The sequence below is a fragment of the Kaistia adipata DSM 17808 genome (assembly GCF_000423225.1).
GTDB lineage: Bacteria > Pseudomonadota > Alphaproteobacteria > Rhizobiales > Kaistiaceae > Kaistia > Kaistia adipata.
Map to the genome: position 1 here is coordinate 732,011 of NZ_AUHO01000007.1, position 56,618 is coordinate 788,628.

General features: G+C 66.6%; 54 protein-coding genes (2 of these 54 running past the window's edge). 29 read left to right on the top strand and 25 right to left on the bottom strand.

Annotated features, from left to right (window positions below):
- From G539_RS0108340 to G539_RS0108360, 5 genes are all read right to left on the bottom strand, one after another.
- Window positions 1–630, bottom strand: partial view of a carbohydrate ABC transporter permease gene (locus tag G539_RS0108340; RefSeq protein WP_156911915.1) — the 5' portion only. 240 nt of this gene lie to the left of the window's left edge; the window shows 630 of its 870 coding nt (coding positions 1–630); it begins with the start codon at window positions 628–630; its stop codon lies off the left edge, out of view.
- A gap of 29 nt (window positions 631–659) precedes the next feature.
- Window positions 660–1,622, bottom strand: a complete 963-nt coding sequence (locus G539_RS0108345; RefSeq protein ID WP_084639881.1) for a carbohydrate ABC transporter permease — start codon at window positions 1,620–1,622, stop codon at window positions 660–662.
- A 72-nt stretch (window positions 1,623–1,694) separates the two neighbouring features.
- Entirely contained in the window at window positions 1,695–3,119 is a 1,425-nt protein-coding gene (locus tag G539_RS0108350; protein WP_425402348.1) for an extracellular solute-binding protein, read from the bottom strand.
- Window positions 3,120–3,411: 292 nt separating this feature from the next.
- The gene (locus G539_RS0108355; RefSeq protein ID WP_029074789.1) at window positions 3,412–4,185 is read right to left on the bottom strand and encodes an IclR family transcriptional regulator; all 774 of its coding nucleotides are present in this window, start codon (window positions 4,183–4,185) and stop codon (window positions 3,412–3,414) included.
- A 78-nt stretch (window positions 4,186–4,263) separates the two neighbouring features.
- Entirely contained in the window at window positions 4,264–5,298 is a 1,035-nt protein-coding gene (locus G539_RS0108360) for a LacI family DNA-binding transcriptional regulator (RefSeq protein ID WP_084639882.1), read from the bottom strand.
- A gap of 156 nt (window positions 5,299–5,454) precedes the next feature.
- Between G539_RS0108360 and G539_RS24160 the strand changes: the two genes are divergently transcribed.
- From G539_RS24160 to G539_RS0108395, 7 genes are all read left to right on the top strand, one after another.
- A complete protein-coding gene (locus G539_RS24160; protein ID WP_245576832.1) occupies window positions 5,455–6,768 on the top strand; it encodes a mandelate racemase/muconate lactonizing enzyme family protein in 1,314 nt (437 codons plus the stop codon).
- Window positions 6,769–6,924: 156 nt separating this feature from the next.
- Window positions 6,925–8,121, top strand: a complete 1,197-nt coding sequence (locus tag G539_RS0108370; protein ID WP_029074791.1) for a mandelate racemase/muconate lactonizing enzyme family protein — start codon at window positions 6,925–6,927, stop codon at window positions 8,119–8,121.
- Between the two features lie 201 nt (window positions 8,122–8,322).
- Window positions 8,323–9,333 (top strand): LacI family DNA-binding transcriptional regulator, encoded by a 1,011-nt coding sequence (locus G539_RS0108375; RefSeq protein ID WP_029074792.1) that lies wholly within the window; start codon window positions 8,323–8,325, stop codon window positions 9,331–9,333.
- A 64-nt stretch (window positions 9,334–9,397) separates the two neighbouring features.
- Window positions 9,398–10,699 (top strand): ABC transporter substrate-binding protein, encoded by a 1,302-nt coding sequence (locus G539_RS0108380; protein WP_029074793.1) that lies wholly within the window; start codon window positions 9,398–9,400, stop codon window positions 10,697–10,699.
- Window positions 10,700–10,810: 111 nt separating this feature from the next.
- Window positions 10,811–11,764 (top strand): carbohydrate ABC transporter permease, encoded by a 954-nt coding sequence (locus G539_RS0108385; RefSeq protein WP_245576834.1) that lies wholly within the window; start codon window positions 10,811–10,813, stop codon window positions 11,762–11,764.
- Complete coding sequence (locus G539_RS0108390) at window positions 11,761–12,654, top strand: carbohydrate ABC transporter permease (protein WP_029074795.1); 894 nt, start codon at window positions 11,761–11,763, stop codon at window positions 12,652–12,654. The genes G539_RS0108385 and G539_RS0108390 overlap by 4 nt, the downstream gene beginning before the upstream one ends.
- A gap of 22 nt (window positions 12,655–12,676) precedes the next feature.
- Entirely contained in the window at window positions 12,677–14,356 is a 1,680-nt protein-coding gene (locus G539_RS0108395) for a hypothetical protein (protein WP_029074796.1), read from the top strand.
- Window positions 14,357–14,415: 59 nt separating this feature from the next.
- Here G539_RS0108395 and G539_RS0108400 read toward each other — a convergent pair whose 3' ends face one another.
- Complete coding sequence (locus tag G539_RS0108400) at window positions 14,416–14,958, bottom strand: TetR/AcrR family transcriptional regulator (RefSeq protein WP_029074797.1); 543 nt, start codon at window positions 14,956–14,958, stop codon at window positions 14,416–14,418.
- Between the two features lie 89 nt (window positions 14,959–15,047).
- Between G539_RS0108400 and G539_RS0108405 the strand changes: the two genes are divergently transcribed.
- From G539_RS0108405 to G539_RS0108430, 6 genes are all read left to right on the top strand, one after another.
- On the top strand, window positions 15,048–16,571 hold the full coding sequence (locus G539_RS0108405; protein WP_029074798.1) for an MFS transporter: 1,524 nt from the start codon (window positions 15,048–15,050) through the stop codon (window positions 16,569–16,571).
- 244 nt (window positions 16,572–16,815) lie between these two features.
- Entirely contained in the window at window positions 16,816–17,700 is an 885-nt protein-coding gene (locus G539_RS0108410) for an AraC family transcriptional regulator (RefSeq protein ID WP_029074799.1), read from the top strand.
- 205 nt (window positions 17,701–17,905) lie between these two features.
- Entirely contained in the window at window positions 17,906–18,976 is a 1,071-nt protein-coding gene (locus G539_RS0108415) for an ABC transporter substrate-binding protein (RefSeq protein WP_029074800.1), read from the top strand.
- An 81-nt stretch (window positions 18,977–19,057) separates the two neighbouring features.
- Window positions 19,058–19,882, top strand: coding sequence for an ATP-binding cassette domain-containing protein (locus tag G539_RS0108420; RefSeq protein ID WP_029074801.1), 825 nt, complete (start codon window positions 19,058–19,060; stop codon window positions 19,880–19,882).
- On the top strand, window positions 19,879–21,141 hold the full coding sequence (locus tag G539_RS0108425) for a sugar ABC transporter permease (protein ID WP_035830566.1): 1,263 nt from the start codon (window positions 19,879–19,881) through the stop codon (window positions 21,139–21,141). The genes G539_RS0108420 and G539_RS0108425 overlap by 4 nt, the downstream gene beginning before the upstream one ends.
- Window positions 21,142–21,286: 145 nt before the next feature.
- Window positions 21,287–22,051: an SDR family NAD(P)-dependent oxidoreductase gene (locus G539_RS0108430; RefSeq protein WP_029074803.1), complete on the top strand. Its 765-nt coding sequence runs from the start codon at window positions 21,287–21,289 to the stop codon at window positions 22,049–22,051.
- A 71-nt stretch (window positions 22,052–22,122) separates the two neighbouring features.
- On the opposite strand, the gene G539_RS0108435 is transcribed toward G539_RS0108430, so the two are convergent.
- The 3 genes from G539_RS0108435 to G539_RS0108445 form a co-directional block, all read right to left on the bottom strand.
- A complete protein-coding gene (locus G539_RS0108435; protein WP_029074804.1) occupies window positions 22,123–22,944 on the bottom strand; it encodes a carbohydrate ABC transporter permease in 822 nt (273 codons plus the stop codon).
- Window positions 22,945–23,029: 85 nt separating this feature from the next.
- Window positions 23,030–23,941, bottom strand: coding sequence for a carbohydrate ABC transporter permease (locus G539_RS0108440; RefSeq protein ID WP_029074805.1), 912 nt, complete (start codon window positions 23,939–23,941; stop codon window positions 23,030–23,032).
- Between the two features lie 72 nt (window positions 23,942–24,013).
- Window positions 24,014–25,282 carry an ABC transporter substrate-binding protein gene (locus G539_RS0108445; RefSeq protein ID WP_035830577.1) on the bottom strand — a complete coding sequence of 423 codons (1,269 nt, stop codon included), beginning with the start codon at window positions 25,280–25,282 and terminating at the stop codon, window positions 24,014–24,016.
- 203 nt (window positions 25,283–25,485) lie between these two features.
- Between G539_RS0108445 and G539_RS0108450 the strand changes: the two genes are divergently transcribed.
- From G539_RS0108450 to G539_RS0108460, 3 genes are read left to right on the top strand one after another with little or no spacing between them, the layout of a single operon-like run.
- A complete protein-coding gene (locus G539_RS0108450; protein WP_029074807.1) occupies window positions 25,486–26,706 on the top strand; it encodes an ROK family transcriptional regulator in 1,221 nt (406 codons plus the stop codon).
- A gap of 46 nt (window positions 26,707–26,752) precedes the next feature.
- Window positions 26,753–27,850 (top strand): Gfo/Idh/MocA family protein, encoded by a 1,098-nt coding sequence (locus G539_RS0108455; RefSeq protein WP_029074808.1) that lies wholly within the window; start codon window positions 26,753–26,755, stop codon window positions 27,848–27,850.
- A 25-nt stretch (window positions 27,851–27,875) separates the two neighbouring features.
- Entirely contained in the window at window positions 27,876–28,520 is a 645-nt protein-coding gene (locus G539_RS0108460; RefSeq protein ID WP_029074809.1) for a ThuA domain-containing protein, read from the top strand.
- Between the two features lie 56 nt (window positions 28,521–28,576).
- Here G539_RS0108460 and G539_RS0108465 read toward each other — a convergent pair whose 3' ends face one another.
- Complete coding sequence (locus G539_RS0108465; RefSeq protein ID WP_029074810.1) at window positions 28,577–29,425, bottom strand: LysR family transcriptional regulator; 849 nt, start codon at window positions 29,423–29,425, stop codon at window positions 28,577–28,579.
- Between the two features lie 188 nt (window positions 29,426–29,613).
- On the opposite strand from G539_RS0108465, the gene metB reads away from it, so the two are divergent.
- Both metB and G539_RS0108475 read left to right on the top strand, forming a co-directional pair.
- Entirely contained in the window at window positions 29,614–30,789 is a 1,176-nt protein-coding gene (gene metB / locus G539_RS0108470; RefSeq protein ID WP_029074811.1) for a cystathionine gamma-synthase, read from the top strand.
- Window positions 30,770–31,237, top strand: a complete 468-nt coding sequence (locus G539_RS0108475; RefSeq protein ID WP_245576835.1) for a PAS domain-containing protein — start codon at window positions 30,770–30,772, stop codon at window positions 31,235–31,237. Before metB ends, G539_RS0108475 begins: the two co-directional genes overlap by 20 nt.
- A 39-nt stretch (window positions 31,238–31,276) precedes the next feature.
- Here the strand turns inward: G539_RS0108475 and nirK are convergent, their stop codons facing one another.
- From nirK to G539_RS0108490, 3 genes are all read right to left on the bottom strand, one after another.
- A complete protein-coding gene (gene nirK, locus G539_RS0108480) occupies window positions 31,277–32,815 on the bottom strand; it encodes a copper-containing nitrite reductase (RefSeq protein ID WP_245576836.1) in 1,539 nt (512 codons plus the stop codon).
- Between the two features lie 164 nt (window positions 32,816–32,979).
- Window positions 32,980–34,164 carry an NnrS family protein gene (locus G539_RS0108485; RefSeq protein ID WP_029074814.1) on the bottom strand — a complete coding sequence of 395 codons (1,185 nt, stop codon included), beginning with the start codon at window positions 34,162–34,164 and terminating at the stop codon, window positions 32,980–32,982.
- Window positions 34,165–34,216: 52 nt separating this feature from the next.
- Entirely contained in the window at window positions 34,217–34,660 is a 444-nt protein-coding gene (locus G539_RS0108490) for a pseudoazurin (RefSeq protein WP_029074815.1), read from the bottom strand.
- 195 nt (window positions 34,661–34,855) lie between these two features.
- Here G539_RS0108490 and G539_RS0108495 point away from each other — a divergent pair, with 195 nt between their 5' ends.
- From G539_RS0108495 to ccoS, 9 genes are all read left to right on the top strand, one after another.
- Window positions 34,856–35,560, top strand: coding sequence for a Crp/Fnr family transcriptional regulator (locus G539_RS0108495; protein WP_029074816.1), 705 nt, complete (start codon window positions 34,856–34,858; stop codon window positions 35,558–35,560).
- A gap of 156 nt (window positions 35,561–35,716) precedes the next feature.
- Window positions 35,717–37,372, top strand: a complete 1,656-nt coding sequence (ccoN, locus tag G539_RS0108500; RefSeq protein ID WP_029074817.1) for a cytochrome-c oxidase, cbb3-type subunit I — start codon at window positions 35,717–35,719, stop codon at window positions 37,370–37,372.
- A gap of 6 nt (window positions 37,373–37,378) precedes the next feature.
- A complete protein-coding gene (gene ccoO / locus G539_RS0108505; protein ID WP_029074818.1) occupies window positions 37,379–38,113 on the top strand; it encodes a cytochrome-c oxidase, cbb3-type subunit II in 735 nt (244 codons plus the stop codon).
- Between the two features lie 4 nt (window positions 38,114–38,117).
- The gene (locus tag G539_RS0108510; protein ID WP_029074819.1) at window positions 38,118–38,288 is read left to right on the top strand and encodes a CcoQ/FixQ family Cbb3-type cytochrome c oxidase assembly chaperone; all 171 of its coding nucleotides are present in this window, start codon (window positions 38,118–38,120) and stop codon (window positions 38,286–38,288) included.
- Window positions 38,279–39,157, top strand: coding sequence for a cytochrome-c oxidase, cbb3-type subunit III (gene ccoP / locus G539_RS0108515; RefSeq protein ID WP_029074820.1), 879 nt, complete (start codon window positions 38,279–38,281; stop codon window positions 39,155–39,157). Before G539_RS0108510 ends, ccoP begins: the two co-directional genes overlap by 10 nt.
- A complete protein-coding gene (locus G539_RS0108520) occupies window positions 39,154–39,378 on the top strand; it encodes a hypothetical protein (RefSeq protein ID WP_051231209.1) in 225 nt (74 codons plus the stop codon). The genes ccoP and G539_RS0108520 overlap by 4 nt, the downstream gene beginning before the upstream one ends.
- A gap of 13 nt (window positions 39,379–39,391) precedes the next feature.
- Window positions 39,392–40,177 (top strand): DUF2189 domain-containing protein, encoded by a 786-nt coding sequence (locus G539_RS0108525; protein WP_029074822.1) that lies wholly within the window; start codon window positions 39,392–39,394, stop codon window positions 40,175–40,177.
- Window positions 40,174–42,465: a cation-translocating P-type ATPase gene (locus G539_RS24165; RefSeq protein ID WP_084639885.1), complete on the top strand. Its 2,292-nt coding sequence runs from the start codon at window positions 40,174–40,176 to the stop codon at window positions 42,463–42,465. Before G539_RS0108525 ends, G539_RS24165 begins: the two co-directional genes overlap by 4 nt.
- Window positions 42,458–42,622, top strand: coding sequence for a cbb3-type cytochrome oxidase assembly protein CcoS (gene ccoS, locus G539_RS0108535; RefSeq protein WP_029074823.1), 165 nt, complete (start codon window positions 42,458–42,460; stop codon window positions 42,620–42,622). Before G539_RS24165 ends, ccoS begins: the two co-directional genes overlap by 8 nt.
- Window positions 42,623–42,627: 5 nt before the next feature.
- Here the strand turns inward: ccoS and G539_RS0108540 are convergent, their stop codons facing one another.
- The 5 genes from G539_RS0108540 to G539_RS0108560 all read right to left on the bottom strand — a co-directional run bounded on the left by G539_RS0108540 (window position 42,628) and on the right by G539_RS0108560 (window position 47,975).
- Window positions 42,628–43,704, bottom strand: coding sequence for a Gfo/Idh/MocA family protein (locus G539_RS0108540; RefSeq protein ID WP_029074824.1), 1,077 nt, complete (start codon window positions 43,702–43,704; stop codon window positions 42,628–42,630).
- Window positions 43,705–43,746: 42 nt separating this feature from the next.
- Window positions 43,747–44,583 carry a carbohydrate ABC transporter permease gene (locus G539_RS0108545; protein WP_029074825.1) on the bottom strand — a complete coding sequence of 279 codons (837 nt, stop codon included), beginning with the start codon at window positions 44,581–44,583 and terminating at the stop codon, window positions 43,747–43,749.
- 1 nt (window position 44,584) lies between these two features.
- Window positions 44,585–45,502 (bottom strand): carbohydrate ABC transporter permease, encoded by a 918-nt coding sequence (locus tag G539_RS0108550; RefSeq protein ID WP_245576837.1) that lies wholly within the window; start codon window positions 45,500–45,502, stop codon window positions 44,585–44,587.
- A 4-nt stretch (window positions 45,503–45,506) separates the two neighbouring features.
- Window positions 45,507–46,685 (bottom strand): ABC transporter substrate-binding protein, encoded by a 1,179-nt coding sequence (locus tag G539_RS0108555; RefSeq protein WP_245576838.1) that lies wholly within the window; start codon window positions 46,683–46,685, stop codon window positions 45,507–45,509.
- A gap of 234 nt (window positions 46,686–46,919) precedes the next feature.
- Entirely contained in the window at window positions 46,920–47,975 is a 1,056-nt protein-coding gene (locus tag G539_RS0108560; protein WP_029074828.1) for a LacI family DNA-binding transcriptional regulator, read from the bottom strand.
- A 429-nt stretch (window positions 47,976–48,404) separates the two neighbouring features.
- On the opposite strand from G539_RS0108560, the gene G539_RS0108565 reads away from it, so the two are divergent.
- On the top strand, window positions 48,405–49,433 hold the full coding sequence (locus tag G539_RS0108565) for an aldo/keto reductase (RefSeq protein WP_029074829.1): 1,029 nt from the start codon (window positions 48,405–48,407) through the stop codon (window positions 49,431–49,433).
- A gap of 69 nt (window positions 49,434–49,502) precedes the next feature.
- Here G539_RS0108565 and G539_RS0108570 read toward each other — a convergent pair whose 3' ends face one another.
- From G539_RS0108570 to G539_RS24170, 5 genes are all read right to left on the bottom strand, one after another.
- Complete coding sequence (locus G539_RS0108570; protein WP_051231212.1) at window positions 49,503–50,957, bottom strand: NAD-dependent succinate-semialdehyde dehydrogenase; 1,455 nt, start codon at window positions 50,955–50,957, stop codon at window positions 49,503–49,505.
- 46 nt (window positions 50,958–51,003) lie between these two features.
- Window positions 51,004–52,011, bottom strand: coding sequence for an arginase family protein (locus tag G539_RS0108575; RefSeq protein ID WP_051231213.1), 1,008 nt, complete (start codon window positions 52,009–52,011; stop codon window positions 51,004–51,006).
- An 81-nt stretch (window positions 52,012–52,092) separates the two neighbouring features.
- Window positions 52,093–52,815, bottom strand: coding sequence for an amino acid ABC transporter ATP-binding protein (locus G539_RS0108580; RefSeq protein WP_035830818.1), 723 nt, complete (start codon window positions 52,813–52,815; stop codon window positions 52,093–52,095).
- 33 nt (window positions 52,816–52,848) lie between these two features.
- Window positions 52,849–53,586, bottom strand: a complete 738-nt coding sequence (locus tag G539_RS0108585; protein ID WP_029074833.1) for an amino acid ABC transporter permease — start codon at window positions 53,584–53,586, stop codon at window positions 52,849–52,851.
- A gap of 25 nt (window positions 53,587–53,611) precedes the next feature.
- The gene (locus tag G539_RS24170; RefSeq protein ID WP_051231214.1) at window positions 53,612–54,436 is read right to left on the bottom strand and encodes a transporter substrate-binding domain-containing protein; all 825 of its coding nucleotides are present in this window, start codon (window positions 54,434–54,436) and stop codon (window positions 53,612–53,614) included.
- 145 nt (window positions 54,437–54,581) lie between these two features.
- Between G539_RS24170 and G539_RS0108595 the strand changes: the two genes are divergently transcribed.
- Window positions 54,582–55,169 (top strand): helix-turn-helix domain-containing protein, encoded by a 588-nt coding sequence (locus tag G539_RS0108595; RefSeq protein WP_029074834.1) that lies wholly within the window; start codon window positions 54,582–54,584, stop codon window positions 55,167–55,169.
- 3 nt (window positions 55,170–55,172) lie between these two features.
- On the opposite strand, the gene G539_RS0108600 is transcribed toward G539_RS0108595, so the two are convergent.
- Both G539_RS0108600 and G539_RS0108605 read right to left on the bottom strand, forming a co-directional pair.
- The gene (locus tag G539_RS0108600) at window positions 55,173–55,562 is read right to left on the bottom strand and encodes a RidA family protein (protein WP_029074835.1); all 390 of its coding nucleotides are present in this window, start codon (window positions 55,560–55,562) and stop codon (window positions 55,173–55,175) included.
- Between the two features lie 15 nt (window positions 55,563–55,577).
- Window positions 55,578–56,618: the 3' portion of an NAD(P)/FAD-dependent oxidoreductase gene (locus G539_RS0108605; protein ID WP_029074836.1), read on the bottom strand. The gene runs 264 nt beyond the window's last position; 1,041 of the gene's 1,305 nt are visible here — the last part of the coding sequence; its start codon lies beyond the right edge, outside the window — the gene reads right to left on this strand; the stop codon is at window positions 55,578–55,580.

Consider the following 56,618-nt stretch of genomic DNA (forward strand, 5'->3'; position numbering starts at 1 on the left):
GGCGATGATGCCGGGCGAGGACAGCGGCATGACGATGTGGAAGAACGCCTGGAAGCGGGTGGCGCCGTCGATCCGCGCCGCCTGTTCGAGCTGCGGCGGGATGTTGTCGTAGAAGCCCTTGAGCAGCCAGATCGACAGCGGCAGGCCGAAGGTCAGGTAGGTCAGGATCAGCGATCCATGCGTGTTGACCAGGCCGAGCCACTTCATCATCAGGAACAGCGGCATCAGGAACACGACCGCCGGGAACATGTTGCGCAGCAGGACCGAGAAGAACAGTGCCTGCCGACCCGGGAAGCGGAAGCGCGAGAAGGCATAGGCCGCCGGCACCGCCACGACGACGCCGAGGACCGTCGACAGGATCGAGACGTAGAGGCTGTTCCAGAAATACTGCAGGAACTCGTGGCCGATGGCGTTGTTCGGCGACAGGAGCCGCAGGTAGTTCTCGAAGGTGACTTCCTCGGGCCACCATTGCGGCGGGTATTGCAGCGCGGCGAGCTGCGTCTTCAGCGAGGTGATGACCATCCAGGCCATCGGCAGCGCCGTGAAGATCAGGAGGAAGGCGAGGATGCCGCGTCCGGCCCAGCGCCACCAGTCGATCGGTTTCCGGGTACGCACGGGGGTGGCGGGCATGGGGGCGGGCTTGCTTGCGGTCTGCGTGCTCATTCGGATTTCGCCTCGTCGCCACGCGTCAGCGCCTTCACGTAGAAGTAGCCGAGCAACATCATCACGATGAACAGGATCACGGAGTAGGCGGACGCCAGGCCGAAGCGGATGCGCCCGAACGCGAGCTGGTAGATCTGGGTGATCCAGATGTCGGTGGCGCCGGCCGGGCCGCCGCCGGTCATGATCCAGGGAATGATGAACGAGTTCAGGTTGGTCACGACCAGAAGCAGGATCGTCACCATCGAGACGCCCTTCAGGTGCGGCATGGTCACGTGCCAGAAGCGCTGCCAGGCATTGGCACCATCCACCTGCGCCGCGCGCAAGAGCTGGTCCGGCACGGTCTGCAGGCCGGCGAGCAGCATGATCATCGCGAAGGAGAATTCCTTCCAGATGTTGACGACGATGATCGCCGGCAGGGCGGTGTAGATGTTGTCGAGGAAGTTGATCGGCCGGTCGGTGAAGCCGAACTGCACCGAGAGCGCGCCGATGACGCCGAAGTCGGAGTGGTAGAGCCACTTCCAGACATAGGAGGCGGCGACGGCGCTGATCACATAGGGCACCAGCAGCACGGCGCGCAGCACGCCGCGGCCGACGAATTCGCGGTTCAGCGCCAGCGCGGCGCCGAGGCCGAGCACATAGGCGAAGAACGTCGAGAAGATCGTCCAGATCAGCGTGTTGTAGGTGACGTCCCGAAAGCTCTTCGAGGTCAGGATCGTCCAGTAATTGTCGAGCCCGACGAAGATCTTCTGGTCCATCGCCAGATTGGCGGGCGTTTTGAAGAAGCTCAGCTCGACCGTGTAATAGATCGGATAGGCGATCACGAGCGCCATGACGATCAGGGCGGGCGCGATATAGGCGTAGTCGTTGCGGTTCTGCACGATGCGCCGGAGCAGGCCGGGCCTCCGGCGGCGGGACGAAGCAGGCACGGCTCCGCCTTGATGAGCGACGTCAATCGTCATCCGGATCTTCCTCTCGGGGGGATGGGGATCGGCCGCCGCGCCGGCGGCCGATCGGCATTTCAGCGACGGCGACTACATGCCGTCGAGCAGCTCCTGGACCTTCTGCGCCGCGTCATCGGCGGCCTGGTCGACGGTCATCTTGCCGGTCAGCGCGTTCTGCAGCATGTCCGGGACGATGATGTTCATGATCTCCGCCTGCTCGGGGATGACCGGGAAGGGGATGCCGCTCGGCAGCATCGAAGTCGTCACGTCGAGGAACTTGATCGTGTCGAGCCGTTCCTTCATCCACTTGGTGGTGAAGCCGTCGAGGTGGCCGGGATTGGAACCGACCCAGGCGAGCTTGGTCGACCATTCCGGACCGGTCGAGAAGCAGATGAAGGCGCGCGCGGCGTCGACATCGAGGCCGCCTTCGACTAGGTCCGGCGCGAACATATGGACGTTCGAGCCTCCGAACACGACCGCGCGGCGGGCCGGGCCTTCCGGCAGCAGGCCGTAGCGCATGTTCGAGACCACCGCTTCGGCCGCCGCCTTGTCGGCGCCCGTCGCCTTGCTGGCGAGATCGACCATCTTCGCGTATTCCGCCGGGTGGGCGATCATCATCGCCAGCTGGCCGGCGATGAACGGGTTCTGGTTCTCGTTCTGGGTGTTGGTCAGCGCCGAGGCCGGGACCGACTTGTCGCGGACATACATGTCATAGGCGGCCTGCAGCGCGGCCTTGGAGCCGGCATTGTTGAGTTCCACCGTCTTGTAGGTCGGCTCGGCCGAGGTCTCGTCGAGGGCGCCGCCGCCATAAGCCCAGAGCTGCGGCATGAAGCGGAACGGCGTGTTGCCGGCGTTCTGGCGCGCCACCAGGCCATAGCCGTTGACGCCGAGCTTGTCCTTGATCTGCTTCGAATACTTGACGACGTCATCCCAGGTCGCAGGCGGCTTTTCCGGATCCAGTCCCGCGTCGGCGAAGATCTTGGCATTCCAGATGAAACCCATGGTCTCGTTGTTGGTCGGGATGCCGTAGGTCTTGCCATCATAGGTGACGGACTTCATCGCGCCGGGCCAGAAATCATTGGTCTCGTAGCCGACATCCTCGGGCTTCAGCTCGCTGAGCTGGCCCTTGGCGGCGAATTCGACGCCCCAGAGGATCGGGAACTTGGCGACCATCGGCGCGGCATTGCCGAGCGCCGCCGTGCGCACCTTGTTGAGCATGTCGTTGTAGTCGAGGCTCTGCGCGTTGGTCTCGATGTTCGGGTAGGCCTTCTTCCAGGCCGCCCAGAACTCCGCGTCCATCTTGTGGTCGATCTCGGGCTGGGCCTGGGTTGGGCCGACCCACCAATAGGTCAGGCGGCCCTTGTAGTCGTTCGGGACGACCTTGCCGCATTCCGCCGCCGTGTCGAACTCCGCCGTGCCGGCGATCGACTTGACGTAGTCGGGCGACCATTTCGAGAGATCGACATTGGCGGCGAAGCCCGCGCCGGGACTGGCGATGAACGTCGTCGCCAGCAGCGCCGCGGCCGAGCGGCTCAGGAATTTCCGGGCATGCAGGCATGCGGACGCATTCTTGCGGTGAAGCAAGTCGGGCATCGAGAAACCTCCCTGTGAAATGTCCCGGTGCGCGGATCTTTCTTCGATCTCTTCCCGAAACTAGGGGGACGCTAACGTTGTTCTTCGAGCCCTGTCAACACCCCTTGGCCGCAACGCATTGCGGCTGAAGTTATGTTGTTAGGTTCGCACTTGCAGCATTTTCATGGGCGATGCCGGCGCTGCCGCAACGGCACGGAAAGCCCTCTCGCAGGCGTCAGGAGCGCGGTATCTTGCGGCCGATTTCCTGTGCCGCCGCCTTCAGCGACTGGCGCATGCGGATGCGGAAAGCCTCGTCCCGTTCGGCGAGGAAGGGCACGCTGAGGGCGCCGAGAAAACGACCGCCGGCTTCGAACACCGGCACGGCGATGGCGTGCACGCGGGCATTGTGCTCGCCGTGGTCATTCGCGAATCCAAGCTTGCGGACGCGCGCCAGTTCGCCGGCGAGGCGATGCGGATCGGCGATGGTGCGCGGCGTGTAGCGGATGAACGGCGCCTCCAGGAGATGGGCCAGTTCCTCCGCCGGCATGTGCGCCATGATCACCTTGCTGGCGGCGCCGGCATGCAGCGGATAGCGCGAGGCGAGCGCGGGCGCGAAGGTGGAATTGGGGACGCCGATCGTCGAGGCGATCACGTTGGCCTGGTCGCCGTCGCGGACCGAAAGCTTGAGCGGTTCGCCGCTCGCGTCGCTCAGTCTCTGCATCACCAAAGTGGCGATCTGCGCGAGGTCGGCGCTTTGCGGCTCCGTGCGGACATGCGCCGCGAGCGAGACCAGCCGGTGGCCGAGCACGTAGCTGCCGTCGAAGGTGCGGCGCACGACCTTGCGCGCCAGCAGCGAGTTCAGGATCCGGTAGACCGTGCTGCGCGGAACCGCGAGCGCCTCGACCAGCGCCGGCGCGGCGAGGCCGTCGGGGGCGCGCTCCAGCGCGTCGAGCAGATCGAAGGTCCTGTCTATGACCGGAACGCCGTTCCGGGTCCGCGCCTCTGCCATCGCCATAGTCCTCCCGTGCTAGCGATAGCACCCCGCGGCACGGCGATGAAGTTCATATTTGGGACGGGGCCTCATACCTCAGGCGAGCGTCGAGAGCGTTGGAAGCAGGCTCTGCCAGGGCGGATTGCCAACCGGCCCGGTCGACGCGCGGCGCACGATTTCGGCGGCGAGCGCGACCCGCACCGGGGCGCGCGCGCGGTTTTCCGGCAGCGCCAGCCGGTCGGCGATGCAGCGGACCATGGCGGCGCCCATCTCCACCTGCGGCGTCCGCACCGTGGTCAGGTGTGGCGAGATCTGGGTGGCGCAGGCGAAGTCGTTGTAGCCGACCACCGAGACGTCCTCGGGAATGCGCAGCCCCATCCGGAGCAGTTCGGACACCGCGCTGACCGCGATGCCGTCATGCGCGCAGAACAGCGCGGTCGGCGCGCCGCCATTCTTGAGATAGGCGAGGAAGGGGCGCCGGAAGCCGCCGGCCTCGTCATAGACGATGTCCTCGACCACCGCGCCGGGGGTCTCGAGCATGCCGTCTTTGAAGCCGCGGAACCGCTCGATCCGGCCGAGCGGCACGTTCGAGCCGTGGATATAGGCGACGTGGCGGTGCCCCAATCCCGTCAGCATGCGGGCGACGGCGACGCCGTTTTCCCAGTCCGCGCCGACGACATGATCGAAGCGCACCAACGGTTCGACATAGCTGGCGCAGACCACCGGCACGCCGCTGCGGGCGGCGATGTCGGTGACGTCGGAAGGGCGCGGCACGGCCAGGATCAGGCCGACGACGGACGGGTCGAGATTGGCGGCGTTGCTCAGGTAGCGTGCCTGCCGTGGCACGACCGAATAGCCGAGCCGCTCGGCCTCCATCTCGGCGCCCTGCATCATGTTGAACCAGAGCTCGCTCGAGACCGGATCGGCCTCGCTGCGGACGAACAGGATCTGTCCGACGGGGTGGCCCGTCTCGGCGTGGACGCGGTAGCCCATCGCGCGTGCCGCCTGCAGAACCCGGCTTCGGGTCGACTCCGCCACCCCCGGTTTTCCCGACAGCGCGCGGGAGACCGAGAACTTCGACAGGCCGAGGCGATCCGCCAGATCCTGAATCGTCACGCGCGTTGATGCCATTGCAGCTCCGTTCACCTGTTGCGTGCGGCCTTTGACTATGGCGGTGCCGCGGAGTCAATCGGCGGGTAGAAATTTTGCAAAACATGTTGCGCTATTTGTTTGGTGATAATAGCAATAAAAATAACAACAAACAAACGCCGGTAAGGAGGATTCGAGATGGCCGCGTTGGACCAAGCCCCCATTGAGACGATCGCCAACAATGTGCGTATGAGTTCGCATCCGAGCGCGCTCAGGATCACCGACATCCGTGTCGCCACGGTCGTCGGCCATGGCTACTATCCGATCGTCAGGATCGACACGAACCAGGGCATCTACGGCCTCGGCGAGGTGCGCGACGGCGCCAATGCCGATACCGCGCTCCGGCTGAAGCATCTGCTGATTGGCCAGAACCCCTGCAACGTCGAGTACCTGTTCAAGTCGATCAAGAGCTATGGCGGCGACAGCCGCGAGGCGGGCGGCGTCTGCGGCATCGAGATCGCGCTGATGGACTTGGTCGGCAAGGCCTATGGCGTGCCGTGCTACCAGCTGCTCGGCGGCAAGTTCCGCGATCGCGTCCGCATCTATGGCGACACGCCGGCGCCGCGGTCGCCGACGCCGGAGGCCTATGCCGAGGTGGTGAAGCAGCGCGCCGCGCTCGGGCTCACCTTCATCAAGTTCGACCTGCCGGGCCGGCTGTTCGAGGCGACGCCCGGCGCGCTCGTCGGCTCGAAGACCCAGTTCGAGTATCCGCAGTATAACCAGTGGTACGTGCCGGGCCGTGGTCCGGGCGCGCGCATCAGCGAGCGCGGCGTCGAGCTGGCGGCCGAGGTGGCGGCAGCGGTGCGCGACGCCGTCGGCGACGAGATCTCGCTCTGCACCGACCATTTCGGCGAGGGCTTCGTCACCGCCGACGAGGCGATCCGGATCGGCCATGCGCTCGAGCCCTACAATCTCGCCTGGGTCGAGGATCCGCTGCCCTGGACGGACATTGCCAACCACAAGAAGGTCGCCGACGCGCTGCTGACCCCGGTCGCGGCCGGCGAGGATCTCTATCTCTGGGAAGGCTTCCGCGAGGCGATCGAGACGCGCGCCTTCGACATCATCCATCCCGACATGCTGAGCTCAGGCGGCCTGACCGAGACCAAGAAGATCGCCGACCATGCCGAGCGCTACGGCATCCCGACGGCCCTGCATGCCTGCTGCACGCCGATCGGCTTCATGGCCAACGTGCATCTCGGCGCGTCGATCGCCAGCCTCGTCGCCGTCGAACATCACGGCCTCGACCAGGATTACTGGCCGAATCTCGTGACCGGCCTCGACGCCGACTACATGTCGGGCGGCTATGTCACCGTTCCGGATGCGCCGGGCCTCGGCGTCGACCTGAACGAGGAAGTGATCCGCGAGCATCTGCGCGAGGGCGCCAGCTATTTCGCCGACACCTCGGAGTGGAACCGCCTGCGCGTCGGCTTCGACCGCGTCCCGCACGACTGATCCGACGCGACTTCATCGGCCATCCTGATTGTTTGGCGCCCGCTCGTCCCGTTTGCGAGCGGAGCGGGCGCCGGTTCGCGTGAAGAATACCCGATCAAACGGGTCTCCAGCGTTCCCCGAGCGCGGAACTGCGCAAGGGCACCAAAGGGAATTTCCATGAAGATCACCGACCTGCGTTGCGCCGTGATCGGCAAGCATCCGATCGTCCGCATCGTCACCGACGAGGGGCTCTATGGCCTCGGCGAGGTGGAGTTCACCAAGCCCTATCTGAAGCCGTTCGTCCTGCATTTCCGCGATGCGCTGATCGGCGAGGATCCGACCGACGTCGAGCGCGTCATGCTGCGGATCCGCCAGCGCGGCTCGTTCAAGCCCTATGGCGCGGCGGTCAGCGCCATCGAGCACGCGCTCTGGGACATCGCCGGCAAGGCGGCGGGCGTGCCCGTCTACAAGCTGCTCGGCGGCAAGGTGCGCGACAAGGTGCGCGTCTATAATGGCTCGATCCGGAAGAAGCGCACCGGCGACCGGCCGGAAGACTATGCCGCCGACGTCAAATGGATGATGGAGCGGCCCGAGAACTTCTTCATGGTGAAGCAGGGCATCAGCTTCCACTCCAACATGAAGACCAGCATTCCGGGCTTCCACTACGGCGTCTCGCAGCCCAACCACTATCACGGCGCGATGGACCAGGGCGTCATCAGTGAGCGCGGCTTCAACCACATGCTCGATTGTGTCGCCGCGATGAAGGAAGTGCTGGGCGACAAGGTCAGCCTGGCGCTCGATTGCGGCCCCGGCTGGATGCTGCCGGACGCCATCCGCTTCGCTCAGGCGGTCGAGAAGTACAATCTGATGTGGCTCGAGGACATGCTGACCGGCGACTACGTGCCGTGGGTCAATCCGCAGGCCTATCGCGAGCTCACCACCTCGACCTCGACGCCGATCCATACCGGCGAGCAGATCTATCTGCGTCATAACTTCAAGGAACTGATCGAGACGCAGGCCGTGCGCGTCATCGGTCCGGATCCCGCCGATGTCGGTGGCATCGCCGAGCTCAAATGGATCACCGAGCACGCCTACATGCACTCGATCCTGATGGCGCCGCATGGCACCGCCAATGGCCTGCTCGGCCTCGGCGCGCTGATCAATGTCTGCGCCACTTTGCCGGCGAACTACATCGCCTTCGAATATCCGAGCGCCTCGGAGCCGTTCTGGAACGAGATCGTCACCGGCCTGCCGGAAAAGATCGTCACCGACAGCATGGTCGACCTGCTGGAAGCGCCGGGGCTCGGCCTCGACATCGACCCGAAGGCCGGCAAGCAGTATCTGCGCGAAGAGGATGCCGGCTTCTTCGACTGATCGCCGGCTTCGCGATTGAGTGAAGGGGCGGGGCGCGGGATATCGCGCACCCGCCCTTTCTCGTCCGGCGGGCGCGATCGCGGCCGATTCGGCCTCCGCGCACCGAAAAAGGCGCCTAAATCCCGATTTTTCGGGACCGATTGACAGGAAACGGCCGTTTGGGCATTTTGAGTAAACGATAACCCAAGCCCGGATGCCCCGATGGCGGACGCCAAGGTCTCGATGCAGGACATAGCCAGCCGGCTTGGCGTTTCCGTCAAGACGGTATCGGGCGCCCTGCATGGCGGCTCGATCCGCATGTCGGAGGAGACGCGCCAGAAGATCAAGGCGCTGGCGGACGAGCTCGGCTACAAGCCCAATCTGGTCGCGCGCGGCATGCGCCAGGGCTACCTGCCGATTCTCGGCATCGTCGCCGACGGGCTGATCACCCAGCCCTTCGCCACCGAGATCATGCGGTCGTTCGACAACGCCGCCCGCGCTGACGGCCTTTCCGTCGTCGTCACCAATATTGGCGGCCGCACCGTCGAGGCGAGCGTCGCCGAACTGCAGCGGCTGATGCCGCGCACCATCGCCTATGCCAGCATGTATCATCAGGTCGTCGCCGTGCCGGAAGCGGTGCGCGGCGTGATCGCGCTGATGATCAATTGCCGCGACGCGGCGGGCATCATCCCGTCGCTGGTTCCGGCCGAATGCGCCGCCGCCGAAACGGTCGTCGAGCATCTGTTCGAGCAGGGCCGCCGCAAGATCGCCTTCCTCAACCTGCCGGGGCTGGTTGCCGGCCGCATGCGCGAAGAGGGGTTCCGTGCCGCCCACGCCAGGCGTGGCCTGGCCGTTGAGGAAGGCTGGATGCTGCCGGCGACCCGCGGCCCCGTCTATTCCGATCGTGCCCGCAGCCTCGTGCGCGACCATGTCGCCGAGCTGTTCTCCGGCGCCGTGCGTCCGGACGCGATCCTTTGCGGCAATGATCGCGTCGCGCTCGAGGTGTATGGCGCGATCCGGCGCGTCGGGCTGCGGATCCCGGAAGATGTCGCGATCGCGAGCTTCGACAACCAGGTCGAGATCGCCGCAAGGCTCGATCCGCCCCTGACGACGATGGAACTGCCGCACCGGGCGATCGGCCGGCGTGCGGGCGAGATCCTGTCCGGTCATCGCAAGCCGGTGGCGATGGTCGAGGAAATTCCGTTTCGTCTCGTGGAGCGCGCCTCGGTCTGAGGGCGGCGAGACGGTTCAACAGGCAAAAGCTCGTAAAATGGGAGGAATGCAAATGTCCAACATTCTGGGTAAACGTTTACTGAAGTGGCTCGGCACGGCGTCCGTGCTGGGCATCACGGTTGGGGCAGGGCTTTCGGGCGCGCAGGCGGCCGAGCTCAAGGTGATGTTCCAGGGCGAGCCCTCCGAGATCGCCGTCATCAACGACGTCGCCAAGCGTTTCGAGGCGGCGAACCCAGGCACGACGGTGCAGCTGATCAACACGCCGCACGACGCCTATAACGAGAAAGTCGGCGCGGCGGTCTCGGCCGGCTCGCTGCCGGATATCATGCAGCTCGACGCGCCGTTCCTGGCGAATTACGTCTGGTCGGGCTTCCTGCAGCCGATCGCCGGCCTGATCGACAAGGCGCTGGTCGACGACATGACCGAGTCGAACGTCGCCCAGGGCACCTATCCGATCGACAAGGAACTCTATGCGATCGGCCTGACCGACAGCACGGTGGCGCTCTATGGCAGCCGCAAGCAGCTCGAGGAACTGAAGATCCGCATTCCGACCTCGGTCGACGATGCCTGGACGCGCGAGGAGTTCGAGGCGGCGCTGAAGACGCTGTCGACGGCGCCGGGCGTGAAGTGGCCGCTCGATCTCTTCCGCGCCTATGGCACCAAGACGGAATGGATCACCTACGCTTATGAGCCGATCCTGGTTTCGATGGGCTGCGACGTGATCGATCGCGCCAGCTGGAAGGCGATCGGCACGCTCGACGGCAAGGCCTGCGTCGACGCGGCGACTGAAATGCAGAACTGGGTCAAGCAGGGCTGGGTCGTGCCGCAGTCGTCCGGCCAGAACCAGTTCTATGCCGAAGGCCGTCCGGCGGCGCTCGCCTGGGGTGGCCATTGGTTCTACGCCGAGGCCAACGCCAAAATGGGCGATGACGTCGTCGTCATGCCGCTGCCGAAGTTCGGCGGGAAGTCGGCGAGCCCGAACGGCACCTGGATCTGGTCGGTCGCCAAGACGGCCTCCGATCCGGAAGCCGCCGGCAAGTTCCTGAGCTTCATGCTGCAGGACCCGGCCTATCGCGAGACGTACAAGGCGCATGCCGGCTTCCCCGGCCTGAAGTCCTTCGCCGCCGATTCGCCGCTCTACGCCGACAAGGGCGCCATGGCGGTCGCCTTCGAGCAGGCCTCCAAGAGCGCGGTGCCGCGTCCGCCGCATCCGGCCTATCCGACCATCACGCTCGCCTTCCAGAACGCGATGACCAACATCTTCGACGGCGCCGATCCGCAGGACGAACTGAGCAAGGCCGCCAAGAAGATCGACGACGACATCGTCGACAATGACGGCTACGAGCCGTTCGGCCAGCCCGAGTAACCCCGTCACCCACCGGCCGCGTCGCCAGGCGCGGCCGGGTCGCCACCAATGCCGAACACCCGGTCGCGCCCTGACGCGCGGCCGGGAAACAAGAAGCCGGGAGGCATCGTCATGTCGAGCCAAGCGTCCCCCATGCCAAGTCAGGCATCGCCGGGGTCGGGCCGCGCCGCATACCGGCGCAAGCCGCTGATCTGGGGCGGCAAGCTGCAGGAACTGGGCATGTTGCTGCCCGCCTGCATCCTGATCACCATTTTCCTGCTCGTGCCGTTCCTGTCGTCGTTCGAGATCGCGCTGACCAATCAGCGCCTGATCCCGCGACCGGTGCCGGTCCGCTTCGTCGGCCTCGACAATTTCACGCGCATCCTGACCGATCCCGGCTTCTGGACCGCGCTCTGGAACGTCACCCGCTTCACCATCATGGTGCTGCCGGTGCAGTGCGGCTTCGCGCTGGCGATCGCGCTGTTGCTGAACCAGAAGCTGCCCTATCGCAATTTCTTCCGCGGCCTGTTCTTCCTGCCGGCGATCACCTCGATGGTCGTTGTCTGCGTGATCTGGTCGACGCTGTTCCAGTATCCGACCGGTCCGTTCAACCAGATCGTCGGCTTCCTGAGCTTCGGGCTGGTCGGCCCGATCGACTGGCTCGGCGACCCGAACTGGGCGATGCCGTCGATCGTGCTGCTCTCGGCCTGGCAGGCCTATGGCTTCCAGATGATCGTCTATCTGGCCGGGCTGCAGAACATTCCCGAGACGCTCTATGAGGCGGCGGAGCTGGACGGCGCCAATCGCTGGCAGCGCTTCTGGCATGTCACCATGCCGAGCCTGCGCCAGACCCACATCTTCGTGCTGATCATCACCACCATCCAGGCGTTCAAGCTGTTCACCCAGGTCAACATCCTGACCCAGGGCGGGCCGCGCGGCACCACCGACACGCTGGTGCACTACATGTTCACGGCCGGCTTCGTCGACCAGCGGCTCGGCCTCGCCTCGGCCGTCGCCATTCTCCTGTTCCTGATCGTGCTGGTGGTTTCGCTCGTCCAGCGCTTCGTCGTGAGGGATCGTCGATGAGCACCGTCACCTCCGCTTCCGCCCCGGCGCATGTCGCCAAACTGTCCGAACCGCGGGACATCGGCGCGATCGTCAAGTTCGTCGCCGTGCTGATCATCGCGCTGGTGGTGATCTCGCCGCTCTTCCTGCTCTTCGTCGCCAGCCTGAAGACGGACCGCTTCGAGATCCTGGCCGACATGGGCAGCTTCCGTGCCTTCTGGGTCAGCGATCCGTCGCTGCAGAACTTCGCCGACATCGCGACGTTCAGCGGCGCGCTGCCGTTCGGGCGCTACCTGGTCAACTCGCTGATCATCCTGTTCTGCACGGTGCTCGGCGGCGTCTTCCTGAACTCGATGGCGGCCTTCGTGCTGGCCTGGGGGCGGCTGCCCGGCCGGGCGGTGGTGCTCACCGGCCTGATCGGCCTCTATATCGTGCCGCAGGAATCGATCGTCCTGCCGCTGCTCAGCCTGGTCAACAAGGCCGGCCTCGGCGACAGCTTCGCGGCGCAGATCCTGCCCTGGATGGCGAGCCCGCTCTACATCTTCCTGATCTACCAGTTCTTCATCCAGGTGCCGCGCGACGTCTATGACGCGGCAACCGTCGACGGCGCCTCGCCGTTCCGGATCTACTGGTCGGTGTTCCTGCCCCTGAGCCTGCCGGTGCTGGCGACGGTGGCGATCCTGCTCGGCATCGAGACCTGGAACCAGTATCTCTGGCCGCTGATGGTGACCCAGACCGACCGCGCCCGCCCGATCTCGGTCGGCATCGCCAGCTTCTTCGGCCATGACAGCGTCTACTGGAACAGCGCCATGGCCGCGTCGGTGATGATGATGGTGCCGGTGCTGATCTTCTACCTCGCCTTCCAGAAATGGTTCGTCAGTTCCTTCATCAGCTCGGCCGTCAAGGGCTGAGGCGACAATGGATAGTCTTGCAATGACCGAATTCGAGACCCGTCTGGATGCGGGCGATGTCGTGCATCTGTGGCAGAAGGCGCCGACCCGCGACCCCGTATCCGAGGTTCGGGTCACCCGTGACGGCGCGGATCTCGCCATGCTCCCCGGCGCCCGCTCCGACGATTTCACCCGGACGGTGTTCGAGGCGCCAGCCGCCGGCACCTATCGTTTTGCCTGGAACGAGCCGGCGACTTCCGTGTCGCTCGCCTATGCCTATGCGCCGGCGCGCGTGACGGCAGAGGGCATCCGCCTGTTGCGGACGACCGAGGCGAACCGTTCCAGCGATGCCCGCTACGGCCTGCATTTCCAGCCGCCCTTCGGCTGGATGAACGATCCGAACGGCCTCTGCGAGGTCGACGGCCGGACGCATCTCTTCTACCAGCACTATCCGCATGCCCGCCGCTGGAACACGATGCACTGGGGCCATGCCGTCTCCGACAATCTGGTCGACTGGGTGCACCTGCCGGTCTTCCTCGAGCCCCGGCCCGAGCTGCTCGCCGACAACGCGATGACCGGCGGCGCCTTCTCGGGCTCGGCCGTGCCGCAGGCGGACGGCTCGCTGCGGGTCTATTACACCGACCGCGAGGACGGTCGCGAGCCGAGCCAGGAATGGCAGATCACCGCCGTTTCGACTGATCTTCTCGCCGCCGGGCCGTCGCAGCCGATCATCACCACGCGGCCCGCGATTCCGAATTTCGGCAAGGATATCCGCGATCCCTACGTGTTCCGCGGTCCGGACGGGCTCTGGAAGATGCTGGTCGCCGGGGCCGACGACACCGCCGGCCTCGTGCTGCTCTACGAGACGGCCGATCCCGAGGGCGTGGACGGCTGGCGCTTCGTCGATGTCCTGCATCGGGAACCGCTGCGCCGCAACATCCCGGCCGAGTGTCCCTGCCTGATCGCCCTCGACGGCGAGGGGGAGGGGTTGTACGCGCTGTTGTTCGGGCTGATCGGCTATCGCGACGAGGCCACGCGCCGGCGCAATCTGAGCTACGCCATCGTTGGCCGTTTCGACGGTCGGCATTTCGTGCCGATCCTGCGGCGCGAGCTCGATTTCGGCACGGATTGCTATGCGATCCAGGCCTTCCAGCATGCGAGCGGTCCGGTCGGCATCGCCTGGGCGGCGAACTGGACCGACGTCTTCAAGGACCGCGACTTCGCCTCGGCGATGACGCTGCCGCGCCGCTTCGTCTGGCGGGACGGCGCGCTGCGCATGCCGCCGGTCGAAAGCGTGCGGGACCTCAGGGCCGACGTCGCGCCGGTTTCGCTGGCTGACGGCGTCGCCACGCCGCTTCCGCAAGGGCTGGGAGAGATCGAACTGGCGTTCTCCGCCGCCGGAACGCCCTTCACGCTCGACTTCGACCACCCGGACCATGGTCTGTCGCTCGTCTATGACGGGATGACGCTGGAGCTCGTGTTCGATCCGCCGGGCAACCGCGTCGTGCCGCGCTATCGGACGGCGGTGACGGCGCTGCGTCAGGTTCGCGTCTTCATCGATGTCGGCCTGATCGAGGTCTATGTCGACGGCGGCCTGTACAATGCGACCAAGCGGATCGACAGCGACCTGCCGATCGGCGGCGTGCGTCTCGCGGCGGATCCCGCCACCATCGAGGCCGCGCGTTTGTTCACGCTCCGGCCGCGTGGGCGCGGCCTCGCCTGAGAAACGCGGGCGCGCCGGTAAAAGGCGCGCCCACTCGTCATCCCGGCCGAGCCGCCGGTCTATCCGGGCAGGATCGCCCGGATGTCGGCGAAGATCGCGTCCCAGCTGTCGTTTTCGAATTCGGCCAGCCCGAGGCCCCGCAGCAGGAACGCGCCCTCCGCGGCGAGAACCGCTGTCAGCGCCCGTCGACCCGCCTCGGTCTGGGTGTCGATCTTGTCGAAAAGCTCCCGATAGGATCCCTGGATCTGGTTGCGATATTCCGGCGAGCGCACGAGGCTGGCGAGCAGCGCGCTGGCGCGGATGGCGGCCAGCCGGTCCTCGCGATGGCTGGCGTCGACATGCGCCCCGGCGGCGGCGTAGGGCTCGTCGCCATGCGCCGCGAGGTAGTCGCGGACGAGTCCCTCATAGGATTCGCCGGCGCGCGCCAGCATCGCCTCGATCAGCGCGTCCTTGGTGCCGAAGGAATAGAGCACGCCGCCCTTGCTGACGCTGGCCTCGCGGGCGACCGCGTCGATGGTCAGGCTCGTGACGCCGCCCTTGGCGATGACGCGGTCGGCCGCATCCAGCAACCCTTCGCGATCGATCGTCGGCCGTCTGCCCATGTCGTTTTTCTCTTTTAATACCGTCTGGACGGATATATATCGGCTCCCCCAGCGCCGGCAATCCCCGTGGCGCGGGAATGGAGATGAAAATGACTGTCGCGCCGCGCAATCGCTGGCTGGTCCTGAGCGCCGTGATCCTGGCGTTCCTGCCGGTGGTCGTCGACATGACGATCCTGCACATCGCCGTGCCTTCGCTGACCGTCGCGCTTGGCGCTTCGGGCACGGAGATCCTCTGGATCATCGACATCTATCCGCTGGTCATGGCCGGCCTGCTCGTGCCGATGGGAACGCTCGGCGACCGCGTCGGCCATCGCCGGCTGATGCTGACCGGCCTGACCATCTTCGGGACGGCGTCGGTCTGCGCTGCCTTTTCCCAGACCGCGATGATGCTGATCCTGGCGCGCGTCCTGCTGGCGGTCGGCTCGTCGATGATCATTCCGAGCGTGCTGGCGATCATCCGGCAGACCTTCGAGGATCCGAAGGAGAGGGCGCTGGCGCTCGGCGTCTGGAGTACCGTCGCCTCGGCCGGCGCAGCCATCGGCCCGCTGACGGGCGGCTTCCTGCTCGAGCATTTCTGGTGGGGATCGGTGTTCCTGATCAACGTGCCGATCATGCTGGTCGTGCTGCCGGTGGTGTTCTGGTTCATTCCGAACCGGCCGGTCGCGGCGGAGGGGCGCTGGAAGATCGGCCATGCCCTGCTTCTGATCGCCGGCCTGATCGCGACGGTCTATGCGGTGAAGTCCGGCTTCAAGGCGGGGTCCTCGACCTTGGTCTTCGGCATTCTCGCGCTAGGGCTCGGCCTGATGGCCTGGTTCGCACGGCTGCAGGTCGTCGCGGCGGAGCCGATGCTCGACCTGTCGCTGTTCCGCAAGCCGGCGATCTCGGTCGGCATGCTGATGGCCTTCGTCGCGTCCGGCTCGTTCGCCGGCTTCGAGCTGCTGCTGGCGCAGGAGCTGCAATATGTCTATGGCCGGACGCCGCTGCAGGCGGGCCTGTTCATGATGCCGCTCGTCGTCGCCTCCGCCATCGCCGGGCCGATCGCCGGCAAGCTCGCCGGCCGCTTCGGCCTGCGCTGGCTCGGCACGGTGGGTCTCGGCGCCGCGTCGCTGGCGCTGTTCGGCATCAGCCAGTCGAACATCGGTGCCGACGGCGTGGTCATCGGCTGCCTGATGGCGGTGCTCGGCTTCGCGTTCGGCGTCGGCCTCCTGGCGTCGTCGGCCGCGATCATGGGCGCCGCGCCGGTCGAGAAGGCCGGCGCCGCCGGTTCGCTGGAGGCCACCGGCTACGAGCTCGGCGCCGGTCTCGGCATCACCTTCTTCGGCGTTCTGCTGAGCACGATCTACCGGGCCAATTTCGCCGGTACCGCCGGGCTTGGGGCCGATCTCGACGCGGCGGCGGGCTCTATCGGCGAGGCCATGGTGATCGCCGGCCGGATCGGCGGCCCCGAGGGCGAGGCCATCGCGCAGGCCGCCCGCGTCGCCTTCGCCAGCGCGCACGGCTCGGTCCTGATGGTGACGTCGAGCCTGATCGCCGTCCTGGCGGCCGTCGTCTTCGTGGCGCTGCGGCACGAGGCGGCGCCCAAGGGAGAGCACGCCTGCTCGGCCGAGTCCTGAGGCTCGGGAAGGAACCGCGCCCGGGATGCTGCCACGCCGTCCCGGGCTGATCGCCGGATGCTGCAATGCGTGCAACGAATGACGCTCTTGCATCAAAAAAGTATCAGCGCGACGATGCGGGTTTGGTAGCGCCCGGAAATGCGGCCTCCTAAGGTCTTCCCATGCAGAGACCGCGTAAGTCGGCCTGCAGGAGCCGGCACCGGGGGAACGGGAGCCGGATGCTCGCTGGGTGGGGAGGTCCGCCGTGACGCCAGATCTGGAAGTCGTGCAAATTTGCCGTGGCGAATCCTTCAAGGCGTGGGAGCACGGCTATCCGTTTCGTACGGTTCGCTGGCATTTTCATCCCGAATACGAACTTCATCATGTCGTCGCCACGCGCGGACACTATTTCGTCGGTGACTACATCGGCGAATTCGAGCCCGGCAATCTGGTGCTGACCGGGCCGAACCTGCCGCACAACTGGATCAGCGACCTGCCGGAAGGCGCGAGCGTGCCGCTGCGCTGCCGCATGGTGCTGTTCTCGCAGGAGTTCATCGGCAGTCTCACCGGCCTGCTGCCCGAGCTCGCGGCCTTTGATCGCGTGCTGGAAATGAGCCGGCGCGGCGCGTTGTTCTCGCCGGAAACCGGGGCCGAGGCGGCGCCGATCATGCAGGAGCTGGTCACCGCGCAGGGCATTCGCCGGATCGAGCTGTTCGTCGGGCTGATGGGCAAGCTGAGCCGCTGCGACGCCATGCGGCCGCTGGCGAGCGCGCATTATCTGCCGGACCCGTCCGGCTACATGTCGGTCGGCATCAACAAGGCGCTCGCCTTCATCGACAAGCACCTGACCGAGCCGTTCAACGAGAGTGTGCTGGCCGAGATCGCCGGCCAGAGCCCGAGCGCCTTTTCGCGCAGCTTCCGTCGTCATACCGGCATGGCGCTGGTGCAGTACGTCAACCGGCTGCGGATCAACCTGGCCTGCCAGCTGCTGATGAGCCACGAGGCACAGCCGATCACGGCGATCTGTTACGCCGTCGGCTTCAACAATCTGTCGAATTTCAACCGCCAGTTCCTGGCGCAGAAGGGCATGCCGCCCTCGCGCTTCAGGACGCTGCTCGCGGAGAACTCAAGGGTGGCGCGGGCCGCCTGAGAGCCGCGGAGGAGCGGGGGAGGAGGCTCGCCGAGGTTCGGGCGCGCGATATATCCCGTTCTACCGCGATGCCTGCCGGAACTTTCAAGAAGAAAGCACGGCGGGAGGAATGCCAGGCGAAAGCCCCGATTGGGCCGGAGCCGGAACGAACGGGCATTCCCCCAAGCCGACACGGACAAGCACATTATCAAAGGGAGAAGACCGAATGACGAAGTTCACGTGGAGACGGGTTGGGGCGCTCGCGCTCGCCGCCAGCCTCATGGGTGGCGTCGCGACGCTGGCGAAGGCGGCCGAGGTGACGGACGCGACGGTGGCGTTCCTGATGCCCGATCAGGGCTCGACCCGCTATGAAGAGCACGACTATCCCGGCTTCAAGGCCGAGATGGAGAAGCTCTGCCCGGGCTGCAAGGTGATCTACCTGAATGCCGGCGCCGACGTGACCCGCCAGCAGCAGCAGTTCAATTCGGTCATCTCGCAGGGCGCCAAGGCGATCGTGCTGGATCCGGTCGATTCCGCGGCCGCCGCGTCGCTGGTCGAGCTGGCCCAGAGCCAGGGCATCAAGGTGATCGCCTATGACCGTCCGATCCCGGACGCCAAGGCCGATTTCTACGTCTCGTTCGACAATGAGGCGATCGGCAAGTCGATCGCGGAATCGCTCGTCAACCATCTGAAGGCGAAGGGCGTCTCGCCGGACAAGGGCGGCGTGCTGCAGATCAACGGCTCGCCGATCGACGCGGCCGCCGGCCTGATCAAGAAGGGCATCCATGCTGGCCTCGACAACAGCGGCTACAAGATCCTCGCCGAATACGACACGCCGGACTGGATGCCGTCCAAGGCGCAGGAATGGGCGGCCGGCCAGGTCACCCGCTTCGGCGACCAGATCGTCGGCATCGTGGCGGCGAATGACGGCACCGGCGGCGGCGCGATCGCGGCGCTGAAGGCGGCCGGCGTCGATCCGCTGCCGCCCGTGACGGGCAATGACGCGACCACGGCCGCGTTGCAGCTGATCATCGCCGGCGACCAGTTCAACACGATCAACAAGCCGAGCGAGATCGTCGCCGCGGCCGCCGCCAACGTCGCGATCCAGCTTTTGAAGGGCGAGACGCCGGAGGCCAAGTCGACCCTCTACAACACGCCGTCGCAGCTCTTCGTGCCGGTCGTGGTCACGGCCGACAACTTCAAGGCCGAGATCATCGACAAGAACATCGCCAAGGCCGACGCGCTCTGCGTCGACCGCTATGCGGAAGGCTGCAAGGCCCTCGGCATCACGAAGTAATCGAAGGTCCGCCCGGCCTCGATCGAGGGGCCGGGCGTTTCCGCTTGTTCGACCACTACAGCGTGAAGGCTTGCCAACGGCATGACAGACACTCTGCAAGGTGCCCCCGCTTCCGGCGCGCCGGTCCTGAGCCTCCGGGGCATCTCGAAGCATTTCGGCGCCGTCTCGGCCCTGACCGAGATCGATCTCGACGTCCATGCCGGCGAGGTCGTGGCGCTGGTCGGCGACAACGGCGCCGGCAAGTCCACCCTCGTCAAGATCCTCTCCGGCGTGCATCAGCCGAGCGCCGGCACGATCCAGTTCCGCGGCGAGACCGTGACGCTGAACGATCCGAGCGCGGCGCTTTCGCTCGGCATCGCCACCGTGTTCCAGGATCTCGCGCTCTGCGAGAACCTCGACGTCGTCGCCAACATCTTCCTCGGCCGCGAGCTCGATCCGCTCCGGATGGACGAGGTGACGATGGAGACGCGCTCGTGGCAGCTCCTGAACGAGCTGTCGGCGCGGATCCCGAGCGTGCGCGCACCGGTCGCGTCGCTCTCGGGCGGCCAGCGCCAGACGGTCGCCATCGCGCGCTCGCTGCTGCTTGATCCGAAGCTGATCCTGCTCGACGAGCCGACGGCGGCTCTCGGCGTCGCGCAGACGGCCGAAGTGCTCGACCTGATCGAGCGCGTGCGGGATCGCGGCCTCGGCGTGGTGATGATCAGCCACAACATGGAGGATGTACGCGCGGTAGCCGATCGCATCGTCGTGCTGCGGCTTGGCCGCAACAATGGCGAATTCGCCCCCGACGCCTCGAACGAGGACCTCGTCAGCGCCATCACCGGCGCCTCCAACAATTCGGTCTCGCGTCGCGCCCACCGGCGCCATGCCCAGGCCGCCCCACATGCACCGGAGGCCGGCCAATGACCGACAGCCGCAATCAGGCCGTTCCCGCCGGCGAGCCCATGCTCGACCGCCGCGACGAGCGCGTCGCCCATGCCGCCACCTTCGGCGACACCATCCGCGCCTTCCTCGACCGCATCCGTTCCGGCGATCTCGGCATGCTGCCGGTGATCATCGGGCTGATCATCATCTGGACGGTGTTCTCCATCCTCAACCCGGTGTTCCTGACGCCGAACAACCTCGTCAACCTGCTGTTCGATTCCTCGACGGTCGGCATCATCTCGCTCGGCATCGTCTGCATGCTGATGGTGGGCGAGATCGACCTGTCGGTCGGCTCGGTCAGCGGCGTCGCCTCGGCGATCCTCGGCGTGCTCTGGGTCAATCACGGCGTGCCGGCCGGGTTCGCCATCCTCGCGGCCGTCGCCTTCGGCGCGCTGGTCGGCTTCATCTACGCCCAGCTCTACAACCGCTTCGGCATGCCGAGCTTCGTGGTGACGCTGGCAGGTTTGCTGACTTTCCTCGGCCTGCAGCTCTGGCTGCTCGGCTCTACCGGCTCGATCAACCTGCCCTATGGCTCGCCGCTGGTCCGCTTCGGCCAGCTGCTGGTGATGCCGGCGGCCGTCTCGGTCATCCTCGCCGCCCTGCCTGGCGTGCTGATGCTCTACACCGGCTTCCGCACCGCCGCGCGGCGGAAGGCCGCCGGCCTGTCGTCGCAGTCATCAGCCGCGATCGTCACCCGCGCCGTCGCCGTCACGGTGGTGGCCGAGATTGTCGTCGCCTACCTCAACCAGGGCCGTGGCGTGCCGTGGATGTTCGGCCTGTTCGTCGGCCTCGTCTTCGCGATGCAATATGCGCTGACGCGGACGCGCTGGGGTCGCTCGATGTTCGCCGTCGGCGGCAATCGCGAGGCGGCGCGCCGCGCCGGCATCAATGTCCGCATGATCTACACGAGCGCCTTCGTCGCCTGCTCGACGCTGGCGGCGTTCGGTGGCGTCATGGCGGCATCTCGGCTGGCGTCATCCAGCCAGCAGGCCGGTACCGGCGACGTCAATTTGAACGCCATCGCGGCGGCGGTGATCGGCGGCACGAGCCTGTTCGGCGGCCGCGGCAGCGCCTATTCGGCCCTGCTCGGCATCATCGTCATCCAGTCGATCTCGAGCGGCCTGACGCTTTTGGATCTGTCGTCATCGCTTCGCTACATGATCACCGGCGGCGTCCTCGCCATCGCGGTGATCGTCGACTCGCTCGCCCGCCGCTCGCGCGTCAGCCACGGCCGCGCCTGACGGAGGCCGCGCCCGCGCGGCCATGACACAGACACTCTGAAATGGATCGACGGCGGTCTCCGCCGCCGTCACCAGAATCTCACGCCCGCGATCCGCACCTGCGGTTCGCCATCCCCCTCGTTCGACCAGATGAAGGAAGAAGATCGTGATCCCCAGGAGAGGCGAAGGCCAGGCCGTTCTCATCACTGGCGCGTCGCGCGGCATCGGCCGTGCCATCGCGCTGCGCTTCGCGGCCGAGGGCTACCATGTGGTGGCCATGGACATCCCGCGGCAGGAGGCCGAACTGAAGGAGGTCCAGGCGCTGGTTCGTCAGGACGGCGGCCGCTGCGACCTCGTCTTCGGCGACGTCAGCGACCCGAAGTCGGTCGAGAGCTTCGTCGCCGAGGCGCGGGCGATCGCCGGCCATATCGACGTGCTGGTCAACAATGCCGGCGTGCTGTCGCTCGGCAAGGTCGAAGACCTCACGGCGGAGGAATGGGACCGCATGTATGACGTCAACACCAAGGGAACGTTCCTGGTGTGCCAGGCGCTGCTCGGTCCGTTCCGCGCCGCCGGCAAGGGGCGGATCGTCAACATCGCCTCGATCGGCGGCAAGCGCGGCGCGCCGCTGCAGGCGCATTACTGCTCGTCCAAGGCGGCGGTGATCAGCTTCACCCACATCCTGGCGCAGGAAGTCGCCAAGGACGGCATCACCGTGAACGCTGTCTGCCCCGGCATCATCGACACCGAGATGGGGCGCAACAACTATCGCGACGCGGCGGCGCTGCAGGCCGTCAAGGACAAGACCGCGATGGGACGCCTCGGCTATCCCGACGATGTCGTCGGCTCCGTCGCCTTCTTCGCCTCCGACGACGCGTCCTTCATCACCGGCCAGACGCTCAACGTCTGCGGCGGCATCATCTTCAGCTGAAATCGCATTCTGAAGCGAGAACGCGGCGCCGGATCCCGGCGCCGCCTGTTCTCGTTGGTCCGCGTTCGCTATCAGCCCTTGACCGCGCCCGCCGTCAGGCCGGCGACGATGTGCTTCTGGGCGGCGAAGAAGACGATGATCGTCGGCAGGATGGTCAGCGTGATGAAGGCCAGCACCAGCTGCCAGTCGGTCGAATATTCGCCCTGATAGACCATGATGCCGAGCGGCCAGGGATAGTTGCCCTCGGAATTGAGCAGGATCAGCGGCAGCAGGTAGCTGTTCCAGGAATTGACGAAGGCGACGATGCCGACCGTGGCGAGGATCGGCCGCGAGAGCGGCAGCGTGATGTGCCAGAAATAGCGGATATAGCCGCAGCCATCGACGAGCGCCGCGTCGAACAGTTCGTGCGGCACGTTCTGGAAGAATTTGCGGAACAGCATGATGCTCATGCCGAGCCCGAAGGCGACCTGCGGCAGCACCACGCCCCAATAGGTGTCGAGCAGGCCGAGGTCGCGGATGCGGATGAACAGCGGCAGGATCGCTGTTGCCACCGGGAACATCAGCCCGATCAGGAAATAGTTGAGCAGGAAGCCCGAGCCGAAGAACTTCACATGCGCGAAGGTGAAGGCGGCCATCGCGGCGACGGCAAGCGTCAGGACGACGGTCAGCACCGCGATGATCAGCGAGTTCGCCAGCATCTGCCAGTAGCGCGTGCTGCCGAGAATATCGAGATAGTTGCTCCAGACCCATTGCGCCGGCAGGCCGAACGGGTTGACGCGCAGGTCGCCGAGCGTCTTGAAGCCGCCGATCGCCGTGGTGAGCAGCGGCAGAAGCACCACCGCGGCGATGATCAGGAGGCTCGCATAGAGATAGAGCCAGGTGACGAAGCTCATCCGGTGCTTCGAGAACACCTCCCGGCGCCGGCGTTGCGCGGCGACGGGCTTTGTGGCTTCGGGCGTGGCGACGACGAGGGTTTGCTCAGTCATTGCGCATGAAAATCCGTTTGTAGCCGAAGGCGAGCGTGACGCAGATGACGAAGAGGACGACGCCGACGGCGCTGCCGAAGCCGACCTTCATCCGCGTGATGCCGTAGGAATAGAGGAAGGTGACCATGGTCTGGGTGCTGTTCGACGGGCCGCCGCCGGTCAGCGGCATGATCATGTCGAAGAGCTGCAGCGAGCCGATCACCGAGAAGAACACCGAGAGCCGGATCGTCGGCGCCAGCAGCGGCAGCGTGATGTTGCGGAAGCGCTGCCAGCGCGTCGCGCCGTCCATCTCCGCGGCCTCGTAGTAGCTCTTGTCGATCGACTGCAGGCCGGCGATGAACAGCATCATGTGGAAGCCGAAATACTTCCAGACGATGACGCCGAGCACCGCGTAGATGGCGAGGTTCTTGTCGGCCAGCACATAGGGCGAGGCGACGCCGACGAAGGAGGCGATGGCGGCGAACAGGCCGTAGTCGCCGTCATAGACGAAGCGCCAGATCAGGCCGGCCGCCACGTCGGCGAGCACATAGGGCATGAAGAAGATCAGGCGGAACGACACCGCGCCGGGGATGCGGTGCGAGACCATGGTCGCGAGCCAGAGCGCCAGCGGCAGCTGGATTGCCAGTGAGACGACGATGATCAGCGCGTTGTTGGTCAGCGCCTGGCGGAAGGCGCCGTTGCGGAACAGCACCTCGAAATTCTTCAGCCCGACGAACTTCTCGGGCAGACCGTAGCCGTTCCAGTCATAGAGGCTGTACCACGCGGCTTCGCCCATCGGCAGGATGACGAAGAGGGTGAAGACCAGGAGGGCGGGGGGCAGGAACAGCACCAGGACGGGCAGGGTGCCGCCGATCCGGTTGCTGCCGCCGCGGCCCGCCGCGCGCGCGATCATCGTCTGGCTCATGGCCCGGTAACTCCGGCAGGAAGGGGAAGGCCGCCGCGGCGAGGGGAACCGCGGCGGCGCAGGACGCGGGGACTACTGCTCGAGGTCCCAGGCGTCCTGGATCTGCTGCGCCGCGTCCTCGGCCGACATCTGGCCGGAGACGATCTCGACGGAGACGTCGTTGACGACGCGGCCGACGGCCGGGCCGAGATCCTGGTCGAGGAAGTTCTGGTGCCAGGTCGAGGCGGCGAGCTGCTTGGCGGATTCGGCGACCAGCGGATCCTTGACGCCGTCCTCGGCGCCGATCGCGACCGGGATCATGATGCCCTTCTCTGCCTGCAGCCGCTCGTTCTCGGCATTGGTCAGGAAGGCGGCGAATTCGACGGCTTCCTTCGGCGCATCCTTGCTGACGACCCAGGCGTTGAGGCCGCCCAGCGTGTCGGTGACCTTGCCGGCGCCGCCCTCGACGGCGGGGAAGGGGAAGCGGCCGAGATTGGCGGTGGCGATGCCCTTGCCGTCGGCGGCCTGGTTGGCCTGGTTCTTCTCGGTCGCCTCGAAGCCGAGGATCATCGCCGCCTTGCCGTCGGCGAAGGCGCCGAGCGCCTGCGGCCACTTGGTGCCGAGATAGCCCGGCTGGAACGGCTCGAGCTCGCCGAGCGCCTTCAGCTGCTCGCCGGCCTTCAGGAAGGGCTCCGACTTGAAGCCGTCGCCTTCATTTGCCTTTGCCGCGTTGAAGGCCTCCAGGCCGCCATTCCGCATGGCGAGGTAGCTCCAGTAGAAGTGGATCGGCCACTTCTCGCCGCCGCCGCCCGCGATCGGCACGATGCCCGCGTCCTTGAGCTTCTTCACGGCGGCCAGGAAATCGTCCCAGGTCTGGATCTTGTCGGCGTCGACGCCGGCCTTCTGGAACAGCTCCTTGTTATAGAAGAACGACACGGTGCCCATCTTGTACGGGGCCGCCCAGATCTTGTCGTCGAAGGTCAGGCCGGCGACGGAGGCCGGGTTGTAGCTCTTCTGCCACTTGCCGTCCTCGGCCTGCATCTCGGGCGTCAGGTCCTTGATGGCGCCGGTCTCCGACTGCGCCTTCAGCACGCCGCCAGCCCAGGAGTAGAACAGATGCGGCGCGTCCTTCGACTGCAGCAGCGTCGGCAGCTTGGCCTTGAAGGCCTCGTTCTCGAGGAACTGCGTCTGCACCTTCACGCCCGGATGCGCCGCCTCGAACTTCTGGATGATCTCGTCCCAGACGCCGAGCGTGACCGGATCGGTCTCGAGATGCATCCATTTGACGGTGACGTCGGCCAGCGCCGTGCTGGTGGAAAGCGCGAGGCCGATGGCCGCGCCGAAAAGCGCCGTGAACTTCATCGATTGTCCTCCCAGACGATCGCCGGCTGTTTCCTCCCGCCGGCGTACGTTTAATAAACAATGCGGATTAAATCTGTTCTCGTTCCGAGGGGGCTGTCAAGAGAATGGCGAAATTGCTGCGATGCAGCGCGGATTGGGGCGTTGACAGCGGCCGGTTTTGCCGTGAATAACTGCCTGATCCGGAATAAATGGCTCCCCTGGACATGAAGACTGCCGACCCCGAATTGATGCGCGCCATCAATCGCTTCCACGTCATGGACGCGATCCGGCGCTTCGGTCCCATTTCGCGGGTGGAGATCTCCGACCGCACGCAATTGTCGGCGACGACGGTGTCGGCGATCACCGCGGCGCTGCTCGATGACGCGCTGATCATGACCCACCAGCTGGGCGGCATCCGCGACGCGGCGGCGCGGGGGCGGCCGCGCGTCATGCTGGAGCTCAACCCGGCCGCCGCGCATGTCGTCGGCGTCAAGCTGGCGCTCGACCAGATCACCGTCGCCACCACCAATTTCAGCGCCGACGTGCTGTCGAGCCTGGTCCTGCCGATCCGCCTGCACCGCCAGCCCGTCTCCGTCATCGCCGATCTCGTCGAGGACGGCATCCGTCGCTCGGTCGCGGATGCCGGCCTGACCATGGAGCAGGTTTCCGGCGTCTGCGTCGGCCTGCCCGGCGTCGTCGAGCGGATCGCCGGCGTCTGCCGCGCCAGCCCGATCTTCGGCGAGCGCGACGTGCCCTTCGCGGCCGAGCTGACGGCCCGGCTCGGCGGCGTCGTGGCGACCATCGACACCGACGTCAACCTCGTGACGCTCGCCGAGCACTGGTTCGGCCAGGCGCGTGGGCTCGATGATTTCCTCGTCATTTCGGTCGAGCTCGGCCTCGGCCTCGGCATCCTGCACAATGGCGAATTGTTCCGTGGCGCCAATGGCTTGAGCCCCGATCTCGGCGACCTGATGGTGCGGGCGCCGGATGGCAGTGGCGCGGTGCGTCTGGCGAGCGCCGCCTCCGAGGCGAGCATGGTGGCCGAGGCGCAGGAGATCCTCGCCGGCAGCGAGCACGAGCATGCCTTCCGCCTCGGCCGCGGCATCGACAAGATCCTCGAACTGGCCGCGGCGGGGGAGCCGCGCATCCTGGCGCTGCTCGATCGCGCCGGCGGCGCGCTCGGCTTCGCCATCGCCAATCTGATCACGCTGTTCGCGCCGCCCAAGGTCATCCTCGCCGGCGCGGCGCTGGAGGCGGGCGAGGCGCTGGTCGGGCCGATCCGGCGCACCGTCACGGAACTGCTGCCAGCAAGCCTTGCCGACGTCTCCGAGATCGTCGTGCATCACTGGCGCGACGATATCTGGGCCCGCGGCGCCGCCGCCATGACCCTGCGCGACCTCTATGGTGCGCCCTGGAACACCACGGGGCCGGTCGTGCATCGCTGACCGACGGCCAAACAAGAAATCAATCGCATCTGGGAGTGAGCGCGAGATGGTTGAACGGGTAGGAATTGGTGTCATCGGCTGCGGCAATATCAGCGCGGCCTATCTGAAGGCCGCGGCCGGCTTTCCGATCCTCGATATTCGCGGCTTGGCCGACCTGAACGCGAACGCGGCGCAGGCCCGCGCCGCCGAGTTCGGCCTCAACGCCGTGTCGATCGACGCGATGCTGGCCGATCCGGCGATCGAGATCATCGTCAACCTGACCATCCCGAAGGCGCATGTCGAGGTCGGCCTCAAGGCCGTCGCCGCCGGCAAGCACGTTCATTCGGAGAAGCCGCTCGGCATCTCGACGACGGAGGCGCGCAGGCTGGTCGCGGCGGCGAAGGAGAAGGGCGTGCGCCTCGGCAGCGCGCCGGACACCTTTTTCGGCGGCGCGCACCAGACCAGCCGCAAGCTGGTCGACGAGGGCGCCATCGGCACGCCGATCGCCGGCACCGCCTTTTTCATGTGCCCGGGCCATGAGCGCTGGCACCCCAATCCCGGTTTCTATTATCTCGACGGCGGCGGACCCATGCTCGACATGGGGCCCTATTACGTGACCGATCTCGTCAACCTGCTCGGGCCGGTCGCGCGCGTCGCGGGCGTCGCCACCAAGCTGCGTGACGAGCGCCTCGTCACCAGCGAGCCGCTGAAGGGCTCGAAGATCCCGGTCGAGGTGGCGACCCATGTCGCCGGCACGCTGCAATTCGTCTCCGGCGCCGTCGTCACCATCGCCATGAGCTTCGACGTGCCGCGCCACCAGCACAGCCCGATCGAGCTCTATGGTTCGGCCGGCTCGATCCTGGTGCCCGACCCGAACCACTTTGGTGGCGAGATCAAGCTGGCGACGGCTTCCGAGGATTGGCGCGCCGTGCCGACCGAGCATGGCTATGCCGACGGCAATTTCCGCGTCATCGGCGTCGCTGACATGGCCGAGGCGATCCGGACGGGAAGGCCGCACCGCGCGAGCGGCGACCTGGCCTTCCACGCGCTGGAGGTAATGGAGGCCTTCCAGCGTTCGTCCGACACGGGCGAGCACATCACGATCGAGAGCCGGCCCGAGCGGCCCGCCGCGCTGGCGGTGGGCACGGTCATCGGCGCGCTCTGAGAAACGAACGAAAGGGAGAGAGACGATGCGCGAGGCATTGATTGTCTGGGGCGGCTGGAGCGGCCACGAGCCGGAGCAGGGCGCCAACATCATCGCGGGCATGCTGGAGGAGGAAGGCTTCAAGGTCTATGTCGAGAATTCGACCGAGGCCTTCGCCGATCCGGCGATCGCCGACATGAGCCTGATCGTGCCGATCTACACCATGTCGAAGATCGAGAAGGAGGAGCTTCTCAATCTGACCAAGGCGGTGCAGGGCGGCGTCGGTCTCGCCGGCTACCACGGCGGCATGGGCGACGCGTTCCGCGAGTCGGTCGAATACCAGTTCATGGTCGGCGGCCAGTGGGTGGCGCACCCCGGCAACATCATCGACTACCATGTCGACGTGACGCGCCCGGACGATCCGCTGATGGAGGGCCTGCCGGGACGGTTCCCGTACCGCTCCGAGCAGTACTACATGCATGTCGACCCCTCGAACGAGGTGCTGGCGACGACGACCTTCAAGGGCGACCACGCCTACTGGATCGACGGCGTCGTCATGCCGGTGGTCTGGAAGCGCAAGCATGGCGAGGGGCGGGTGTTCTATTCCGCGCTCGGCCATGTCGCGAGCGAGTTCCAGGTGCCGGAAATGAACACGATCATGCGCCGCGGCCTGCTCTGGGCAGCGCGCTGACATAAGCTGATCCGCAGGCCGCGTCCGACGCGACGTGGCCTGCGGGCTTCCTGCGATCATTCCGCCTTGCGCCGCGCGACCTCCCGGAGGCCGTTGCGAACCCGGTTCATCAGCCCGCCGTCGTCGCGCCGGGCGTGCACCACATGGGCGGCATGCGAGAATTCGGGTGCATCCGGAACCCGGCGCACGCGCCCGTCGTCGAGATAGGGCTGCACGGTGCCGACGCGGAAATAGCCGCAGCCGCCGACCGTAAGGATATGGCTGAGCGCCAGCGGGCCGAAGCCGATCGAAATCGCCGGATTGGCGAGCTCCGGATAGGCGGCGCGGTGATCGACCGCGAAGCGCGGCCCCCAGTCAACATAGACATAGCGATCGGCCAATAGCGCGCCATCCGGCGCCGTCGTCACCAGCACCAGCTTTTCCTCGGCGATCGGCTCGGCGACCAGTCCGGGGCGCTGTGGCGGATTGTAGACGAGGGCGAGATCGAGCGAGCCCTCGATCACGCGGTCGACCAGCCGCGCCGGCGTCTCGATCTCGGCCTTGATCGCCAGTTCCGGGCAGTGATCGTGCAGCCAGACCAGCCAGTCGGCGAAGAGCGGCTGCCACAGGCTCGGCTCGCAGCCGAGGCTGACGCCCTGTTCGCGCCCTGGCGGCAGCGCCACTTCCTGGCGGGCCCGCTCCCAGACCTGGACCAGCGTCGTTGCGTGGCGGACCAGTCGTTCGCCGGCCGGGGTCAGGCGGGCGCCTGCCTTGTTGCGCACGAACAGGCGGCGGCCGAGCTGCTCCTCGAGCACGCGAATGCGCGCGCTGACGGCGGTCTGGGTCAGGTTCAGCCGCTCGGCGGCGGCAATGAAGCTGCCGCTCGCGGCGACTTCGAGAAAGGTGCGGGCCAGCGCGACGTCCATGATTTAATATCAAAATAGTTGCTGAAAAATGCAATAAAAATGCGTTTGTCTGGTGAAAACGGGGCTGGCAGCTTGGGGAGCGATAGGCCGGCATGACGCCCTGCTCGTCATGTCGACGTCGGGACGGTCCGGCCGTTTCCCATCAGGTGCCGGCCGGGCCGGCCCACGCATCGAGACTTCAGTTCGTCATGACTGATTGCAAATCGCCTGAGACCATCGCGGCCGCCAATGGCATCGGCCAGGATGCCGCTTTCGGCGCGGTGGTACCCCCGCTCTACCTCTCCAGCGCCTACCGCTTCCGCGGCTTCGAACAGCCCGGCGCCTACGAATATTCCCGCACCCGCAACCCGACCCGGGACCAGCTCGCCGATACGCTGGCGAAGCTTGAAGGCGGCGCCGGCGCGGTGATCACGTCGAGCGGCATGGCGGCCGTCGACCTGGTGCTTTCCCGTCTGGAGCCCGATGACCTCGTGCTGGCGCCGCATGATTGCTATGGCGGCACGTTCCGGTTGCTGCAGCGGCGGGCGATCAAGCGCCAGTTCAAGGTCGCCTTCGTCGACCAGACCGATCCCCGCGCGCTCGATCTCGCCTTCGAGCGCATGCCGATGCTGGTATTGATCGAAACGCCGAGCAATCCGCTGATGCGGGTCGTCGACATCGCCGGGATCGTCCGCCGCGCCCGGACGATCAGCGCAGCGGTTGCCGTCGACAACACTTTCCTGTCGCCGGCCGTGCAGCGGCCGATCGGCCTCGGCGCCGATTTCGTCATCCACTCGACGACGAAATATCTGAATGGCCACTCCGACATGGTCGGCGGCGCGGTCGTCGCCGCGTCCGGGGAACGACTGGAAGAACTCGCCGAATGGGCGAACATCACCGGCGTCACCGGCGCACCGTTCGATTCCTACCAGACGCTGCGCGGCCTGCGCACGCTGTTCCCGCGCCTCGAGCGGCAGCAGCGGAACGCGATGGCGGTCGCCCAGTTCCTCGATGGGCATCCCCGCGTCGCCCGCGTCCATTTTCCGGGCCTGCCCACGCATCCGGGCCACGAGCTGGCGCGGCGCCAGCAGGACGGCTTCGGCGCCATGCTGAGCTTCGAGATCAGGGGCGGCATGGGCGAGGTCCGGCGTTTCGCCGAGGCGCTGCGGATCTTCACGCTGGCGGAGTCGCTCGGCGGCATGGAGAGCCTTGCCGCCCATCCGGGGACCATGACCCATGCCGGCATGGGGCCGGAGGCGCGGCATGCCGCCGGAATCAAGGATACGCTGATGCGGCTCTCGATCGGTCTCGAGGGCGAGCAGGACCTTCTCGATGATCTGCAACGGGCGCTGGAGGCTGCCGGTCGTGACCCTGGAAACGCTTGAGACTCGGGATTCCGTACGGACTACCCTGGCCGGCGCGCTGCTCGACAGCGTCGCCGACGCCATCGTCGCCACGGACCGGGAAGGGCGGATCACCTTCTGGAATCCGGGCGCCGCGCGCCTTTTCGGCTTCGACGCGGCCGAGGCCGTCGGGCAGTCGCTCGACCTGATCATCCCGGAGAACCAGCGCGCCCGGCACTGGCAGGGTTATGACACCGTGATGCGGACGGGCGAGAGCCGCTATGGCGCGGGCGACGTTCTCGCGGTGCCGGCGCTCGCCGCCGACGGGCGGCGGATCTCGGTCGAGTTCACGATTTCGCTGCTGCGCGACGGGGAGGGCACGATCACCGGGATGGCCGCGGTGATGCGGGATGTCACGGAGCGGTTCGAAACGATGAAGGCGCTGCGTCGCCAGTTGGCAGCGCAGCGCCCGGAAGTACTGGGTAGCTGAGCGGCGCCGCACGATTGCGCGACGCCGGATCTTGTTTGGTTACTCCGCGGGGGCGTCGGCCGGGCCCGCATGCATGATCGCGTCGTTCTCCGGACCGTCGACGATCAGGTGACCGGCGAGTCCGCGCTCGGCGCGGGACAGGGCATGGTCGACCAGCACGTAGTTGCCGCCGCGATCGAGCTTGAAGTCGACGATCGTGGCGCCGCCCGGGGCAACGGTGACCGTCTGCACGCCCGTGATCGGCGGGGAGGTGACGCTGCCCATGGAATAGACGTTGTCGAAGATCTCGCCGATGACGTGGAAGGAGGACGTGAAGTTCGGTCCGCCGACGCCGAAGAAGATGCGCACCGTCTCGCCGACATTGGCATAGAGCGGATGGGTCTTGGTCAGCGAGCCGACGGCGCCGTTGAACAGGAAGTATTCCGGACGCTCGGAGATCAGCTTGTCATAGTCCATCTCCTGCACGCCGTTCGTGCCGAACGGTTCGACAGTGTAGAGCTCGCCCTGCATCACGTAGAACTCGCGGTCGACCTGCGGCAGGCCGCCCTCCGGCTCGACCAGGATCAGGCCGTACATGCCGCTGGTGATGTGGTGGGCGACGCTCGGCGTGGCGCAGTGATAGACGAAGATGCCGGGCTTCAGCGCCTTGAACGTCACGACGGTTTCGGCGCCGGGATCGGTCTGGGTCGTGTGCGCGCCGCCGCCGGGACCGGTCGCGGCATGGAAGTCGACGGAATGCGCCATGACGCTGTCGGCGGGGTTCTTGACGTGCACCTCGACGGTGTCGCCGACGCGAACGCGCAGGAACGGGCCCGGCACCTTCGAATTGAAGGTCCAGTAGGTATAGGTCGTGCCGTCGTCGAGACGCCCCACTAGCTCGACCGTCTCGAGGTCGACCTTGACCACCTTGGGCGGCCGCTGGCCGATCGGGCCCGGCAGGTCGGCCGGATCGCGGACGACGTCGGCGGCATCGCTCGCCATCGCCTCGCGCGGCCCCGACATCACCTGGATCAGGCCTTCCATGCCGGCCTGGCGATGGCCGGCGATCGTGCAGAAATAGGCGAACTCGCCGACCTTGCTGGCCAGGAAGGAGATGGTCGTGGAGGCGTTCTTGCCAACCACCACGGCGGAACGCGCCGGATACTGGTCGACGACGACGTCGTGCTCCGCGCCCTCGCCATTGATCAGGTTGATCTGGACGAGCTCGCCCTCATGCACCATCAGCGTCGGGTTGATCTTGCCCTCGATCGCGCCGCCGACGCCGATATAGACCATGCGTCCGCCGGCGATGCCGGTCTTGAGCGTGAAGCTCGTCGGGGTGTGATAGCTGACGGCGGCCGTGGCGGCCGGAGGTGGCGTCGGCTTGCTGTCGGTGGCGGCGGCGACCGGCGTCGCCTGATCCGACGCGCCGTGCTGATGCGACTGGGCGAGGACGGGCGCCGCGCTGAATGCCGACAGCATCATGACGAACGCGGCGAGCAGGCCGACGCGTCTGACGCCGGTCCGCCGCATGCCGCTGTCCACGCCTGGCGCGCCTGGATCGCGCGCGAGCAGACGGGTTCCGAGACGGGATGTCATGGAAGTACTTCGCCTTTCCCATTTCTAGACTTGACGATCGAAGTCTAGCGGCGGGCAGGCCGGCGCTCTTTGCAGTTCCGCAAGCTCGAATGCGAAGAAGGGGACGGAGCGTTTCGAACGGTTGCCGGATCGCTTGAAGAAGCGCGAAAGGCGAGAGCGGTCGGTCAGCCGCGACCGAGGCGGGGGCCGAGCAGCGCGGCGCCGTAGAACAGCGCGAAGCCGAGGAAGGCCGCGGCCCACAGGCCGCCGGCGATCTCCATCAGCCAGGGACCGGCGAGACCGAGCGCGGCGACGATGCGCGCGAGAGCTGCGGCCAGGATCGCGGCGAAGACGAAGCATCCCGTGGGACCGGCACGGAGCGGTCGGCCGGTATGGCCGAGCGTGGCGCGGACCATGACGGCGAGCGTCATCGTGCCGATCGCGCCGACGCCGAGCGCATGCACGCCGACGGCCGGGGCGACGAATGCCGGTTCGAGGATCCCGCAGGCGACGAGCAGGAGGCCAGCGGGCACGAAGGCATAGGCGAGGTGCAGGATCACGACGAGCGGATCGCGAAAGGTCCGGTCGCCCGCCCAGCGCCCCAGGCGGACGACGTTGAGGCCGGCGGCGACGATCAGCAGGACGGCGGTCGCGGCGGCGTCCGGGGCAAAGGTCCACGCGACCAGGCCGATGGCGGTCGCGAGGATCGTCGCCATATCGAAGCGTCCGACCGGAACCGGCAGCCGGCCGGGGTTCTCGCGCGCCAGCCAGTTGCGGGTGAAGCTCGGGATGATGCGGCCGCCGATCAGCGCGATCAGCACGATCGCCGTGCCGATGCCGAGCCGGCGGGCGATGTCGGCCGAGCCGGCGAAATGCGCCTCGAGGTGGAACAGGATGTTGGCGGCGGCGAACAGGCCGACCGGAATGACGACCTTCAGATTGCGCCAGTTGCGGCCGGCGACGATCTCGATCACCGCCGCTGCCGTCACGGCCAGCAGGAAGGCACAGTCGATGGCGGCCGCCGCCAGCCAGCCGATCGACGTCGAATGGAAGATCGCGATCCGGCCCGCGATCCAGAGCAGGACGAGACCGAGCAGGGGATATCCCTGCACGGGCAGCCGCCCCGTCCAGTTGGGGATCGCGGTCAGCAGGAAGCCGGTCAGCACGGCCGCGAGATAGCCGAACAGCATCTCGTGGCTGTGCCAGTCGACCGGCGTGAACAGGCTCGCCGTTTCGAGCGCGCCCCGGAGCAGCGGCAGCCACACCAGCAACGTCGCCCCGGCATAGAGCGCGCCGATCAGGAAGAACGGGCGGAACCCGTAGGAGAGAATGGCGGGCAGGCGGTCGGGGCGTGTGCGTGGAATGGCCATGCTGCAACTCCGTCGGCGCGCGGCACGATCGCCTGCTCCGGCTTCGGGTGGTCTATGGTGTGGCGGCCGCCTCGGTCAGGAGCGCCTCGAACGCCTTCTTGGCCTTGCCGGGGTGTTTCACGGCCTTGGCTTCCTCGAGGTTGACCGGGTTGCCGGCGACGATCAGCGCCACCATGCCCATGCCGTAATGCGGCGTGCACTTGACGCCATAGACGCCCTCGGCGTCGATCGTCACCGTGACCTTCTCACTGATCTTGCCCTTGAACGGCGTCGTTCCGGCCGGCGCCATGCCCTTGACGGTCTCGGCATCATGCGACTTGTCGGTCGGCACGAAGGTGACGGTGTCGCCGACGGCGGCCCGGATCAGGTCCGGCTCGAATACCATGGCGCCCTTGGTGCCCTTGTTGAGCATCTTGACCTCGTGGTCCGCGGCCTGCGCGGCGCCCGCCGTCACCAGCGCAGCCAGGGCCGTCGCGACCAACGCTATCCGTCTCATCTGCTGTTCCTTCGTCTCAAGCCAATGACATCCGTCATCGGCCCGCTTATAGGCAGGAAGGCGCCGATCGAATTTGCGCTAGCGCAAAGACACGCTGCATGAGGCCGGGCGCGCGGGGGACGACGATGCGGAATTTGGGAAGGCGACGGCGCGAGGCCTGGCAATCCGGGGCGATGCCGCGGATCGGAGGGCATCATGCCGCAGCTTGACCGCTCCCTGATCGCCGACCTGCCGCTGTTTCGAGAGGCGAAGCCGGATGAACTCGACGCCGTGCTCGCCGACGCCCGCCCGCTCCGGATCGCCCGCGACGCGACGATCTTCGAGCAGGAGGGCGAGGCGCATTCCTTCTTCCTGCTGCTCGACGGCCATGTCCGCGTGGTCAAGACGACGCCGGCCGGCGACCAGGTCATCGTGCGCTATGTCAGCGCTGGCGAGATGATCGGCATTGCCCAGGCGATCGGCCGGGACACCTATCCGGCCAGCGCCATCGCGGCGGCCGATTGCGTAGTGCTGGTCTGGCCGACGAGCCTCTGGCAGCGCTTCATCGCCCGGATCCCCGGCTTCGCGGCCACCACCTACCAGGCGGTCGGCGTCCGGCTGCAGGACGCGCAGGCGCGGCTGGTCGAGATGGCGACCGAGCAGGTCGAGCAGCGCGTGGCGCGGGCGCTCTGCCGGCTGGCCGAGCAGAGCGGACGGCAGACCGAAGAGGGGCTGCAGATCGACTTCCCGATCTCGCGCCAGGACATCGCCGAGATGACCGGCACGACGCTGCACACCGTCAGCCGCCTGCTCGCCGCCTGGGAGGGAAAGGGTATCGTCGCCGGCGGCCGCCAGAAGGTCACCGTGGTGGAGCCGGCGCGGCTGCGCGCGCTCGCCGAGGGGCGCGCGGCGCGCGACTGACCCCGCGCGACTGTTGCGGATCGGTCGCGCCGCCGCGATCGCCGCGCTATTTGATCTAGAACAAATACAGCCTGTTGATTCTCGTCCACCAAAGGGCTTGCATTCGACGTCGAAGGACGTCGGAGCGCTGCGGCGTGACAAGATAGGGGCCCCGGGATGATAGCGGGATTGACGAAGGCGGAACGGCAGCTGTCGCTGGCCGTCCTGACAGTGCTGGCCCTGTGTGGCCTGGCATTCGCAGCGATCGGTCGGAACGATCCGATCGGCACGCATGGGTTCATCATCCTGCTGGTGGCGATCGGCGTCGCTTGCGTCGTGATCGCCGGCTACTACGCGCCGGAGCCCGACAAGGAGCAATTGTCGCGCTACTACGATGATCCGACCCGCGTCGGCATCATCCTGTCCATGGCCTGGGCGGTCTTCGGCCTGTTCTTCGGCGTCTGGGTGGCGGCGCTGCTCGCCTGGCCCGAACTCACCTTCGACGCCGGCTGGGCCAGTTTCGGCCGCATCCGGCCCGTGCATACCACGGGCGTGATCTTCGGCTTCGGCGGCAACGCGCTGATCGCGACCTCGTTGCACGTGCTGCAGCGCACGACGCGCGCCCGGCTGCCCGACCAGTTCAGCCCCTGGTTCGTGCTGATCGGCTACAACCTGTTCTGCATCCTCGCGGTCAGCGGCTACTTCATGGGCCTGACCCAGTCGAAGGAATATGCCGAGGCCGAGTGGTACGCCGACATCTGGCTCGTCATCGTCTGGGTCGTCTATTTCCTGATCTACATCCGCACGCTGCAGCGGCGCAAGGAACCCCATATCTACGTCGCCAACTGGTACTACATGGCCTTCATCCTGGTCGTGGCGATCCTGCACATCGTGAACAATCTCGCGGTGCCGGTCTCGTTCGGCCACGCCAAGAGCTACTCGCTCTTCTCCGGCGTGCAGGATGCGATGACCCAGTGGTGGTACGGCCACAACGCGGTGGCGTTCTTCCTGACCGCCGGCTTCCTCGGCATGATGTACTACTACCTGCCGAAGCGCGCCGGCCGGCCGATCTTCTCCTACCGGCTGTCGATCATCAGCTTCTGGGGCATCGTCTTCATGTATATGTGGGCGGGCTCGCACCACCTGCACTACACGGCGCTGCCGCAATGGGTGCAGACGCTCGGCATGACCTTCTCGGTGGTCCTGCTGGTGCCGTCCTGGGCCTCGGCCGGCAACGCGCTCGCCACGTTGAACGGCGCCTGGGGCAAGGTGCGCGACGACGCCACGCTGCGCTTCATGATGGTCGCCGCGGTCTTCTACGGCCTGTCGACCTTCGAAGGCTCCTTCATGGCGATCCGTGCCGTGAACTCGCTCAGCCACTACACCGACTGGACCGTCGGCCACGTCCATGCCGGCGCGCTCGGCTGGGTGGCGATGATCTCCTTCGGCTCGATCTACGCGCTGGTGCCGTGGATGTGGAATCGCGAGCGCATGTATTCGTCCAAGCTGGTCGAGCTGCACTTCTGGCTCGCGCTCGCCGGAACCGTCGTCTACGTCTTCGCCATGTGGAATTCCGGCATCATCCAGGGTCTGATGTGGCGGACCTACAATGAAAGCGGGACGCTGGCCTATTCGTTCATCGACTCGCTCGTCGCGATGCATCCCTATTACATCGCGCGCACCCTGGGCGGTCTTCTGTTCCTGCTTGGCGCCCTCGTCGGTTGCTACAACATCTGGATGACGATCCGGCAGGCCGGTGGCCGGCTGGTGTTCCAGGGACCGGAAGTCGACAAGCCGGCGCTGACCCCTCCCGCACTTCAGGCCGGGGAGTAACCGACCATGCCGAATTTCCATCGCAAGCTTGAGCGCAGCGCCATCGGCTTCGTCGTCGCCATCGTCGTGGTGGCGTCGATCGGCGGCTTCGTCGAGATCGCGCCGCTCTTCACCATCGACGAGACGGTCGAGAAGGCGCCCGACATGCGCGTCTACACCCCGCTCGAACTCGCCGGCCGCAACATCTACATCCGCGAGGGCTGCTATGCCTGCCATTCGCAGATGATCCGCACGCTGCGCGACGAGGTCGAGCGCTACGGGCCGTATTCGCTGGCGGTCGAGTCCCAGTACGACCATCCGATGCTGTGGGGCTCGAAGCGGACGGGGCCGGACCTCGCCCGCGTCGGCGGCAAGTACTCCGATGCCTGGCAGGTCGCTCATCTGCGCAACCCGCGCGACGTCGTGCCGGTCTCCGTCATGCCGGCCTATCGCTGGCTCGAGGACAACACGCTGCGGACCGAGGATCTCGGCCTGCACCTGAAGGCGATGAGCCGCGTCGGCGTGCCCTATACGCAGGCGATGATCGACAATGCCCCGGCCGACGCCTACGGCCAGGCCAATCCGGACACGGATTTCGCCGCCGGCGTCGCCGAGCGCTATGGCGAGGCGACCAACATCCGCGCCTTCGGCGGCAAGCCGGGCCAGGTGACCGAGATGGACGCGCTCGTCGCCTATCTCCAGATCCTCGGCAAGCTGACCGACGCCGCGACGGCGTCGAACGTCGCGGCGAAGGCGGAGTAGGGCGATGGATCTCGATTACCAGACCGTCGTCGCCTTCTCGAAGAGCTGGGGCCTGTTCTACATGATCGCGCTCGCCATCGGCGTGCTCGTCTACACCTTCTGGCCCAGGAACAAGAAGCGCTTCGACCAAGCCAAGAAGAGCATTCTCGACAAGGATGACAAGCCGTGGAACTAGGCCAGCGCGATCCCGTTACCGGGCGGAACACGACCGGGCACGAGTGGAACGGCATCGAGGAGCTCGACACGCCGGTGCCGCGCGTCGTGCTGTTCTTCCTCTTCGCCACGACATTGTTCTCGATCATCTACTGGGTGCTGATGCCGGCCTGGCCGCTCGGCTGGTCCTACACCAAGGGGCTGCTCGGCTTTGACGACCGCGCCGTCGTCGCCAAGGCGGTGAGCGACGCGACGGCGGAGCGCGCGGTCTGGACCGACCGTGTCGCGTCGTCGGATTTCGCCACGATCCAGGCCGATCCGGAGCTGATGCGCGCCGTCACGCAGACGGGCCGCACCCTGTTCGAGGACAATTGCGCGGTCTGCCACGGCGTCGACGCCAAGGGCGGTCCCGGCTATCCCAACCTCGCCGCCAAGGCGTGGCTGTGGGGCGGATCTCCCGAGGTGATCGCCGAGACGATCAAGGTCGGCATCAACTCCGGCGATCCCGATTCGCGCGTCTCGCAGATGATGGCGTTCGGCCGCGACGGCGTGCTCGACCGCAAGCAGATCAGCGACGTCGTCGCCTATGTCCGCTCGCTGTCCGGCGCGACGCCGGCGGCCGGCGACGCCGACCGGCTCAAGGCGGGGCAGGAGGTGTTCGCCGCCAACTGCGTTGCCTGTCATGGCGATGACGGCAAGGGCAAGACCGACATGGGCGCGCCCAACCTGACCGACAAGAACTGGATCTATGGCGGCGACACGCAATCGGTGTTCAACACCGTCTATGCCGGTCGCCAGGGGCACATGCCGCACTGGGGCGACCGCCTGACGCCAGTCGATATCAAGGTGCTGGCGCTCTACGTCAATTCGCTGGGAGGAGAGGCGCCGTGACGCTCGCCCGCCCGATCGGCCGCCTGCCGGCCGCCGCGCGGCGGCCGCTGAACTGGAAGATGATCTCGATCGCCATCGCGTCGGTCGGTGTCATCGTCCTGCTCGGCGCCAATGCGCATCTCGTCTATGTCGCCATTCGCTCGCAGCCCGATTGCGTGCCGCATGCGAAGGCGCCCGATGGTTCCGGCGACGGCTTCCGCGCCGCCAAGTCCGCGTGCTGAGCAGGAGAGGCTCATGGCTACCACCAAGGCATCCGAAGCTTTCCCGCGTCCGCTCGCCGAACAGCGGCGGCGCGGTCTCCCCGCCAGCGCCGCGCTCGGCTGGCTTGCCGCCGGCTGGCGCGATCTCAAGGTCCGTCCGCTCGACAGCCTGGTCTATGGCCTCGTCGTCTACGCGCTCTCGGTCGCGGTGGTCTGGGGCCTGTTCGCGCTCGAGCTCGACTACATCCTGCTGCCGGCTCTGGCCGGTTTCATGGTTGTCGGCCCGCTGGTGGCGATCGGCCTCTACGCCAAGAGCCGCGCCATCGCCAAGGGCGAGCGCATCTCGCTCGCCGGCATGCTGTTCGTGCGGCCGAATTCCGGCGGCCAGGTGCTGTTCACCGGCGCCATCCTCTGCCTGCTGATGCTGGTCTGGATGCGCGCCGCCGTCATCATCTACGCGCTGTTCTTCGGCCTGCGCCCGTTCCCGGGGCTCGACCACGTCGTGGCGATGCTGTTCACGACGCCGATCGGCCTCGCCATGCTGGTCGTCGGCACGGTGGTCGGCGGCCTGTTCGCGGCCTTCTCCTTCGCCATCAGCACCTTCTCCATCCCCATGCTGCTCGACCAGAAGACGGATGCGTTCACGGCGATGGGAACCAGCATCTCGATGGTTTGGAACAATCTGCCGGTGATGATCGCCTGGGGCGCGATCGTTCTGGCGCTGTTCCTCGTCTGCGTGGCGACCGGCCTTCTCGGGCTGATCATCGTGTTCCCGCTGCTCGGCCATGCCACCTGGCACAGCTACGAGGCGATGAAATGACCTGTTGCGCGGTCGACGCGGCGGCCGCCGCCCGGCCGCTCCAGGCTCCCGTCTCGCGGGAGGAGCTGGAACTGGCGAGCCGTGACCTTGGCGACGGCGTTCGCCAGGTCGACCTCGCCGTGCCGGCGGTGCATTGCGCCGACTGCATCCGCAAGATCGAGCGCGGCCTCGCCGCGCTCCCCGGCGTGACGCATGCGCGGGTCAATCTCTCGACCCGGCGCGTCAGCGTGAAATGGACCGGCGCCGACGTGCCGCCGCTGCTCGAGACGCTGGACGGCCTCGGCTATGCCGCGCACCTGTTCGACGCCGGCGAGAGTGATCGCGATCCGCAGCTTGCCTGGCTGCTGCGCGCGCTGGCGGTCGCCGGCTTCTCGTCGATGAACATCATGCTGCTCTCGGTGTCGGTCTGGTCCGGCGCCGAGCCCGGCACGCGCCAGGCCTTCCACTGGATCTCCGCCGTGCTGGCGCTGCCGGCGCTGTTCTACTCGGGCCAGGTGTTCTTCGGCTCGGCCTGGAATGCGCTCCGCCACGGTCGCACCAACATGGACGTCCCGATCTCGATCGGCGTGCTGCTCGCCTTCGGCATGAGCGTCTACGACACCTATCAGAACGGTCCGCACGCCTATTTCGATGCGGCGACGTCGCTGCTGTTCTTCCTGCTGATCGGGCGGGTCTTCGACCACATGATGCGCGAGCGGGCGCGCCAGGCGGTGAGCGGGCTGGTTCGCCTCGCGCCGCGGGGCGCCGCCGTGCTGCGCGCCGACGGTTCGCGCGACTACCTGCCGCTCGCCGAGATCGAGCCCGGCATGACGCTCATGGTGGCGGCGGGGGATCGCATTCCCGTCGACGGTGTGGTGGCGACCGGCCAGTCCGAGCTCGATTGCTCGGTTGTCTCCGGCGAGAGCCTGCCGCAGCCGGTTGCCGAGGGCTCATCGCTCAAGGCGGGCATGCTCAACCTGACCGGTCCGTTGACGATGACCGTCGTCGCCCGCAGCGCCGATTCCTTCCTCGCCGAGATGGTGCGCCTGATGGAGGTCGCCGAGGGCGGCAAGGCGCGCTATCGCCGCCTGGCCGACCGCGCGGCACAGCTCTATTCGCCCGTCATCCATGCGACGGCGTTGCTGAGCTTCGTCGGCTGGCTCGTGGCGACCGGCGACTGGCATCAGGCGATCACCATCGCCATTGCCGTTCTCATCGTTACCTGTCCCTGCGCGCTCGGCCTCGCCGTGCCGATCGTCCAGGTCGTCGCGGCGCGGCGCCTGTTCGAGAACGGCATCATGGTCAAGGACGGCTCGGCCATGGAGCGCATGGCCGAGATCGACAGCGTCGCCTTCGACAAGACGGGCACGCTGACGCTCGGCCGGTTGCGGCTCGACGAGGATGCCGCGATCGATCCGGCGGCGGCGCGGATCGCCGCTGCCCTGGCGGCGACGTCCAACCATCCGGCTTCGCGCGCGATCGCGGACCGCTTCGGTGGGAACCCGGCCGGGATCGTGTTCACCCGCGTCACCGAACTACCGGGGCAGGGCATCGAGGCGGTGGCGCGGGACGGCGCCGTCTATCGGCTCGGACGCGTCGGCTGGGCCGCCCTGACGGATGTCTCGGACGGGGCCGGAACGGTTCTCGGCCGCGACGGCAGGGTGCTCGCGCGCTTCGCCTTCCATGACGATCTGCGCCCCGATGCGCGCGAGGCCGTGACGGCACTCCGCCAGCAGGGGCTTTCGCCACTGATGCTGTCGGGCGACCAGTTGCCGGCCGTCGCGCGGGTCGCCGCCGAGCTCGGCATCGGCGACTATACGGCGGCGATGCTGCCGGCCGACAAGCTGGCGCGGATCGAGGCGCTCGCCCGCGATGGCCACAGGACGCTGATGGTCGGCGACGGCCTGAACGACTCGCCGGTGCTGGCGGCGGCGCATGTCTCGATGGCGCCGGCGACGGCCGCCGACATCGGTCGCAAGGCGGCGGATTTCGTCTTCCTGCGGCCGGGCCTCGGCGCCGTGCCGCTGGCCCTCGCCGTCTCGAAGGAGGCGGGAAAGCTCATCCGCCAGAACTTCGGCATCTCGATCCTCTACAACCTGATCGCGCTGCCGATCGCCATCGCCGGCTTCGTCACGCCGCTGGTCGCCGCGCTCGCCATGTCGCTGTCGTCGATCGTCGTGGTCGCCAACGCGCTGCGGCTGAGGGCGGGTCGCGGCGGGCAGACGAAGCCCGAGGCGCCGGGGGCTGCCGCCGTCACGACGACGCCGGAAACCGCCGCCCCCGAGGCGAGGGCAGCCGGCCGTGGATAGTCTCGTCTTCCTGATCCCGCTGGCGATCCTCTTCGGCGTGGTCGCGCTCTGGATCTTCTTCTGGTCGCTGAAGAGCGACCAGTACGAGGATCTCGACGGCGCGGCGGAGCGCATCCTGCTCGATGACGAGGATGATGCGAGCCCGCCGCGCGTCTGAGGCGGTTACTGCATGAGCGCGATCATGTCGCGGAAGATCTCCAGGTCGGCGCGCGCGTCGGCGAGCGACGTCTTGGGTGTCCGGCCTTCCGTGACATTGGTGTGGAAGTCACGCCATTCGACCCCGAAGGAATCGTAGCGCGTCGGGAAGCTCGTATCGGTCGATGTGCCGGCCGTGCCATGGCCCTTCAGCACGGTCAGCTTGGCCGGCAAATGGCGGATATAGGGCGTGTCGTAGGCGATGCGCAGGATCTCGGTCGGCGTCACGACTTCCACATGCGCGTCGAAATGCGGGATCTGGTCGACGGCCGTCTCGAACTGGCAGACGAAATGGCCGTAGTCGAAGCTCGCCGTGATCACCCGGCCGCCATTGCGCTGCGTCGCGTTGAGGACGGCTTTCGGCCGGCCGAGCAGTTCGCGCATCGCCGAGATGTCGTGGCTGGAAAGGCCGAGCAGCAGGTTGTAGGCGGAGAACTTTGGTCCCTCGCCGACCCCGACGGCGGCCTTTGCCGCGGCGCTCATGCGCTGCCGGCCCTCTTCGAGCAGCGCCTCGGGCACGTCCTTGCCGCGCGCGACGTTCGATGTCGAATTGATGATCGACGCGTTCGGGCCGATGACGTCGTGCACGCGGGCCAGAAGGATGTCGCCGCGCCGGCTTTCGAGATGGCGGACCGCCTCGGTGAAGGCGGGGGCGTAGCGCCGCATGAAGCCGACCTGCACGGTGACGCCGGCCTTGGCGGCGGCGGCTTCGAGCGCGTCCGCCTCGGCCAGCGAGACGCAGTAGGGCTTCTCGATCAGCACGTGCTTGCCGGCCTCGATCGCAGCGATGGCGACTTCGGCGTGGTAGACGTTCGGGTTGGCGACGAGGACGGCGTCGACGTCGGCCGAAGCCACCAGGTCGCGATAGTCAGCGTAGCGGCCGGCTTCCGGCCACTGGCCGCCGACGGTCTCGAGCACCGAAGGGCTGACGTCGCAGAGCGCGGTGACGCGGAACAGATCGGCGAGGTCGCGGAGCGCGGGCAGATGGATGACCTGCGCGACCTCGCCACAGCCGACGATGCCGACGCGGATTTGCTGGGACACGATGCGTTTCCTTGATTTTGTTGGTCTTGTTGGAGGACGGCGTCAGCCTTTGACGCCGCCGGAGACAGCCCCGTAGGTGATCCATTTCTGGATGCCGAGGAACAGTATGAAGGTCGGGATGACGGTGACCGTGGCGGCGGCCATCAAGCTCCCCCAGTCGGTCGAGTATTGCTGCATGAACATCGTGATGCCGACCGGCAGGGTCATGGCGTCCTGGTCACGCAGGAAGACGTTGGCGACGAAGAACTCGTTGTAGGAGAACAGGAACGAGAAGATGCCGATCGCCGCGAGGCCGGGGCCCGAGAGCGGCAGCACGATGCGGACGAAGGCGCCGAAGCGCGAGCAGCCGTCGACCAGGGCCGCGTCTTCCAGCTCGCGCGGGATGGTGTCGAAGAAGGCCCGCGCCATCCAGGTCGCGAAGGGCAGGTGCACCACTGTGTAGAGAATGATCACTGACCACGGGCTGTTGATCAGGCCGAGCGAGCGGAACAGCATGAACAGCGGGATCAGCGCCAGGATGATCGGGAACATCTGGACGACGAAGAGCGCCCGCGAATAGCCGGTGATCAGCCGGCCGCGGAAGCGCGAGAGCGCGTAGCCAGCCAGCGCCGCGATGGCCGCGCTGGTGATCGTGCTGACGCCCGAGACGGTGAACGAGTTCCAGAGGAAGGTCCAGAAATTCGTCCGCTCGTTCAGATAGCGATAGTTCGCGAGCGTCAGGTCGTGCGGCAGGATGCTCGTGCGGTTGACCAGTTGTTCCGTCGTCTGGAACGAGTTCATCACCATCAGGATGATCGGCAGGTTGATGACGATGGTGATGACGACGAGCAGCCAGAACATCATCCAGCGCTTGCGGTTCGGGGAGGCAGAATGGGCCATGTCAGCGCTCCCTCTGGCGACGCAGCAGGATGACGACGAGCACCATCAGGATCGCAAGCGTGATGAAGGAGACGGCGGAGCCGAGGCCGACATCGTTGCGCCCGAAGGTGTAGCGATAAGCGAGTAGGACGAGGTTCTCGGTCGCGTTGGCCGGCCCGCCCTGGGTCAAGAGCCATGGCGTGTCGAAGTCGTTGACCGTCCAGATCGTCATCAAGAGGCACAGCACGATCGAGATGTTGCTGAGCTGCGGCAGTGTCACATAGCGGAACTGGTTCCAGCGCGAGGCGCCGTCGAGCGACGCGGCCTCGTAGAGGCTGCGGTCGATGCCCTGCAGCGCGGCGAGCAGCGACAGCATCATGAAGGGGAAGGAGCGCCAGATCTTAATGGCGATGACGGCGGCGATCGCCCAGTGCTCGTCGCTCAGGAAGTAGATCGGGCTGCCGCCGAATAGGCCGATGATCTGGTTGAAGAGGGCGTGCTGGTCGGCCATCATCCAGCGCCAGCTGACGATCGAGACGATCGACGGCACGATCCACGGCAGAAGCAGCGCGACGCGGAAGAAGCCGCGGAACGGCACGTCCTGGTTCATCAGCAGCGCCAATCCGAGGCCGAGCACATAGCACCCGATCACGTTGAAGACGGCGAAGATCAAGCTGAACCACAGCGCGTGCAGGAAGTCCGCCGACTGCAGCAGGCGGATGTAGTTGTCGAACCCGACGAACTTGCCGGTCTTGAGCAGCGAGCCGGTCGTGAACCCGTAATAGAACCCGGTCAGCATCGGATAGGCGATGACCGCGAGCATCAGGAAGATCGACGGCGCGAGCAGACAGAAGGGGAGGGAGTTGCCCGAGCGCAGCCACTCCCTGGCGCTTGCGCGCCAGGTCGTGGTTTCGCCGGCAGGCAGGGGCCGGACCGACACGTGACTATTCCTTCAGGATCGACTTGAGACGTGCCTCGGCCGTATCGACGACCTGGTCGATCGGCTTGCCCTGCCAGAGTTCCTGCGCGAAGGCCTGCATGGCGCCTTCGCCTTCGAGATCATTGAGTGCGGGGAAGATGCCGGACGCATGGGTGGCGGTCGTCTTGCCGATCGGCACATACTGCTCCAGCACGAAGGCGCGCGCCTGGTCGTTCTTGAAGTAGTCGTTGGCCGCGATCGAGGCGCGGGTTGGCAACTGGCCGGACTGGCCCTTGGTCCAGAGCGGCAGCTGGTTCTTCGACCACCATTTCAGGAAGGTCTTGGTCTCTTCCGGATGCTTGGTCTGTTCATAGACCATGATGTTGTTGACCCAGAAGATCGTGCCCTTGTCGCCATGCATGCCGGCGAGCGGCGGCACAACGCCGATATTGGCGGCCTGGTCGCCGGCCTGGGCAATCAGGCCCGGGCCGTCGAGCGTGAAGGCGGCCTGGCCCCGGTTGAAGGCGGCACGGCGGTCGTCACTGTTGTAGCCGGTGCTGGCCGGGCTGACGGAGCCGTCGGCGACCATGCCGGCGAGGGCGTCGAACGCCTCCTTGTTGCGCTCGTTGCGGAGGTCGAGCTTGCGATCGGCGGTGAACAGGCCGCCGCCATTGTTGAGAAGAGCGCTGTAGAGGAAGTGCGACCCGCCGGTGTCACCGGAGGCGACGATGCCGTAGCGGCCGTCCTTGGTGGTGGCCTTGGCGGCGGCGCGCAGTTCCTCCCACGTGGTCGGAACCTTCAGGCCGGCCTGTTCCAAAAGGTCCTTGCGGTAGAACCAGACGCGGATGTCGATACCCCAGGGCAGCGCCACGTAATGGTCGTCATAGCGTAGCGTGTCGACGGTGTTCGGCAGGAAGTCGGCGAGTTCGCCGTCCGCCTTCAGCTCCTCGATGACGTCGTCGATCGGTCGGATCGCGCCCTGGTCATAGAGCTGCACGGCCTGGTAGCCGGCGCCGGTCGACAGGTCCGGCGCCGTGCCGGAGCTGATTGCGGTCACGAAGGTCTGATACCAGTTGTTCCAGGGGACGGAGCGGTACTCGACCTGGATGCCCGGGTTTTCCTTGTTGAACTGGGCTACGAGCTCCTTGGCCGAGTCGATATATTCGGGAGGCCCCCAGATCATGTCCCAGAAGTTCAGCTTCACGGTCTCCTGCGCCTGAGCGGCGAGCGGCGAAAGACTGATGAAAGCAGCGGTAGCAAGGCGCACAAAGACCCGTGCCCTGCCCCGGCGGGGGGCATTGCCAAACAACTTCATAGCGTTTCCTTCTCTAGACGATGATTATTCTTGGTCTTCGGAGATCCTATGGGGTGGTCGTGCCTCCTTTCCGTTCGGGTTGATCGGTTCTTGCCGGTCAAGGCCCTCCACAGCGTGTTGGCGCTAGCCGCGGAGGGGAGCGGTCGAGTTGCGGACGATCAGATGCGGCGACAGGATGATGGTCTGGGGCTCGACGCCGGAGTTGTCGATCTGCGTCAGGGCGAGCTGCAGCGCTGTCTTGCCGAGCTCGGTCATCGGCTGGGCCACGGAGGTCAGCCGGGGGGCCAGGATGCGGGCCGTGGTGTCGTCGAAGCCGACGACGGACATGTCGTCGGGAATGCGGAGATTGGCCTCGTAGAGTGCCTGCAGGGCGCCGGCGGCGAGCACGTCGCAACCCGTGAAGATCGCGGTCGGGCGCTCGGGTAGTTCCAGTAGCGCCTTCATGGCGCGATAGCCGGCGATGTTGATGCCGTTGTCGGGCTCGTAATATCGCCCGAGCCAGATCAGCTTCTCGTCGATGCTGGCGCCGACGCCGGCGAGCGCGTCGCGATAGGCGTCGAGCCGTTCCTCCTCGACGGAGCGCGGGCGGCGGCTGGAGCGCGGATGCAGGTCGGGATCGCCGCCGATGAAGGCGATGCGACGATGCCCGAGCTGCAGAAGATGTGCCATGCCGGCGGCGGCACCGGCGTAGTTGTCGACCAGGACGGCGTCCGTATCGGCCGTCAAGTCGCGCTCGATCTGCACCACCGGCATGGCCGCGGCCCGCAGCATGGCAAGGCTTTGCGGATCGCGTGGGTAGGTGAAGATGACGGCGTCGACCCGGCGCTCGATGAACTGCTCGACGCCGGCCCGCTCATGCGCGTCGCTGCCGTCCTGATTGTACAGGAACGTTTTGTAGCCATGGGCCAGCCCCTCCCGCTCGATCGAGCGGGCGACATGCGCGAAGAAGGGGTTCTGCGTGAACTCGGCCGTGATGTGGCCGATCGTGTAGGTGCGCTGCGTCCTGAGGCTGCGGGCCATCACGTTCGGCCGGTAGCCGGTTAGCCGTACCGCTTCCTCGACCCGCAGGCGCGTCTCTTCGCCGACATAGCCGCCAGCACTGAGGACGCGGGCGACGGTGGCGCGGGAAACGCCGGCTTCGCGGGCGACATCCAGGAGCGTGGCAGATCTCGGCTTCATGGAAACTCCGCATGAGATCGATCTCACATCAATATGAGATCGATCTCACATGGAGTGCAAACGGAATCTGGTCGGTCGATGCGGGTCACGCGAAAGGCCGTGTCGACGAACACCGGGCACATGGTGGCGCGATCGAGAGCGGTTTCCGTGACTGGATCGCCGCTTCGGGTTAGCCGGTCATGCCCAAACCGGTCTGCCCATCCGAGCAGGGCGGCATTGCCGGGATCGTCGGGCAACGCAGGTCGGTTGGCGCTACGTCATCAGCCCGCTTGTCGCCGATCCGCTTCTCGTGTCCCTTCTCGGTGGCGCGATGCTTCTCGGGAGGACCGATTCGCAGCGCCGGGCCATGCGGCCGGCTCCGCCGCGGACGACGTCGTCGCGGGGAGGGCGCAGGGCCCGTGCTCCTACTCTGACCATGGACGTTGAATCGTGAAAGCCTCTGACAAGAAGCATCTCAAGCGCTCGAACATCGACCTGACCCTGCTCGGCCTCGGTACCGCGCCTTTCGGCGGCCTCTATGCGCCGGTCGCGCTTGCCGACGCCGAGGGCGCGATGCAGGCCGCCTGGGACGCGGGCCTGCGCTATTTCGACAGCGCGCCGATGTACGGCCTCGGTCGTTCGGAGCACCTGATGGGCCATTTCCTGCGCGAGCAGGATCCGGAAAGCTTCCGCGTTTCGACCAAGGTCGGTCGCCTGATGAGCTTCGACCGTCCGGGTCGCGTACTGCCGCCGGAAGCGCCGAAGAACGAGTTCGATTCCGGCTGGAGCAACGGCCTGCCGTTCCGCGAGGTGTTCGACTACTCCTACGACGCGATCCTGCGTTCCTATGACGATAGCCGCCAGCGCACCGGCCTTGGCCGTCTCGACATCCTGTTCCTGCACGATATCGGCCGCGTCACGCATGGCGAACTGCACGACCATCACTGGAATGCGCTGACCAAGGGCGGCGGCTTCAAGGCGCTGGGCGAGCTGAAGGCGGCGGGCCTGATCGCCGGCTTCGGCCTCGGCGTCAACGAATGGCAGGTGATCCGCGACGCCATGCAGGAGGCCGATCTCGATGTCTGCCTGCTGGCGGGCCGCTACACCCTGCTCGACGGCGATGCGGCCGAGACCTTCCTGCCGCTGGCGAAGAAGCACGACGTCGACCTGGTGATCGGTGGCGTCTTCAACTCCGGCATCCTGGCGTCGACCTCGGGCCGCAAGAAGTTCAACTATGTCGACGCGCCGGCCGAGATCCTCGCCAAGGTCGACAAGCTGGAGGCCGTCTGCCGCCGCTTCGACGTGCCGCTGCCGGCCGCCGCGATCCAGTATCCGCTGCGCCACCCGGCCTCCACCGTGGTGGTGATCGGCGCCAAGACGGCGGCGCAGGTAAAGGGCAATGTCGAGTGGTTCGAGCGCGACATTCCCGAGGAGCTCTGGACCACGCTCGAGGCCGAAGGCCTCATCCCGGCGATCTGAGCCGGCTCGATCGAAACGAGAAACGGGCCCCGAGGGGCCCGTTTCAGTTCGGTGATTCTTGCGGAAGCCTCAGCGATCGAGGCCGCCGACGAAGAGGTACTTCTTCTCGACGAATTCCTCGATGCCGTGATGCGAGCCCTCGCGGGAGTTGCCGCTCTCCTTGACGCCGCCGAACGGCGCCAGCTCGGTCGAGATCAGGCCGGAATTGATGCCGACCATGCCGTATTCGAGCGCCTCGCCGACGCGGAAGATGCGGCCGATGTCGCGGGTATAGAGGTAGGCGGCGAGGCCGAACTCGGTGTCGTTCGCCTTGGCGACCACCTCGGCCTCGTCGTCGAAGACGAACACCGGTGCCAGCGGACCGAAGGTCTCTTCGCCCGCCACCTGCATGGTCTCGTCGACGCCGGAAAGCAGCGTCGGCTCGAAGAAGGTGCCGCCGCGGGCATGCCGCTTGCCGCCGACGAGCGTCCGGGCGCCCTTCGAAAGCGCATCGGCGATGTGCTCCTCGATCTTCTCGACCGCCTTCTCGTTGATCAGCGGCCCGAGCTGCACGTTCTCGCTCGCCCCGTCGCCGACCTGCAGCGCCGCGACGGCGGCGGCGAGCTTCTCGGTGAAAGCCGCCTCGACGCCGCGCTGGACATAGATGCGGTTGGTGCAGACGCAGGTCTGACCGGCATTGCGGAACTTCGACAGGATCGCGCCCTCGACGGCCGCGTCGAGATCGGCGTCATCGAAGACGATGAAGGGCGCGTTGCCGCCAAGCTCCAGCGCCACCTTCTTCACCGTACCTGCCGATTGCCGCATCAGCTGCTTGCCGACCTCGGTCGAGCCGGTGAAGCCGACGATGCGGATGGCGGGATGCGAGGTCAGCACCTCGCCGATCGGCCGCGCCGGGCCGGTGACGACATTGAGCACGCCCGCCGGCAGGCCCGCGCGTGCGGCGAGTTCCGCCAGCGCCAGCGCCGTCAGCGGCGTCTCGCCGGCCGGCTTCAGCACGACGGTGCAGCCGGCGGCGATCGCCGGGCCGACCTTGCGGGTGATCATCGCAGCCGGGAAGTTCCACGGCGTGATCGCCGCGACGACGCCCGTCGGCTGGCGCAGCACCAGGATGCGGCCGTCGGCGCGGTGGCTCGGCAGCGTCTCGCCGGCGATCCGCTTCGCCTCCTCGGCGTAGAACTCGACGTAAGCCGCGGCGTAGTCGATCTCGCCCTTCGCCTCGGCGAGCGGCTTGCCCTGCTCCGAGGTCAGGATCAGCGCCAGGTCGTCGCGGTTTTCGACGATCAGGTCGAACCAGCGGCGCAGGATGTTGGCGCGATCCTTGGCGACGCGCGCCGCCCACGGCCGGAAGGCGCGCTCAGCCGCCTCGACGGCCTCGGTCGCTTCCTGCGTGCCGAAGGCGGGCACCCGCGCCAGCTCCGCGCCCGTCGCCGGATTGGTGACGGGCGTCTCGCCGTCCCCGACGAAGACGCCGTCGACGTAGCACTGGGTCCGCAGGAGCGAGGGATCGTTCAGGGGCAGGCTCATCGGGCGTCCTCGTGACAGGGAAGGGGAGTGGCTGGGCGGGAAGGAACTACGCGGGGGCGTGGTTCTTCTTGTAGTCGGCCATCAGCGACAGCAGCTCGAACATCACGACCATCGCGTTCATCGCGGTGATGTTGTTCGGGTTGTCCTTGGTCGGCATGATGCAGACGACGTCGGCGCCGACGACGTTCAGCCCGCGCAGGCCCTGCAGCATGCGCATGGCGTCGCCGATGCGGATGCCGGGATAGCCGGGCTCGAGGTTGGACACGCCGGGGGCGTCGGCCGGATCGAGCGAATCCAGGTCGAACGTGACGTAGACCGGCAGGTCGCCGATCCGCTCGCGCATCGTCTTCACCACGCCCTGAACGCCGATCTCCTCGATCTCGTCCATGCCGATGATGCGGTAGCCGAGCTCCTCGCTGGTGTTCTTCGAGCCGGGAGTGCCGACATTCGGACGAATGCCGATCTGGGTCGAGGCGTGCGCGTCGACATGGCCTTCCTCGACCGTGTAGCTCGCCCAATGCGCCGAGGAGCGGCGGCTGCCGAGCCAATGCGGCATGTGGCGGTAGCTGTCGGTGTGGGCGTCGAAATGCACCAGCGCCACTTTCTGGCCGTTGGTCAGCTTCGAATGCGGGCCGGCGACCGACTTCAGCAGCGGGCCGGTGATGCCGTGGTCGCCGCCCATCGAGACGAGGCGCGTGCCGACATCGTTGAAGCGGCGGGCATAGGCCTCGATGTGCTCGACGCAGACGTCGTTGACCATCGCCTCGGGCAGCGGCACGTCGCCGGCGTCGTTGATGCGGGCGAGATCCCACGGCGTGATGCCGAAGCGGCCATGGCTGCGGCGATACTGGGCCGAGACGTGGCGGACGGCGCGGGGGCCGAGATGCTGGTCGCGCTCGGTCGAGCCGTTGCCGGAGCTGTGCGGGACGCCGAGCAGGGCGATGTCGCTGGCGGCCGGATCCTCGTTCCACTCGCAGCGGAAGAAGGTCGGGATGCCCCACCAGTACCAGCGGCCCATGTCCTTGCGCGCGGCGTCGAAGTCGAATTCGGTCATAGCGGTTTCCATTTGCTCGGGGCGAGCGAAGCCGTGGCGCGAGGAGGCGCCGGGCGGCCCGATCCCAAATTCAGGGGGCGGTTAGTGCTGGAGTTGCGACAGGAAGGTCTTGGCGCGGGCGGACGTCGGCGCGGTGAAGAACTGCTCGGGCGGCGCGACCTCGACGATCTGGCCCTTGTCCATGAAGACGATCTGGTCGGCGACCTTGCGGGCGAAGGCCATCTCGTGCGTCACGCAGACCATGGTCATGCCGTCGCCGGCGAGCTCCACCATCACGTCGAGCACTTCGCCGACCATCTCGGGATCGAGCGCCGAGGTCGGCTCGTCGAACAGGATGGCCTTGGGCTCCATGCAGAGCGCGCGGGCGATCGCGACGCGCTGCTGCTGGCCGCCCGACAGCTGCGACGGATATTTGCTGGCCTGCTCGGCGATATGGACGCGCTTCAGATACTGATGCGCCCGCTCCGTCGCCGCGGCGCGCGACAGCTTGCGCGTCATCATCGGCGCCAGGATGCAGTTTTCGAGGATGGTCAGGTGCGGGAACAGGTTGAAGTTCTGGAACACCATGCCGACCTCGCGCCGGACCGCCTCGCAGGCGCGGCGGTTTTTCGGTTCGACGCCGTCGATCGAAACGGCGCCGGTGTCATGCGGGGCGAGGTAGTTCATGCAGCGGATCAGGGTCGACTTGCCGGACCCGGAGGGGCCGCAGATGACGACCTTGGCGCCCTTGGCGATGGACAGACTGACCTTGTCCAGCACGAGGAAATCGCCGTAGCGCTTGCTGATGTTCTCGACGCGGATCATTTCGGACACGAGGATCACCAATCGAAATGAGGGTCAGGAGCGGCGGTAGAAGGCCATCGCCTTCTGCAGCATGCCGGGCGAGGCCTCGGCGGCGGAGGTGTTCCAGACGAGACGACGCTCGAGCCGCGACTGCAGGAATACCAGCACGTAGACCATGACCAGGTAGTAGACGAGCGCGGCGGCGTAGTACTCGGTGAACTGGAACGTGGTCGCCACGGCGCGCGAAGTGACGCTCATCAGCTCGGAGAGCGAGATGACCGAGGCGAGCGAGGTGATCTTCAGAAGCGTGATGAACTCGTTCGCGGTCGAGGGCAGGGCGACGCGCACCGCCTGCGGCAGCAGGATTTTGCGCAGGATCTGGAACCGCGTCATGCCGAGCGCGACGCCGGCGGCCTTCTGGCCGGGATCGATGGCGCCGAGCGCGGCGCGGTTGATCTCGGTCTGGTAGGCGGCCTCGTTCAGGCTGAGCGCGATCCAGGCCGCCAGGAAGGGCGAGAACCAGGGCTCGCGGAACACCGGGAAGAACTGCGGCAGCGCGTTCCAGACGAACAGAAGCTGCAGCAGCGTCGGCGCGCCGCGCAGGACGCCGAGGACACCCTTGACGAGCCAGCGAAGCGGGCTGGGTGGCCCGCTGATGTAGAGGGCGGCGGGGATGGAAATCAGGATGCCGACGCCATGCGACAACAGTGCCAGAAAGACCGTGACCAGGGCTCCGTTCAGGAACGCGGTCGAGAACAGCGCCCCGAAGAAGACCGAGCTATCAAAGGCCATGTCGTATCTCCACCCCCGCCCGAGATTATTGGCTCACGCCGGGAACGAGGCTGTCGACCGAGGTGCCCCACTTCTTGGCGACTTCGGCGAGCTTGCCTTCCTTGACGAGGGCGGCGACGGACGCGCTGACGGCGGCTTCATCACCGTCGATGCGCTTGACGAACACGGCGAAGTCGCTGGTATCGGGGAAGGCGTAGATGGTCTTGAACTGGCCGGGCTTCTGCAGGTTGCGGTAAGCCAGCTCCGTGTCCTGCGACACGGCCGCATCGGCGCGGCCGACCAGCACCTGCTGGATGACGTCGGTCTGCTTCGGATAGGTCTGGATCTGGATGGCGGGACGGCCGTCCTTGGCGAGCGTCTCGTTGACCTTCTCGAGGCGGGCGAGGTAGCTCGTGCCGGCCTGGACGGCGACGGTCTTGCCGGACAGCTCGGCGGCGTCGGTGATCGCGAGGTCCGACTTCTCGGCCGCGAAGACGACGACGGCGGTGGAGAAATAGGGGATGCCCGGATAGGAGGCGACGCGCTCCGGGGTCAGCGGGATGCCGCTGATCACGGCGTCGCAGCGGCCGGCGTCGAGGCCGGGAAGCAGGCCGGTGAACTCGGAGACGACGATGCGGGATTCAACGCCCCAATGCGTCGCCAGCGCCTTGGCGAGATCGATGTCGAAGCCGACCGGTTCCGCGTTGCCGGCGCTCTCGAAGAACTCCATTGGCGGGAACGTCGCGTCGGTGCAGACGGTGAATACCTTGTCCCCAACAAAAGACGGCTGCGCATCGGCGGCTATGGACGGTGCCGTTGCTGCGGCGAGCGCAAGGGCGCACAAAATTCCGGTCTTGAATGACTTCGACACGACAATTCCCCTCTTGGAAACGGGGCAGATTTCCTCCTACCCCTTATCTATACTGTCCTACCCGAATTTCTCTATAAGTCAACTAATTTCGTTTTTAGCGAACATGCGGTATGAGGGTGATGCACCCTGAGTTCAAGGATTACCGATGAAGACGGACACTTCGCCCGCGGCCAGCAAGCCCCAGAAGCCGGCGCCGAAATTCGGCGGCCTGATCAAGGAGCGCCGCCGGCAGCTCAACCTGACGCTCGAAAGCGTCGCCAAGACGGTCGAGCTGACGAAGAGCTTTCTGAGCGACATCGAGAACGACAAGACCTCGCCCTCGGTCGCCTCGCTGGTTCGCCTCTGTGACGCGCTGGGGCTCTCGATCGGCGATCTGTTCAATTCGACGATCTCGACCGTCGTCCGCGCCGACGAGCGGCCGAAGGTCTCCTTCGGCGGCACCGGGGTGTCGGATTCGCTGCTGACGGCCAGCAACAGCACTCGTCTGCAGGCGCTCTGGACCGAGATCGAGCCGCTCGGCACGGGCGGCGAGAAGCTCTATTCGCTACGCGCCGAGGAGGAGTTCATCCACGTCGTTTCCGGCACGCTGGTGGTGCGGATGGAGAATGAGAGCTTCGAACTGCAGGCCGGGGATTCGATGACGTTCGATCCGCGCCTCCTGCACACCTTCCTCAACCCTTCCTCCACCGAGCGGACGGTCGCGATCTTCGTGATGACGCCGCGACCGTCCTGAGCCTTACGCGCGCTTGACGGCGACGACGTCGATCTCGACCAGCAGGCCCTTGGCGACGAAGCCCGAGACGATGACGACGGTGGATGCCGGCGGCGGCTCGGGCATCAGCCGGTCGCGCACTTCCTTGTAGGCGCCGACATCGTCGGCGCTGGTCAGGTAGCCGGTCACCTTGACGACGTCGGCGAGCGTCAGGTCTTCGGAAGCGAGCAGCGTCTCAATGTGCTTCCAGGTCAATTCGGCCTGGCGCGTTGCGCCTTCGGCGATGCTGCCGTCGTCGTTGAGGCCGACCTGGCCGGACAGGAAGACATATTCGGCGTTGGCGGGCGCGACCGCGACCTGCGAATAGCGGCTCGGCGGCTGCGGCGCCGCCGGCGGATTGGCAAAACGGATCATGTTGGACCTTTCTGATCAGGAGCGGGAAGGACGATCGAGCCAGTCCAGGAAGCGGTAATACTCGCCGATGACGGGAATGAACCACGGATTGCCGGTGTAGCCGGGGACGGTCTTGATCGGGTTGAAGGCGAAGGCGCTTGTCTCGCCGGTGCCGAGGATGTCGCCGGCGAGGCAGTGGCCGAAATGGCTCATCAGCGCGACGCCCTGGCCGCAGCAGCCGAGCGCGTAGTGGACGCCGTCCCGCGAGCCGAGATGCGGCAGGGAGTCGAAGGTGAACGCGACGTTGCCGGTCCAGCTGTGGGTGACGCCGACATTGGCAAGGCTCGGGAACACCTCGGCCATGGACAGGCGCAGCCGGCGCGCGCTCTCCAGCACGCTGATCGGCCGGAAGCTGGTGCGTCCGCCGAAGATCATGCGGCGGCCATCCGGTGACAGGCGGTAGTAGTAGAGGTTGCGCTTGGTGTCCTGGATCATGCGCTTGCCCGGGATCAGCGCCTTGAGGCGCTCGGGATCGAGTTCCTCGGTCGCGATGATGTAGCTGCCGATCGGAATGACGCGGCGCTTGAACCAGGACAGGCTGCCATCGGTATAGGCGTTGGTCGCGACGACCAGGCGCTCGGCGCGGACCGTGCCCTTCGCCGTCGAGAGCACGAAGCGCCCGCCTTCCTTGTTCATCGCTTCGACGCGGCAGCGCGTGACGAACTGGACGCCGGCGTCGCGGCAGGCGCGGACCAGCCCGGCGTGATAGCGCGCCGGATGCAGTCCGCCGGCGAAGGTCGTGATGCGGCCGCCGAAATAGAGGTCGGAGTTCAGCTCGCGCTTCTGGTCGGCGCGGGAGACCATGCGCGTCTCGACGCCGAGCGCGTCGAGCTGCTCGGCCTCGACCGCCAGGTCGTCATAGTGCTTCGGCGCATAGGCGGCGAAATACATGCCGTGGCGTTGGTAGCCGCAGTCGATCGCGTTCTCGGCGATCTGCTTCTCGAGAAACAGGACCGAGTTCTGCGCCTCGAAGAAGATCCGGTCGGCCCGTTCCTTGCCGTATGTCTTGACCAGCTG

Excerpts from the sequence above, each read along its gene's own strand:
- G539_RS24160 (WP_245576832.1), top strand. The coding sequence starts at position 5,455 with ATGGCCGCGTTGGACCAAGCCCCCATTGAGACGATCGCCAACAATGTG.
- G539_RS0108495 (WP_029074816.1), top strand. The coding sequence starts at position 34,856 with ATGCCGCAGCTTGACCGCTCCCTGATCGCCGACCTGCCGCTGTTTCGA.
- G539_RS0108560 (WP_029074828.1), bottom strand. The coding sequence starts at position 47,975 with ATGAAGCCGAGATCTGCCACGCTCCTGGATGTCGCCCGCGAAGCCGGC.
- G539_RS0108485 (WP_029074814.1), bottom strand. The coding sequence starts at position 34,164 with ATGGCCATTCCACGCACACGCCCCGACCGCCTGCCCGCCATTCTCTCC.
- G539_RS0108585 (WP_029074833.1), bottom strand. The coding sequence starts at position 53,586 with ATGGCCTTTGATAGCTCGGTCTTCTTCGGGGCGCTGTTCTCGACCGCG.
- G539_RS0108545 (WP_029074825.1), bottom strand. The coding sequence starts at position 44,583 with ATGGCCCATTCTGCCTCCCCGAACCGCAAGCGCTGGATGATGTTCTGG.
- G539_RS0108570 (WP_051231212.1), bottom strand. The coding sequence starts at position 50,957 with ATGAGCCTGCCCCTGAACGATCCCTCGCTCCTGCGGACCCAGTGCTAC.
- G539_RS0108355 (WP_029074789.1), bottom strand. The coding sequence starts at position 4,185 with ATGGCAGAGGCGCGGACCCGGAACGGCGTTCCGGTCATAGACAGGACC.
- G539_RS0108600 (WP_029074835.1), bottom strand. The coding sequence starts at position 55,562 with ATGATCCGTTTTGCCAATCCGCCGGCGGCGCCGCAGCCGCCGAGCCGC.
- G539_RS0108360 (WP_084639882.1), bottom strand. The coding sequence starts at position 5,298 with ATGGCATCAACGCGCGTGACGATTCAGGATCTGGCGGATCGCCTCGGC.
- G539_RS0108440 (WP_029074805.1), bottom strand. The coding sequence starts at position 23,941 with ATGAGCCAGACGATGATCGCGCGCGCGGCGGGCCGCGGCGGCAGCAAC.
- G539_RS0108490 (WP_029074815.1), bottom strand. The coding sequence starts at position 34,660 with ATGAGACGGATAGCGTTGGTCGCGACGGCCCTGGCTGCGCTGGTGACG.
- G539_RS0108425 (WP_035830566.1), top strand. The coding sequence starts at position 19,879 with ATGACCGACAGCCGCAATCAGGCCGTTCCCGCCGGCGAGCCCATGCTC.
- G539_RS0108575 (WP_051231213.1), bottom strand. The coding sequence starts at position 52,011 with ATGACCGAATTCGACTTCGACGCCGCGCGCAAGGACATGGGCCGCTGG.
- G539_RS0108345 (WP_084639881.1), bottom strand. The coding sequence starts at position 1,622 with ATGACGATTGACGTCGCTCATCAAGGCGGAGCCGTGCCTGCTTCGTCC.
- G539_RS0108420 (WP_029074801.1), top strand. The coding sequence starts at position 19,058 with ATGACAGACACTCTGCAAGGTGCCCCCGCTTCCGGCGCGCCGGTCCTG.
- G539_RS0108510 (WP_029074819.1), top strand. The coding sequence starts at position 38,118 with ATGGATCTCGATTACCAGACCGTCGTCGCCTTCTCGAAGAGCTGGGGC.
- G539_RS0108580 (WP_035830818.1), bottom strand. The coding sequence starts at position 52,815 with ATGATCCGCGTCGAGAACATCAGCAAGCGCTACGGCGATTTCCTCGTG.
- G539_RS0108370 (WP_029074791.1), top strand. The coding sequence starts at position 6,925 with ATGAAGATCACCGACCTGCGTTGCGCCGTGATCGGCAAGCATCCGATC.
- G539_RS0108525 (WP_029074822.1), top strand. The coding sequence starts at position 39,392 with ATGGCTACCACCAAGGCATCCGAAGCTTTCCCGCGTCCGCTCGCCGAA.
- G539_RS0108390 (WP_029074795.1), top strand. The coding sequence starts at position 11,761 with ATGAGCACCGTCACCTCCGCTTCCGCCCCGGCGCATGTCGCCAAACTG.
- G539_RS0108455 (WP_029074808.1), top strand. The coding sequence starts at position 26,753 with ATGGTTGAACGGGTAGGAATTGGTGTCATCGGCTGCGGCAATATCAGC.
- G539_RS0108460 (WP_029074809.1), top strand. The coding sequence starts at position 27,876 with ATGCGCGAGGCATTGATTGTCTGGGGCGGCTGGAGCGGCCACGAGCCG.
- metB (WP_029074811.1), top strand. The coding sequence starts at position 29,614 with ATGACTGATTGCAAATCGCCTGAGACCATCGCGGCCGCCAATGGCATC.
- G539_RS0108435 (WP_029074804.1), bottom strand. The coding sequence starts at position 22,944 with ATGAGCTTCGTCACCTGGCTCTATCTCTATGCGAGCCTCCTGATCATC.
- G539_RS0108445 (WP_035830577.1), bottom strand. The coding sequence starts at position 25,282 with ATGAAGTTCACGGCGCTTTTCGGCGCGGCCATCGGCCTCGCGCTTTCC.
- G539_RS0108375 (WP_029074792.1), top strand. The coding sequence starts at position 8,323 with ATGGCGGACGCCAAGGTCTCGATGCAGGACATAGCCAGCCGGCTTGGC.
- nirK (WP_245576836.1), bottom strand. The coding sequence starts at position 32,815 with ATGACATCCCGTCTCGGAACCCGTCTGCTCGCGCGCGATCCAGGCGCG.
- G539_RS0108400 (WP_029074797.1), bottom strand. The coding sequence starts at position 14,958 with ATGGGCAGACGGCCGACGATCGATCGCGAAGGGTTGCTGGATGCGGCC.
- G539_RS0108415 (WP_029074800.1), top strand. The coding sequence starts at position 17,906 with ATGACGAAGTTCACGTGGAGACGGGTTGGGGCGCTCGCGCTCGCCGCC.
- G539_RS0108385 (WP_245576834.1), top strand. The coding sequence starts at position 10,811 with ATGTCGAGCCAAGCGTCCCCCATGCCAAGTCAGGCATCGCCGGGGTCG.
- ccoO (WP_029074818.1), top strand. The coding sequence starts at position 37,379 with ATGCCGAATTTCCATCGCAAGCTTGAGCGCAGCGCCATCGGCTTCGTC.
- G539_RS0108595 (WP_029074834.1), top strand. The coding sequence starts at position 54,582 with ATGAAGACGGACACTTCGCCCGCGGCCAGCAAGCCCCAGAAGCCGGCG.
- G539_RS24165 (WP_084639885.1), top strand. The coding sequence starts at position 40,174 with ATGACCTGTTGCGCGGTCGACGCGGCGGCCGCCGCCCGGCCGCTCCAG.
- G539_RS0108465 (WP_029074810.1), bottom strand. The coding sequence starts at position 29,425 with ATGGACGTCGCGCTGGCCCGCACCTTTCTCGAAGTCGCCGCGAGCGGC.
- ccoN (WP_029074817.1), top strand. The coding sequence starts at position 35,717 with ATGATAGCGGGATTGACGAAGGCGGAACGGCAGCTGTCGCTGGCCGTC.
- G539_RS0108395 (WP_029074796.1), top strand. The coding sequence starts at position 12,677 with ATGACCGAATTCGAGACCCGTCTGGATGCGGGCGATGTCGTGCATCTG.
- G539_RS0108405 (WP_029074798.1), top strand. The coding sequence starts at position 15,048 with ATGACTGTCGCGCCGCGCAATCGCTGGCTGGTCCTGAGCGCCGTGATC.
- G539_RS0108450 (WP_029074807.1), top strand. The coding sequence starts at position 25,486 with ATGAAGACTGCCGACCCCGAATTGATGCGCGCCATCAATCGCTTCCAC.